We start from the raw sequence: 57,186 nt of genomic DNA, 5'->3' as shown, positions 1-57,186 counted from the left end.
ACGCCATCGTGATCGGCGCCCTGGTCGGCGAGGTGGTGTTCCGGGCCACCGGGCGCACGCTCCAGGCCTGGTACGAGGAGCGGATCCGCGCTCCGTACGGGCTCGACATGTGGCTGGGCCTGCCGGAGTCCGAGGAGCCGCGCTTCCTGAGCACGCTGGCGATGCTGCCCACGCCGGAGCAGGCGGCCGAGATCGAGGCGGCCGCCGCGAGCCCGTTCGGCCTCGGCGGGATCGCCTTCAACGCGCACGCGCCGGGCAACGGCGAGTTGTACGACTTCCCCAACTCGCGTGCCGTGCGCGCCGGGGGCCAGGCGTCGGCGGGCGGGCTCGGCTCGGCGCGCGGTCTGGCGGGCCTGTACGCGGCCGCCGCCTTCGGCCTGGACGGGCGGGCTCCGCTGCTGAAGCCGGACACGGCCGCCGAGTTCGCCCGGATCCACTCCGAGGGCAAGGACCTCGTGAGCGGCACGGCCAAGGCCTTCGGCCTCGGCTTCCAGAGCTACGGCCCGAACTTCCCGGCCCTGGGCGCGGGCGCCTTCGGCCACAGCGGCGCCGCTGGTTCCCTCGCGCTCGCCGACCCCCGCCAGGGCTTCGCGTACGGCTACGCGCGGCGCCGGTACGCCTTCCCCGGCGGCGCCGCCCCGGAGAACGAGCGCCTCCTGTGGTCGGTGGTCCGCGCGCTGGCCTGACGGGAGCTCGTACGCCGCCCGCAGGGGGCGCCGCCGGGCGCCTCCTGCGGGAGCGCCTATCGGACGGCCCGCGCTTCGGTGCCGTCGGGGTGGCGCAGCAGTCGCAGGGCGTTGGCCACGACGATCAGCGTGGAGCCCTCGTGGACCAGGACCGCCGGGCCGATGCCCATGCCCAGGACGGTGGCCGGGACCAGGACCGCGACGATGCCGAGGCTCAGCCAGAGGTTCTGCCGGATGATCCGGCCGGCCCGGCGGCTGAGGCCGGTGATGAAGGGGAGTCGGCGCAGGTCGTCGGACATCAGCGCGATGTCCGCCGTTTCCAGGGCGACGGCGGAACCGGCCGCGCCCATCGCCACGCCCACCGTCGCGCCGGCCATCGCGGGCGCGTCGTTGACCCCGTCACCGATCATGGCGGTCCGCTCGGCGGCGCGCAGCCGGGCCACTTCGGTGACCTTGTCCTGCGGCATCAGGCCGCCGCGGACCTCGTCCATGCCGACCGCGCGGCCCACCTCGTCGGCGACCCGCTGGTCGTCGCCGGAGAGCATGACCATCCGGGTCACGCCGAGTCCGCGCAGTTGCGCCACCGTGTCGGCGGCGTCCGCGCGCGGGGCGTCCATCAGGCCGAGCGTGCCGAGGTACCGCTCGCCCCGGCGCACCACCATGGTGGTGCGGCCGGCCTCGGTGAGCTGCCTGGTCCGCTCGCGCAGCGCGGCCGGTACGGGCGGACCCGCGAGGGTGTCGGCGTAGGCCAGGCTGCCGATGTGGACGTCCTCGCCGTCGAGTTCGGCGGTGACGCCACGGCCTATGACGGCGCGCAGGTTCACGGCGGCGGCCGCTTCGGGCGCCCCGCCCAGCAGGGCGGGGGCGTCGCGGACGACGGCCTGCGCGAGGGGGTGGTCGCTCAGGCGCTGCACGGCGAGGGCGGTGCGCAGCAGCTCCTGCGGGCCGGCGCCGTCGGCGGCCTCGGCCTCGGTCAGCCGCGGGCGGCCCTCGGTGAGGGTGCCGGTCTTGTCGAAGGCGATGGTGCGCAGCCGCCCGAACTCCTCCAGCGGGGCGCCGCCCTTGACGAGTACGCCGCCACGGGCCGCGCGGCCGACGGCGCTGAGGACGGCGGCCGGGGTCGCGATGGCGAGGGCGCAGGGGCTGGCGGCGACGAGGACGGCCATCGCCCGGTAGAAGGTGTCGGCGAAGGGTTCGCCGGTGAGGGCGCCGACGCCGAGCAGCACCGCGACCAGGGCGAGCACGCCGGGGACGAACACCTTCTGGAAGCGGTCGGTGAAGCGCTGGGTGGGTGAGGTCCGCTCCTCGGCCTCCTGCACCATGCGCACCACCCGGGCGAGGGTGTTGTCCCGGGCGAGGCGGGTGACGACGACGTCGAGGGCGCCGGCGCCGTTGACCGTACCGGCGAAGACCCGGCTCGCGGCGTCGACGGCGGCCGGGTCCGCGAGGGCCGCGGCCCGGTCGGCGACCGGCTGCTTGTCGACGGGGATGCTCTCGCCGGTGATGGCCGACTGGTCGAGGCTGCCGGTGCCGGAGGCGACGAATCCGTCGGCGGGGACCCGGGTGTGCGGGCGGACCAGGACGGTGTCGCCCACGACCAGCTCCTCCACGGGCACCTCGACCGGGGCCGCGGCGCGCAGGACGAGGGCGCTGCGGGGTGCCAGCTCGCCCAGCGCCTCGATGGACCTGCGGGCGCGCCCCATCGCGTAGCCCTCCAGGGCGTGGCCGAGGCTGAAGAGGACGAGCAGGACGGCCCCCTCCTCCCACTTGCCGATGGCGGCGGCGCCCGCCGCGGCGATCAGCATGAGGAAGTCGACCTGGAAGCGGCCGCGCCGGACGGTGAGCAGTGCTTCGCGGAGGGTGAAGAATCCACCGAAGAGGTAGGCGGCGACGAAGAGGGGCAGGGTCGCGGGGCCGCCGTTGCCGGTCAGCTCCAGGATCAGGCCGGTCAGGTAGACGGTGAGCGCGAGCAGGGCACTGACCAGTTCGGCGCGCTCGCCGAGGAAACCGTGCGCGTGGCCGTCGCCGCGGGGCGGGTTCGGCGTGCGGTTCTTATTCATGACATCAATATATCAGCACATCCAAATATATGAACCTGTACACATCTCAATCCTTTGACTTAGAGTGACGCCATGGAACCCTCGGCCGCCCCCACCCTCACCGAGCCGGACGCCGAGGCGGTCGCCGAGGTCATGCAGGGCCTCGCCTCGCCCGCCCGGATCAGGATCCTCGCCCGCCTGCTGCACGCGCCGTGCTCGGTCGGCGAACTCGCGGACGACCTGGGCCTCGGCCAGCCCACCGTCTCCAACCACCTGCGGCTGCTGCGCCACCTCGACCTCGTCACGGGCCGCCGCACGGGCCGAAGCGTCGTCTACGAGCTGCACGACGCCCACGTGAGCGCACTGCTCCAGCAGGTCCTGGCCCACATCGGGCACGGCGAGCCGGGCGCCGCCCCCGCCTCCGCTCCCTGACGGGGACGCGCGAGGGGGGCACGGGCCGTGTCGGCCCGCGCCCCCCTCGACGAGGTGCTGCCGTTACTGCGGGCCGAAGGTCAGGGTCAGCTGGGGCGTCCCCTCGTTCGCGGCCGCCTCCGAGGACCACAGCCACGCCGGGTCGGCGCCGCCATTGGTCAGCGCCAGGCCGTAGGAGCCGTTCAGGGCCGCGGCGACGGCGGCCCGGTCCAGGGTGGTCGTGGCGAGCGCCGAGCCGTCCGCGATGCCGGCGAAGCTGCCGAGCGCGGTGGCGCCGAGGGCCGGACGGTTGGAGTAGGTCGTACCGGTCTCCGTCCACGCGCCGGTGACCGGAACCACGGACACGGTGTCGGTGGTCCCCGCCCCGCTCATCGTGTTCGTCTTCACGCTCAGCGTGGCCGACTTCAGGACGGTGCCGGCGGGCGCCGCGGGCAGGGTGAAGCGCAGGTAGCTCTGGTAGAGCGCGCTGCCGCCCACCGCCAGGGAACCGGAGGTGCCGAAGTTGGTGCCGGGTGCGCCCGCGTTGGCGTAGGTGTCCTCGGCGGCCTGGACCTGGACGACCGAGTCGGCCGGAGCCGTGGCGAGGGCGTAGTGGTTCTGCACCTGTGCGGGGGTCAAGGCCGTCGGGTAGACGGCGGTCTCGTCGAGCCGGCCCGCCCAGTAGTCGCTCGTGGGACGCTCGGGCCAGCCGTTCAGGTTGTCACCGCCCGCGTGCCAGTAGCCGGCGAAGTTCTCGTTCGTGGTGACGTTCAGGGTGCCCTTCTGCGCCCCGTCCACGTAGAGGACCATGCCGCCCGCGCCCTGGGTCGCGACGACGTGGTGCCACTGGTTGTCGTTGTAGCGGGCGGCGCCGCCCGTGGTGATCGTGCGGGTGGCTCCGGTGTAGACACCGAAGGTCAGGCGGCCGTCGTTGGTCATGTAGACGTGCTTGTCGTACTGGCTGCTGCCGCGCGTCTGGTTGTTGCCGAAGCCGACGAGCTTGCCGCCGCGCGTGGTGTTCGTCTTGAACCAGGTCTCCAGCGTGTAGGTGCCGCCGACCGTCGAGCGGCGGTCGCCGTACACCTGGGTGTCCGTCCCGTTGAAGCCGATCGCCGTGCTCGCGCCGGTGACCGCGCCGGGCGTCTGGCGCAGCGCCGGGGCGTTCAGGTGGACGCCGCCGGAGTTGCCGCCGTCCGAGGAGTCGGCGACGAAGGGCAGCGCGCTCTCGTCGTAGCGCCAGTACTGCGCGGCGCCGTCCGTGCGCACCTGGTTCGGGTAGGCGTCCGCGGTGGCCGGTACGGTCACCGATGCCGTGGCGGAGAGCGCGCTGGTGTTGCCCGCGCCGTCGGTCGCGGTCACCCGGTAGCTGTACGACTGGCCCGCGGCGACGGTGGTGTCGGTCCACGACGCCTGCGGGCGCCGGAAGAACAGCGAGTCGGCGGCGACCGTGGCGATCGGCGTGGCGGAGCCGTTGCGGTACACCTCGTACGTCAGCGTGCTGTCGTCGAGGTCGAGGCTGGTGCGCCAGCGCACCTGGACCTGGCCCGGCTTGAAGCTCACCGCGCTCGCGACCGGTACGGTCGGCGCTCCGGTGTCCCCCGTGGAGGCGAAGCGGGTCAGGCTCTGCTGCGCGGAGCCGTTGACGGTGGTGAACTCGCCACCGACCCAGAGGTACTGGACCCCGGCCTTGGAGCCGACCGTCATCACCCGCGGTCCGATGCCCTCGCCGATGCCGTCGTTGGTGTCGGGGGCCCAGCCCAGTTTGGCCGTGCCGGTGGTGGGTTCGGCGAGCAGGTGGTGGCGCTGCCCGTCGGGGTACTCGCCGACGCTGGAGCAGTCGTGCGCGTGCGAGGCACTGTAGAGCACGTTCTGGTAGGGCAGCACGGCCTGGGTGGCGCCGAGGCAGGTGTCGCGCCACCGCTGGTCGAAGCCCGCGAGGTCGAGCGCGATCCGGCCGTCGAAGACCCCGCCGCCGGTGCCCTCGTTGCCGGTGTAGAAGCCGGTGGCGTCGACGGCGATGTCCTTGACCACCGAGTTGGTCTCGATGAAGCCGGGGTAGGACTTGGCGAGCGCGCCACTGGTGGCGTCAACGACGGCGAGCGCGTGGGTGTTCGTACCGTTGACGGTGAAGAAGTCGCCGCCGATCAGCACGTTCCTGCCGTCGGGGGTCACTTCGACCGCGCGGCCCGGTTCGTCGGCGTCGGCCGTGAAGGGCCGCAGGGCGCCGTCGGTCGTGGTGACGGCGGCGAAGCGCTGGCGGGACTGGCCCTGGACGGTCAGGAAGTCGCCGCCGGCGTAGACGGTGTCGTCGGTGACGGCGAGCGCGCGGACGGTGGCCGCGAAGGACGGGTGGAACGCCGCCTTCGGGGTGCAGGTCGCCACGTCGATCGCGGCGAGGCTGGAGACCGGCGTGCCGTTGACGGCGCCGAAGTACCCGCCCGCGTACAGGGTCTGCTTGTCGGGCGACAGGGCCAGCGCTCGGACGGTGGCGGTGCCGCCGCCGACGGTGAAGGAGAGCGTGCAGGCCGTCGGGGCGCCGGTCGCCGCGTCGAGGGCGACGAAGTTGACCGCGGACTGCTCGGCGCCGGCGCCGCCCTCGGGCGGCCGGACGGCCGAAAAGGTACCACCGGCGAAGATCGTGCCGTTCGCTTCGGCGAGCGCCCAGACGACGCCATTGGGCTGCCAGGTCGACAGCGCGTCGGCCGTGAAGGCCACGGGCGGCGTGAGCGCCGCGGCCGGTGGTACGAGGCCCAGAGCGATGGCCGTCGCGCCACCGGACAGGGCCAGGGCGAGAGCGGTCGCCAGGCCTTTGGATCTGCGCATGAACCCCCCAGTTCAAGGTGCGAGGTGATGACGGTGCACGGCGGTGCGTGCGCGCACATGGCCGGAAACAGCTGAACCGGCGCCGTGCGTAGGGCGCACACTAGGGCGATTCCGCGCCGCGTTCACCACACTTGACCCATCGGATGCGGAAAAACCCGCTCCGGCCCCGTCAGCCGACCGGCGCCGCGCGGCACAGGAGCGCGGCGGCGGACGGACGGGACCCGACCCGGGTGGTGAAGGCGATGCCCGCCGCGTACTCCGTGGGCAGGCACTGGCCCTTGTAGGCGCCGTAGGCGAACTCCCCGCCCGCCGCGCCCGGCGGCCGGTTGTCGCCCCGGTCGAACCAGACGGTGCGGCCCGCTCCGGCGAGAGCGGCTCGTCCCGGCGCGCACAGGGCCGCGGAGAGCCGCTCGCCGCGCACGCTGTACCCGATCAGGAACTGGCCCACCGGGCACTGGAGCTTCGTGTAACCGCCCGCCCAGTCGCCACCGGCCGGCACGTACCGCTCGTCGCGCACCACGCTCTGGGCGCCCGTCGCGGCCCGCAGGCCCGAGCCGACGCAGAGGCCCCGACCCCCGGTGTGGCTCAGACCGACCAGCCCGGAGCCGTCGGGGCAGACCGCCTTGCGGGCCCCGCCGTCCCAGTCGCCGGTGGCCCGGGTCAGCAGCGAGGCGACCTGGTCGCGGTGGTCGGTGGTCAGCATCGACCAGCGGGTGACGGGGGCGACCGGCCCGCTGCGCCCGGCGGAAGCGGCGAGGGCGGCCCAGGGGGCCGTGCGCCAGTCCCCCGGGTCCAGGACCCCGGTGCGGCGGCCCGCGGCGTCGTAGCGGAGCAGGGCCCAGTCGTCCCCGCCCGGCGCGCCCTGCGCCGTGGTGCTCCAGCCGACCAGCGGCCAGTACGCGAAGTCGGCGTCGGAAGTGGCCAGGTACGAGGTGAGGCGGGTGAACCAGGTCCGCGGCGCGCCCCCGCCCTCGCCGGCGCCGATGCCGAACTCGCTGATCCACACCGGGGCGGTGAAGTGGTTGCCGCTCTCCGCGGAGACGTAGAAGGCCTGCTCGTACAGGGACTGTTCGAGTTCGGCGGCGCTCATGTCCTGGTAGCGCGGGTCATGGGTCTCGCCGAGCCCGGTCGCGCCGCTGTGGTGGGGCCCGGTGTAGCCGTAGAAGTGGGCGGAGTAGACCAGCTTGTCCGAGGCCACGAGCGTGTGGGAGAGGGTGCGCACGGGCGTCAGGGTGGGGCGGCCGTGCGGCAGACCGTCCAGCGGGATGCCGGTCCAGTTGATGCCCTCGATGACGACGAGCAGGTCGGGGTTGGCCTCGGTGAGGATCCGGTCGGCGGCCTCCTCCGCCGCCGCGTACCAGTCGTGGCCGTCCCCCAGGCCCCAGTTGGGGTCGTCGAGGGCGTCGCGGCGCACCTCGTTGTAGAGGTCGGCGCCGACCACCCGCGGGTTGCCGCGGTAGTGACGGGCGAGGAACACCCAGTCGTCGGCCCACTGGGCGGTGGAACGCCCACTGTTCCAGCGTTCGTTGCCGTCCAGGCCACAGCACCAGCGGGTGGTGTTGGTGTGGTTGTTGAGGATGACCGCGAATCCGTCGGCGGTCAGCGCGGCGACGACCGCGTCGTACACCTGGAACGGCGTCTTCCCGCGCAGCGTCGGATTGGCCGCGACCGCTGCGTCCGGGACCGGGGCGGTGGTGCGCAGCATCTCGCCGGAGAAGGGCAGCCGGATGCTGTTGAGCCCCAGCGCGTGGAAATCGGCGAGCAGAGCCGTGATCGGGGTCCGGTCGAGGCCGAGCGGAATCCCGTGGGAGTCCTGGCCCGCGTGGTGGGTGGCGGGGTCGGCCGCGTCCCCGGAGCCGTTCCAGGAGCCCTGGGCGCCGTCCCAGTTCCCGGAGCGCAGCCGCAGGCGCTCGCCCTTCGCGTCCACGATGTAGCGGCCGCGGGTCGACAGCGGCGGTGTCCAGGTCGCCGCGGCCGCCCGGCCGACGTCCGTCGCGGCGGCCCGCGCCTCCTGGGTCCCGGCGGCCCGTGCCGGTCCGGCCGGTACGGCGAGGGCCGTGACCAGCAGCGCGCACAGCAGTGGCACGCACCGCAGGAGGGCGTGGCGGGCCGCGCTCAGTGGGCTCTGCATCTCGCACCTACCGGTCCGGTCGCCTGTCAGACATGAATGAACGCGGTCAAGTTACCGGCCGGTCGGCGCCAGTGGAAGGGAGATGGCGGCCCCGGCGGGCGCGCACCCTGGCGAAAGCGCCACGCCGTGGCCCCGGCCCCTCTACCGTGCCTGCAGGGGGATCGGCTCGGTCGACGGAAGGCGGGGGCGGATGGACAGGGACGAAGACATGCGGCTGGCGAGGATCACCCCGGAGATCTCGCGCCGCACCATCACGCTGCTGCGGGAGCTGGCCGGACTGGAGCCGCCGGAGCGGGTGCCGGAGGACGCGATGGTCCTGGCGGACGCGATCCTGGCCGAGCACGGCACGGACGGGCTGCGGGTCCTCGTGATGACCCTCTCCGCGTGGGCGACCGCCCAGATAGAGAACGTCGCGGAGCTGAGCCAGCGCAGCTACGAGGCGGTGCTCGACGCGATGGAGCTGGCCTGCCTGGAGGCCAACGGCGACGAATGACGGCGGATCGCGACGAGGAACGGCCATCGGGCCGCCGGTCGGCGACACTGGGTGGAGCGGGGGGTCCCGATCGGAGGCCGTCGTGAGCAACCCTTCCCCCATCCGGATCGCAGCCGCCCTGTCCACCGAACACCGCGGGCGGCTGATGAGCCACGCCCACGAGGTGAACTTCCCCGAAAACGCGCGGATCTTCGACGAAGGAAACCGCGCCGAAACCTTCTGGATCGTGCGCTCCGGCACCGTCACCCTGGAGATCCCGGTCCCCGGCCGCCGGCCCACCCCGGTGGAGAGCCTCGGCCCCGGTGAGCTGGTGGGCTGGTCGTGGCTGTTCCCGCCGTACGTCTGGCAGCTGGGCGCCGAGGCGATGACCCCGGTGCGCGCGTACGAGTTCGACGGAACGACCGTCCGGATGCTGATGGACGCCGACCCGGCCTTCGGTTCCGCCGTGGGCCACTGGGTGGGCCGGGTACTGGCCCACCGCCTGCACCAGACCCGCACCCGCCTGCTCGACCTGTACGCCCCCCACTAGGGCATACGCACCTCCCCGGAGGCTCCACGTCGGCGCCGCCGGGGCCCGCACCGACCGGATACCGGCCTCCCGCGGGCCTTCGCTGGCCCGATGTCGACGGACCGATCTTCGGCCGTTTCGTATACAGGTTCTATACAGGTTTTCCTACAGGTCACAGGAGTCCGGACCGCCACAACCAGCGATCGAACGGTCGCTTTCGGTGACGTGAAATGGGGGTGCGGGTGAGCGGCCGCGCCCTGGGTGGGCAACACTCGTGTCCGTTATCCGAAACAACCACCCAAGGGAGTGTTCGAAATGCGGTCCATCGCAAGGGGTATGGGTCTCGCTTCCGCGGCCATGGCGCTCACCGCGCTCACCGCACTGGCCGGGTCGGGGGCGGCCGACGCCGCGCCCTCCGGCACCGAGAGCCTCTACGCGCCGTCCGCGCTGGTGCTCGGGATCACGGCGGGCGACGACGCCCGCAACGGAACGGTCCTGCGCGCCGTGACACTCGTCTGCGCACCCCGCCCGAGCGGCACCCACCCGGACCCGGCCGGCGCGTGTACGGAGTTACTCGCGGCCGCCGGCCAGGCCGACACGATCACCCGCGGCGGCTCCGCCGGGCCGTGCACCAGGGAGTGGGACCCGGTGACGGTCACGGCCGACGGCGTGTGGCAGGGCAAGCACTACACCTACCAGCACACCTTCGCCAACCGCTGCGCGATGAGGGGCGGCAGCGGGTCCCTGTTCGCGTTCTGACGTTTCCCCCGGGTCAGCCCAGTTCGAGGCTGGTCACCCCGTAGAGACCGGGGAGGTCGACCTCCGGCGCGGGGCCCGTGTACATCCGGGCGGCCTCGAAGGTGGGGACCAGGCCGAGTCCGGACACGAGGGCGAGGGCGGCGGGATTGGCGTCGGGCACGTCCACCGCCACCGGTCCCGCTCCCCCGTCCGGGGCCCCGGGCACCGTCGCCGCCAGCCGCTGGATCAGGGCGGCGGCGACGGCCGGGGTGGCGGCGTAGAGCGGACCGATCCGCGAGGCCGCACTGCACGGCCGGATCACCCCCAGGCCCTCCACCCGCCCGTCACGGACGACCGCCAGGGCCGTGCGGCCGGGCAGCCCGGTCCAGGCCGCGAGAAAGGAATCGCGCGGCTCGGGGAAGAACCTCCGGTCGTAGGCGGCCAGTTCGGCGAAGGGCAGGGAGCGGGCATCGATCACCTCGATGCCGGCGCCGGCGCTCCCGAAGTCGCCGCTCTCCTGCGGCGCGACGGGAACGCCCTCGTGGCGAACGTTGTTCCAGGCCGAACGGAAGCCGGACTTGCGGTAGTTGTCCTGCTGGGCGACGACCCCGTCCAGGCCGACGAGGCGCCCGTCGAGCCGGGCCATGGCGGCGCGCCAGAGCTGGATCCCGTACCCCTGCCCGCGCACGGCGGGGCGGGCGATGTAGAAGCCGACGAAGCCGAACCCGGCGCCGTAGCGGACCGCCGAGACGCAGGCCACGGGCTCGCCGTCGAGCCGCCCCACCAGGAAGCCGCGCGGGTCGGCCACGGCGAAGGCCAGCCGGTCGGTGTCACCGGGATTCCATCCTTCGTCGTCGGACCAGGCCCGGAACAGCTCCATGTCGGCGGTGCTCGCGCCGGCGATCTCGAATGCGCTCATGTGCGGTGTTGTACCAGAGGTGCGGTCCGTCCCGGTACGGAGCCTGTCCGGCCGACGGCCCGTCAGTGACCGCCCCGGGGCTCCCAGCAGCCGCCCTCCATGTACGAGCCGTGGGTCTCGATCCGCACCGGGTCGTGCAGTTGACCACCGACGCAGGGTCCGCCCTCGTGGATGCGCAGCTCGAACCAGAGGGTGCCGGTCTGCCCCGGACCGCTCTTGACGACGCCCGGGTCCACGGCGTAGCCGAGCCCCTCCAGCGCGGTCCGCAGCTCCGCCTCGGTGTGCGGGACCGTCCTGCCCTCCCCGGTCAGGGCCGCCCGGATGCGCTCCGCGTGGGCCCGGCCGAGACACTGCTCCTTGGGGGTGTCGGGCAGTTCCCTCTTGAACGCGTGGTTCTCGGCGTACTTGTTCGCCTCCGGGTCCGTCCCGGAGCCGCCCGTACCGTCGCTGCCCCGCGGCTGCGGCAGGCTGGTGGCTCGGTCCGCGCACCGCGCGGCGATCTCGGGGTGGAGCTGGTCGTGCCGGGCGGCGGCCGCCCGCGCGCGGGCCGCGTAGTCCACGCTCGGGGACACGGCCGGTACCGGGTCGGCGCCGTCCCCCGTGGTCGACGTGGTGCCGCAGCCGGCCAGCGCGAGCAGGGCGCAGGCCGAGAGGACGACAGCGGGAATGCGGCGGGGTGTCACAACGGCTCCAGGGTCCCTGACGGGCGGTTCCCCGCGGGCGGGGCTGAGCGATCAGTATCGCCAACGCGCGCCGCGCGGACCTGAGTACCCGTACTCAGCGGATGTCAGTGGGCCCGGCTATAACGGGATCGCAAGCAAGGTCCGTTACGTCCCGGAGGATGCCATGACCGCCGTGCAGTGGAAACTCGTCGTCGACTGTGCCGATCCGCTGCGCCTCGCGCGGTTCTGGTCGGCGGCGCTGGGGTACGCGCAGGAGGAGCATTCCGAGCTGATCGAGCGGCTGATCGGCTTCGGCGCGGTCACGGACGCCGACTGGATGGTGGTGGACGGCCGGAAGATGTGGCGCGGCGCCGCGGCCGTGCGCCACCCGGAGGACCCGGTCGACCCGGCGACCGGGGTCGGGCTGGGGCGCCGCCTGCTCTTCAATGCCGTGCCGGAGCCCAAGCAGGGCAAGAACCGGCTGCACATCGACCTGCACTTCGGTCCGGAGCGGCGGGTGGCGGAGAGCGAGCGGCTGACCTCGCTGGGGGCCACGGTGCTGCGGACGGTGGAGGAGCACGGCATGTCGCACGTGGTGATGGCGGACCCCGAGGGCAACGAGTTCTGCGTGCAGTGATGCCGCCGGCGCCACCGGCCGGTCGGCGCGCCGCTTAATGCTTCGCCCCGGGGGGCGGGGGCTGCGTAGGGTCGCGGGCATGGGGAAGCCACTCGTCGTCGTGTTCAGCGGGGCCGGAATGTCCACCGATTCCGGGATTCCGGACTACCGGGGGCCGCAGGGCCTGTGGCGCCGGGAGCCCGGCGCCGAGAAGTTGGTGACCTACGAGTACTACATGGAGGATCCGGAGATCCGGCGACGGTCCTGGCTGATGCGCGCCGAGATCGCCGCGCTCGGGGCCCTGCCCAACGCGGCGCACCTGGCCGTGGCCGCGCTGGAGCGCGCCGGGACCCCGGTCCGGGTCGTCACCCAGAACGTCGACGGGCTGCACCAGCTCGCCGGCATGCCCGACCGCAAGGTCTTCGAGCTGCACGGAACCGCCCGGGCCGTCGTCTGCACCCGGTGTCATGTCCGCTCCCCGATGTCCGAGACCCTGGACCGGGTCGCGGCGGGCGAGCCCGACCCCGCCTGCCTGACCTGCGGCGGGATCCTCAAGGCCGGGACCGTGATGTTCGGCGAGCGACTCGATCCCGAGGTGTTGGCGCAGGCCGTGGCGGTGGCCAAGGGCTGCCAGGTCTTCATCGCCGTCGGCAGCACCCTCCAGGTGCAGCCCGCCGCCTCGCTGGCCGGGATCGCGGCCGAGCACGGCGCCCGGCTGATCATCGTGAACGCGGAGGAGACCCCGTACGACCCGCTCGCCGACGAGGTGATCCGGGAACCGATCGGGAGCGCCCTGCCCGCGCTCCTCGACCGGCTCCAGGACGTCCAGGTCTAGGGGGTCCAGGTCCAGGGGGTCCAGCGGGTCCCCGGCCCCGCGGGCTCAGCTGCCCGCGTGGGCCTTCTTCACCGCCGCCAGGTCGATCTTCTTCATCGTGTACACGGCGGCGCTGGCCCGTGCGGCCTTCGCCGGATCGGGGTCGCTGATCAGGTCGATCACCTCGGCCGGGACGACCTGCCAGGACAGGCCGAAGCGGTCCTTGAGCCAGCCGCAGACGGACGGCTCGCCGCCGTCCGCGGTCAGCGCCTCCCAGTAGTGGTCCACCTCGGCCTGGTCGGCGCAGTGGATCTGGAAGGAGACGGCCTCGGTGAAGGTGAACCGGGGGCCGCCGTTGAGGCCGACGAACTTCTGTCCGTTGATCTCGAACTCGACGACCATCACGGACCCCACCTCGCCCGGACCCGCGTCGGTGTAGTGGCCGATCCGACCGCGCTTGCCGTCCTTGAAGACGGAGAGGTAGAAGTCGGCGGCCGCTTCCGCATTGCCGTCGAACCACAGGCACGTGGTGAAACCGTTGCTGATCATGAATGCCTCCAGCGGGTGTGGGCGGGTTCTCGTCCCACCCATACAGACCGGTCCCGGACCCGATTCTCATCGGTGGGCCCGGGACCGGTCCGCGAAGCACCCGTACGGGCTACATCTCCAGCATGCGGTCGACGACCCGCTCGGCGGCCCGGCCGTCGTCGAGGTCGCAGAACTCCGCGCGGAAGGCGGCGCGCCGCTCCGCGTACTCGGCGCCGATCGCGTCGGCGTCGCGCACCGCGGCGAGCAGGCTCGTCGCATCGTGCAGCAGCGGGCCCGGGCCCTTGGCCTCCAGGTCGATGGTGAGGCCGCGCAGCGTGTCGCGGTAGTGCGCCAGGTCGTAGGTGAACAGCAGGATCGGCCGGTCGGTGAGCGCGAAGTCGCACATCGCGGACGAATAGTCCGAGACGAGCACGTCGGCCACCAACAGCAGGTCCGTGGCGTCGGCCCAGCGGGACACGTCCTTCACGAAGCCGTCGCGGACCGCGTCGCGGACCTGCTCGGTCACCCGGTAGTGGCCGCGGACCAGCAGTACGTGGTCCTCGCCCAGCTCGCGCCGGGCCTCGTCCAGGTCGATGCGCAGGTCGAGCTTGTAGCCGTTGGACCAGCCCTCGTTGTTCTCGCGCCAGGTCGGCATGTAGAGGACGACCTTCTTGCCCTCGGGCAGCCCGAGACGGCGGCGGACCTCGGCGATCCGGTCGGCGTCGGGGCGCACCAGGGCGTCGGCGCGCGGGCTGCCGACCTCCATGACCTCGCCCTTGAAACCGAGGGCGCGCTTGAGGACGGGCGTGGCGAAGCTGCTCGGGGAGACCAGCAGCGACCACTGGGCGCTGTCGTGCTCCAGCGCTTCGAGCACCTCGGGGCTCGAGTAGTAGTCGTGGATGAAGTCGTGGCCGATCTGCTTGAGCGGCGTGCCGTGCCAGGTCTGTACGACGACCTGGCCCTCGCGGCGGAAGAACGGCGCGGGCACGCTGTCGTTGGCGACGTAGTAGCGGGCGCGGGCCAGTACGTCCCACGCTTCCAGGCTGCGGTACTGCACGGCACGCGCGGTCGGCGGGACCTCCGTGTGGCCGTCGCGGACCAGCCAGACGTGCTCCAGCTTCTCGCCGCGGCGCACCAGCTCCTCGTGGATGGCGCGCGGCGAGTCGCCCGCGCCGTTCCCCTGGAAGGTGTCGTAGACCACGATGTCCTTGACCGGGGCCTGGCGCTGCTGCGGGTAGGTCACGTCGCGGGCGATGCGCTGCGCGTACCGGGAGCGGTCGTGCGGGGTCAACAGCTGGTCGACGACCAGCGCCATGCGGTCGAAGAAGCGCGCTTCCACGCGCATCCGCCGGCCGTCGACGGTCAGGCCGGCGGGGCCGCTGCCGAGGGCGGGGGCGATCATCTGGACCGGGGCGCCCCGGTCGACACCGAGCAGGCTCGCGGTGACGCCGCCGCGGCTGACCGGGCGCAGCGTCGGCCACCAGCGGCCGTGCGGCAGCGTGGTCCGCCCCGCGAAGTGCTCGGGCAGCACCGGGACGAAGGAGGCGTCGAAGCGGCCGTCGCCGAGGGTGACGGGGTAGCTGTACTCCTCGCCGTGCCAGTTGTGCAGGACCAGCTCGTGCGGCTCGTCGGCGCTGTCGGCGGGCGGCAGGTAGGTGCCGTTCAGGGTCAGGCGGCCGTCCTCGGCCGCGACGGTCTCCACCAGCGGCGGCGACGGCTGGAGGGCGAAGCAGAGGTGCCCGACGGCGGTGCGCTTGACGAAGACGGAGCGGCCGGTGTCGTCCCCGGGGACGGGGACCACGAGGCCGGTGAACCCGCCGCGCTCGTCGTGCGCGAGGTCGACGGCCGTGCCGTCGGCCCCGGTCACGGACAGGTTCCACGGCTCGGGGAGCCATTCGCCGGGGGCGGGCACCGCGTCGGGTACGGCGGCCAGGTCGGCGACGGGCACGCGCACGGTGAAGGCACTGCGGCCGCCGTGGGCGCCCGGGGTGGTCTCCAGCGGGAGCGTCACGACGGTGCCGCTGTTCTGGTGCTGGGCGCGCAGGGCGGCTCCGGCGGCGAAGTCGGCGGCGAGCTCGCCGCTGACCACGAAGCCGGTGCCGTCGGCGTCGGGGCGGACGTCCAGGACCCGGGCGCGGACGACCTCGACCGTGACGGTGAGCGCACCGGCGACGGTGGGGACGATCCGGACGTCGGGCGCCACCCAGTGGGCGGGCGGGGTCAGACCGCTGTCGTGGTCGCCGCCCTTGAGCCGGGCGCGGTGCAGACCGCCGGCGCCGGTGACGGCGATCGAAGTGGTCCACGTGCCGTCGCGCCACTTGCCGCCCTGCTGGAAGACGGAGGGGTCGACGACGGCGGTGAAGCCGGCCCAGTCGGCGTGCCGCAGCGCGAGGTGCGCCGCGTTCACGGTGGCCATGGGCGCGGCGACGGTGCGGGTGTTGACGACCGTACGGCGGCGCTTGCCCTTCTCCCGGAAGATCAGCATCTTGCGGGAGCCCAGGCGGCTCTCGGCACCGAGGTGGCCGGGCAGGGCGTAGCCGCGCAGCAGCAGCTTGCCGCCGCTCCACGCCGCGTGTTCGAGCTTGCTGACGACGCGGCGTTCGCGCGGGCCGAGGGTGAGCACCTTGGCCGGGACGGGCGGGCGGCCCTGGAGGAAGGGGTAGTCGGCCTGCGGCCGGGCGAGGCCCTTGACCGGGACGCTGTAGGAGAAGTCGCCCTGGTGCTTGAGGAGCGCGATGAAGTCCTCGACGCGGCCTTCACCGGCGAGGTAGGCCTTGAGCCGGTCGGCGACGGTGAGGTCGCTCCAGGGCTCGCTGCCGATCTCGCGGACCAGGGCGCCGACGTCGCGGACGAAGGCGTCGCGGAAGTCCTGGCCGCCCTCGGGCACGTACTTGTAGATGAGCGGGAGTTCTTCGCTCAGCACGTTGTGGTCGAAGTCGCGCAGGTAACGGGCGTACTTGGCGCCGGTCTTGGCCTGGAGTGCGTCGCGGACCAGGCGGACGGAGGTGACGCGGTCGACGAGCGAGACCGGGTCGGTGGAGCGCTGGGTGATGGAGCGCTCGCCGGTCTCGCGGACACGCCAGTGGTAGACGACGTCGCTGAGCACGTCGACGCTGGCGGCGAAGTAGTGCGCGGGGATGCTGACGGGGGCGTCCTCGTAGAGGATGCCCTCCGGGTACTGGAACCCGTGCTCGTCCCAGAAGGTGCGCCGGTAGACCTTGTTCCAGGCGGTCCGGTCGGTGACGAGCGGGGCGAACTTGGAGATGTGCGTCTTCAGCCGGGTCTTGGCGAAGGGCGCCTTGTGCCCCCACGACTGGTTCATGCCGACCGAGCGGAACCGCAGGACGTTGCCGCCGACGAAGTCCGAGCCGGTCTCGTCGAGGGTGTCCACCATCAGCTGGTAGGCGTTCGCCGGCAGGGTGTCGTCACTGTCGACGAAGGCGAGGTACTCGCTGCCCTCCGACAGGTGCCGGGCGCCGGCGTTGCGGGCGGCGCCGAGTCCGGCGTTCTCCTGCATGACCAGTCGGAAGCGACCGTCCCGTGCGGCGAAGGCCTTGGCTATGACGGCACTGGTGTCCGTCGAGCCGTCGTCGACCATGATGACTTCGAAGTCGCCGAACGTCTGCGCGGCGAGAGACTCCAGGCACTCATCGAGGTAGAGCTCGACGTTGTAGACAGGGACGACGATGCTCAGGCGCGGGGGCATGGGTGACGAATTCTCCAGCGGGTCTGTCAGTCAATGATCAGCTAATTACAGCATCTTACTCTGTAACGGGATTATAAACTCCACCCAATCCGGACAAAACTGTGCAGGTGACGGGGGCGAACGGCAAATAATTCGACCGCTCGCCACCCCACCGTGAGCGTACGTACCGTCAGACCTCGAGTTCGGCCTCGATCCGCTTGAGATGGTGCCGGGCCATCGCGAGGTTGGCCCGTTCCTTGTCCAGCGCCAGGTAGAGGAAGAGGCCCTGGGCATTGCGGCCGCGCAGCAGCCGGATGAGGTGGTACTGCGAGCCGAGGGTGATGAGGATGTCCTCGATCTCGTCCTTGATGCCGAGCAGCTCCATGGTGCGCACCTTCGCGCGCACCACGTCGGTGTTGCCCGCGGCGGCGACCGAGAGGTCGAAGTCCTTGCTGCCGCCGACGGTGCCGAGGGCCATGCCGCTGCCGTAGTCGACCAGGGCGGCGCCGATGGCACCGTCGATGGTGGTGGTCTCCTTGAGGGCGGTCTCCACGTTGGCCATGGGGGATTCCTTTCCGGTGTTCCTACTGGTGATGGGGCGATGGGTGGTGCGGTGGTGGCGGGTGGTGCGGTGCGTGGTGCTCGGGGTCAGCGGGGGCCTTCGGGGGTCTGCGGGCCACGGCGGCCGAGGACGCCGTCTATGAGCTCGGCGATCCGCAGGCTGGAGCGGCGGGCCTCCAGGTGCAGGCGGCCGACATTGGCGCGCGGCTCCGCGATCAGGGTCAGGACCGCCGCGTCCCCCGCGGCGTAGGTGGCGACGTACCCGTGCTCGCCCCGGACGAGCAGTTCCCGGAAGTCGCCCTGTCCGGTGCTGTCGCTGAGCCGCTGGGCCACTCCGAGGGCGGCGGCGGTCAGCGCCGCCACGGCTTCCGCCTCGGTGGCGGCCGTGTCCCGGGCGAGCACGAGCCCGTCGGCACTGGCGGCGAGGGCTCCGGTGAGCTGGGGGACCCGGGCCCGCAGCCGCCGCAGCTCTGCGAGGATCTCGGCTTCGGCCTCGGCGGGCACCATCGACAGTCTCCTTTCGGTTTGACGCCCCCGCTCGGCCTGCCGCCGGTCGGCGCGCGGTCGCAACGGGAGCCTCACAGGCTTGCCTCCAGTGCGTCGCGTAACCGGCGGAGCAGGGCCACGTCCGGGGTCTGGGCCTGGGTCATCCACTCCGGCAGCGGCTCCGCTACTGGCCCGGGCACCTGTGCGTGGGGGGTCTCGACCAGTCCGGCGGCGGCGAGCCGCCGTACGTCGAGCAGGGTGTGGAAGGCCGGGCGTCCCAGCACCCAGGCCAGTGCGGCGGGGGTGCGCACCCCGTCCGCCTGCCGCAGCAGGATGCGCTGGCGGCTGGTGACGGTCTGGCCGGGCGCGGCCGCCCGGGGCACCACCGGCGAGGTGTCGAGCAAGGGGTACGGCCACACCGCGTCCAGCAGTTCGCGCCGGCGCCGGGTCTCGCGCTCCACGGCGGCGGCCGGTACGGAGCGCACCGAGCCGATCCAGTGGGTGGCCCCGCGCCGGAAGCGCGAGGGTCCGCTGCCCGGGGAGAGCGCGAAGAAGGCGGCGTCGAAGATCGCGGCGAGGTGGCAGATCTCCAGTTCGCCCCCGGCGAGCCCGCCGCTGTCGACGAGGAACCGGGCGACCTGGCGGCGGGCTCCGGCCCGGTCCACGGCCTCCCGCCAGCGTTCGGGGGCGAGTCCGCCGCCCTTGGTGAGCAGGACGTCGAGGCCCGGCGTGGCCGGACTCTCGGCGTGCACGATCCGTCCGTCCTCCAGGAAGAGGGTGCCGCGGTCGCGCAGGAGCGCTCCGGTGGCCCGCTCGGCGGCGAGCCGGGTGAGCAGCGGGGAGACGGCGGTGGGGCCGGACACGGTGTCGGCGGTGAAGGGCGCGGTGGTCATCTGAGCACCAGCCCCGCCGCCAGGTCCCTGAGTCTGAGCCGGGCGAGGGCGAGGTTGCCCTGGGACCGGTCCAGCCACAGGTGAAGGAAGACGCTGCTGTCGAAGCTCGTCTCGACGAAGCGCAGCACGTGGTAGCCGGAGCGCGTGGTGACGATCAGGTCCTCGATGGGCGGGCCCTCCTCGTCACCGGGGGCCGTGCGGCCGTCGCCGTCCGGCGGGCCGGGCGCGAAGGACTCGTATTCGGCGGCGGCCCGGGCCAGCTCCGCGGTCTCCGCGGCGGTGGTCTCGTGGTCCCCCACCGGTGATTCCCCCGCGGTGCCGAGGGCCAGTCCACTGCTCCAGTCCACCAGCGCGGCTCCGCGCGCACCGGGCAGCGTCATGGCTTCGAGCAGGCATTCGTCGATCCCGGGCACGCGGGTTCCCCTCCCGGCCGGTCGTGCGTGGTGCACGGTCGTGCGGCGCGACAGAGAGGAACTTACTGAAGTTCCACACTGCGGAAGGGTGTTCTGGCATTTTCCCTTGGAACATGCGCTTGATGCTTACGGACCGGTGGCCGGATGCCGTCCAAGACCGGTCATCCCCTGATCATTTGCGGTCAAGAGGCCAGCGGGAGCGGCCGGCCGTCGGCCAACCGGAAGGCCCCGCCCTCGCGCCGGACGTACCCCTCGTAGGTGAGCGTGCGCAGCAAGTGGTAGACGGTCGGGAGGGGGATACCGGTGATCCGCGCCAGCCGTTTGGCCGTCGCACCACCCTCCGCGTACATGGCTTCCACCAGGCGCAGCGCCCGTTGGACGGAACCGATGAGGGTGGGTGTGCTGTGGGGTGCGCTGTCCCGCTGAGTCTGCTCGGTGCCCATGAGTAGTCCCCCTGCTCCGGTAGGCGGCCTGGCAAACCCATCAAAGTCCTTCGCCGCCCGCAACACCAGCTGACTCGCGTCAAGCCGGGCACGAGATCGACGAAGGCCGGATCGCGTCCTCGTCAGCGTCCTCGTCAGCGTCCTCGTCAGGCCCGGGTCCAGCCGTCGAACCGCCAGGGCGTGGTGACCGTCATGGCGTGCGGGGTGCCGGAGACCGTGATGCACGCGTCGCGCGGGGTGCCCTGCTCGAAGCAGATGTGCAGCGATCCGTCGGGCCGGACCTCGGCGTCCGAGACCCGGCACAGGCCGAGCTCGCCGAGCACGGCCATCTTGTGCGCGGGGAGGGTGGCACCCGGGGAACGCACGATCCGCTCCTCACCCGCCGGGTCGTGGCCCACCCGGACCCAGCCGAAGTCCGGCTGCGCCAGCCGCCACGAGGCGTCGATGGTGATGCGGCCCTCCGCCTGCGCCTCCTCGTCGTGGAAGACGAGGTAGGGCCAGGCCTGGCGCTCCCCCACCTCGTAGACGACGGTGCCGATGAGGTCGGCGGCGTCGAAGGCGTACGCGCCCGCCTCCTCGCCCGCCGCGTCCGGGTGGTTCGCGCAGCCGCTGTCGAGGCACTCGGGTAGCGGGTCGACGGCGGGCCCGGGCACCGGCGCGTGACCGGTCAGCCGGCCCCAGAGGGCGGGTACGGCGTGCCGCTGCACCAGGTCCACCACGTCCTCGGCGACCGCCGACGCGCTCTGCTCGTCGGTGATCGTCCACCAGTGGTCGTGCGGGTGGCCGAGCAGCCCGCCGATGCGGGCGTGCCAGCCGACGGGGCCGACGTGGTTGGCCGACAGCCGGGTGCCGAGCGCGGGCCGCCGCCGTCGCAGGTCCTCGTGCTCCTGGTATCCGACGGCGCGCAGGTTGACGGTGAAACGGCAGCGGTCCGCGGTGGAGCCCGCGCTGCGCTGGAAGCCGATCAGGGCGTGGTCGGGGGCGGCGACCGCGAGCCGGTACTCCCGGCCGGTGCCCGTGAAGCCCGCTTCGCGCAGTGCCGGGGCTATGCGCTCGCGGAGCATCTGATGGAACAAGTCGGTCGCATTCACTCCCGCAGTGTCCCAAGCCGGACCCTCCGGGAGCAAAGCGGTACCGCGCGCCCTCGGAACCGCGGAGGGCGAGCTCCCCGCGCCGTGACGACGAGCGGGGTCCAGGCCCTCCCCACCGGAGCGGTTCCCGTGTCACGCTGCCTCGATGGAGCGGATCATCGAGGAGATACGCGAGGACCTGGCCCGGCGGATCGCCGTGGCGGCGGACCGGCTGGCCGAGCGGACCCTGGCCGAGGACCCCGCGTACGCCGCTCCGCTCGGCCGGGCCGAGCTGCGCGAACGTGCGCACCGGCAGCTGCGCCAGACCGTCGAGGCGGTGGTCCGTAGTTCCCGCGGACTGCCGGTGGACCTCACGGAGGCGCGTTCCGTCGGGACGCTGCGGGCCGAACAGGGGTTGCCGCTCTCCTCGTTGCTGCGGACCCACCGGCAGGCGGGGCGGCTGCTGTGGCAGACGCTGACCGAGGCGGTGACCGCGCACGACCGCGCCGCACTGCCGCGGCTGCTGCCCGGGGCGAGCGTGCTGTGGGACGTACTGGACCAGCAGACGGACGCCACCGCCGAGGCCTACCGGCGGGCCGAGGGCGCGAGCGGCGGCCGCGACCGGGAGCGGCGGGCGGCGCTGCTCGACGCCCTGCTCGACGGCGGGGCACCCGAGGCGGCCGCCACCGCGGCCGCCCAGCTCGGGCTGCCGGGGCAGGGGCGGTTCGCGGTGCTCGTGCTGGGCGCCGGCGCCGACCCGGTGGCCCGTCCGCCCGCTTCCGCGGCCGGGCCGCGCTTCCTGTGGCGGATCCGGGCGGACGGGGAGAGCGCGGTGGTGGAGCTGGGCCACCACCCGTTGGAGGCGGTGCGCGAGTTATTGGTACCCCTGGGCGTCCGGGCCGGTGTGAGCCCGGTGGTGGTGGCGCCCGCCGACTTCGCCCGGGCCCGGCGCCTGGCCGTCCTGGCGCTGCGCACCACGACCGGCCCGGGCAGCCCGCGCACGGCCCTGCTCGACGAGCGGCTCCCGGCGGCGCTGGTCGCGGGTCAGAGCGAGCTCGCGGGACGGCTGCGCCACGTGGTGCTGGGCCCGGTGCTGGCGCTGGCCCCGGAGGACGGCCGGGTGCTGCTGACCACGCTGGGCACCTGGCTGGCCTGCCAGGGCTCGACCACGTACGCGGCGCAGCGCCTGTACTGCCACCGCAACACGGTCTCCAACCGGCTGCGTCGGCTGGAGCAGCTGACCGGCCGGTCGCTGACCGACCCGGCCCACGTCGTGGAGCTCGCGCTGGCGCACGCCGCGGTGGTCCAGCGGGCGGCCGACGGGCAGGGCGCATCCGCGCCAAAGTCGCCGCAGTCCGCGCCGCGCCGGTCCGGGCCGGCCGGGTGATCAGCAGCGCGGTCCCGGCCGGTGGGCGGGGGACGCGATCCGGTCAGGCGGCTCCGCCCGGGTCCCGCGGGCGGCGGGGTTTCGGTCAGGCTCGGTGACGCACCGCACCGACCCCCACACCGGGAGACACCATGCCCCAGGGCTTCCTTCCCCCCACCTTCGACGAACCGACCGCCGAGCTGCTGCGCGAGCTGGAGCGCCCGGGCGGCGACGGCCGCCGGATGTTCCAGCTGCGGATCACCCCGGACGACCGGCGGATCACGTTCGAGAAGGAGATCCGGGCGCGGCACTTCGGTCCGACCAGTCCGCGCGAGGACGACCACCGGTACGTGGTGTTCAAGGACCTCTACAACGGCCGCCTCACGCTGCTGCACTGGACCCACTTCGGTGCGCCGTCCCGGCAGCCCTACGGGGAGACCACCGACTTCTTCGTCACCCTGGCCAATCACGACACGGACGTGAGCCGGGTCGACGAACTCGCGGCGGACCTCACCGGCGCCACCGCCCGTACCGCCGAGCTGAAGGCGGCCCACGAGTTCTACGCGGCGGAGCGCGAGCAGGCCCGCGCCCGTCAGATCCAGTACGAGCTGGACATGCTGCTCAGCGACGTCGCGATGCAGGCCAAGCACTACGGCGCGCAGGGCCTGGACGGACCGGCCCTGGACGAGCTGCGCGCGCACCCCTTCTACCGGCTGGCCCGCGAGCACTGCCTGCTGGTCGCGGGGGGCGATCGCGACTACAGCGCGCTCACCCACGACTCCCGGCGCCGGGACCTGCTCAAGGGGCGGCGGCCGGTGGTCCGCGCGGAGTACGGCGACCTGGTCGAGACGCAGCCCACGGAGCTGACGGCCGCGGCGCCGGACCGCCGCCACACCCGCTACGCCAACCTGTTCTGGGAGAAGCACGAGAGCGAGGGGTTCTTCGTGCTCCGCCGGTGCCCCTCGGACCACGAGTTCAGTCGGGGCGGGGTGCCCCGCCCGGCCGAGGACGGCGACAACTTCGCCACGCTCGCGCTCTCCGAGGAGCAGGACATCGCCGGGATCCGGGTGCTCCCGGACGACGGCGGGCGACTGCCGTCGGCCGACGAGAACGTGCCGCCGGCGCAGGGGCTGTCGGAGCCGTGGCCGGTGTACGGCGGGTACCCGGGCTACGGGGAGTACGGGACGTACGAGGACTTCGAGGCCTTCGGGGGCGGCGAGGCCTACGACGGATCCGGCACCTTCGCCGACGTCGTCACCCGGCGCACCGCGATGGATCCGGCCGACGGCTCGTGCCGCACCCAGCGCTCCTACCGCGGTCGGGAGAAGGTCAACGCACGCTGCCGGGTCACGATGGACCTGGCGGACCGGGACGCCGGGGAGTGGACGGTGAAGGTCGCGGTGTGCGCGGACAGCTTCGGTTGGGACGTCCTCTTCTGGGACTGGCGCGACCACCGCTACGTCGCCACCGCCGAGGTGCGCACCGAGGTCGGGTACCGCGCCCGTTACGCCTCGGACGCCCCGGCCCACACCGTCCGGCGCACCCACGGCCGGTGCGCGACGGGCGGCTACGCGGGCGAGCTGTCCTTCGCCCTGCCGGCGGACTCGGGGCGGTACGTGGTCGAGTGGACCTACGACGTGCCGTGCGACAGCCCGGACAAGAACGACGGCTTCCCCTTCGGTTTCTCGCCGAACTTCTCGCCCGACCGGCACCTGACCGCCCGGGGCACGGTCGTCGTGGACACCTCCGTCGGCTAGGGGGTGTCCGACGGCGCCCCGGGTGCCGGTTCGTCCTGCCGCGCGGACTCCAGCAGGTACGGCACGTCGATCACGGCGACCCCCGGGGTGAACAGCAGCCGCGCCTTGAGGCGCAGCGCGTTCTGGTTGTGCAGGGGCTGTTCCCACCAGTGGCCCACCACGTACTCGGGGATCACCACGGACAGCATGTCGGTGCCCTCCTGGGCGGCCTGTTCCTGGACGTACGCGAGCACCGGGCCGACAACCTCCCGGTACGGCGAATGGAGGATCTTGAGCGGGATCCCCGGGTCGTGCTCGGCCCAGGCCGTGCGGAGCCGGTCGGCGTCCTCCTCGTCGGCGGCGACGCTGACGGCGGTGAGCGTGTCGGGGCGCAGGCCCATCGCGAAGCCGATGGCCTTGAGGGTGGGGGCGTGCACGGAGGCGACCAGGACGACCACGTGGTGGCGGGCGGGCCTGCGCGGTTTGACGCCGGGGGCGACGGCCACCTGCCGGGCGACCTGGTCGTAGTGCCGCCGGACCCCCTTCATCCCGATGAAGAGCAACGGCATGGCGATGACGACGAGCCAGGCGCCGTGCGTGAACTTGGTGATCAGGACGATGACCAGGACCACGGCGGTCATCGTGGCGCCGACCGCGTTGATGGCGAGCCGGCGGTGGATGTGGACGCGCTCCTCGCGGCGGGTGTCGGCGGAGGCGAGTTCCTTGCGCCAGTGTCGGACCATGCCGGCCTGGGAGAGGGTGAAGGAGACGAAGACGCCGATGATGTAGAGCTGGATGAGGCGCGTCAGCTCGGCGTCGAAGGCGACGATGAGGGCGATGGCGGCCAGTGCGAGGAGCACGACGCCGTTGGAGTAGACGAGCCGGTCGCCGCGGTTGTAGAGCTGGCGCGGCGCGTAGCGGTCCTTCGCGAGGATCGAGGCGAGCATCGGGAAGCCGTTGAAGGCGGTGTTCGCGGCGAGGATCAGGACGCCCGCGGTGACGGCTTGGAGCAGGTAGAAGAGGAAGTCCCAGCTGCCGAAGGTGGCGCGGCCGATCTGGGCGAGGGCGGTGGAGGTGGGGGTTCCGGCGGGCAGGCCCAGCTCGGTGGGGTCGGCCGCGACGTGCACCTTGTAGGACATGGCGAGCACGGTGATCCCGACGAACATGGTCACCGAGAGGACGCCCATGGCGGCCAGGGTGGTGGCGGCGTTGCGGGCCTTGGGCTTCTGGAAGGCGGGGACCCCGTTGCTGATCGCCTCGACGCCGGTGAGGGCGGTGCAGCCGGAGGCGAAGGCGCGCAGGGCGAGCAGGACCACGGCGAGGCCCGCGTACGTGCCGGATCCGCTGATCGGCAGGTCGGCGGATTCCGCGCGGATGGTGGTGCCGGTGCCCAGCCGGACCGCGGCGACCGCGAACATGACGTAGATGACGAGGACGAAGCCGTAGGTGGGGACGGCGAAGACCCGGCCCGACTCGCGCACGCCGCGCAGGTTCATCAAGGTCAGCAGCACCACGAAGCAGACCGAGAGCAGGACCATGTGGTCGTGCAGCGAGGGGATGGCCGAGGTGATCGCGGCGACGCCGGAGACCACGGAGACGGCCACGGTGAGGACGTAGTCGACGAGCAGGGCGCTGGCGGCGGTCAGCGCGGCGGTCGGGCCGAGGTTCTCGGAGCTGACGATGTAGGCGCCGCCGCCGCCCGGGTAGGCGTGGCAGGTCTGCCGGTACGAGGCGACGACGACGACCATCAGGAAGACGATGGCGGCGGCCGCGTACCAGGCGAGGTGCAGCAGGGCCACGCCGCCGAGGGCGAGGATCAGCAGGATCTCCTCGGTGGCGTAGGCCACCGAGGAGAGCGGGTCGCTGCAGAAGATCGGCAGGGCGAGTCGTTTGGGCAGCAGGGTCTCGCCCAGCCGGGCGGTGTCCAGCGGTTCGCCGACCAGCACCCGTTTCGCGTTGATACGCCTCATTTGAGCATGATCAGCCACGATCGGAGTCTTCTGCCCGTTTTATGGCGCAGCCGGGGGACCCGGGCGCACAGCCGCGCCCGACCCCCGAACCGGCCCCGGTGGCTCACATCCGGGCGGCCGCCGACTTGATGGCCTCGCGGATGCGGACGTACGTCCCGCAGCGGCAGATGTTGGCGATCGCGTCGATGTCCGCGTCCGTGGGCGTGGCGGTCCGCTTCAACAGTGCGACGGCGGCCATGATCTGGCCCGGCTGGCAGAAGCCGCACTGCGAGACGTCCTGTTCGAGCCAGGCCTCCTGGACCGGGTGCAGGGTGTCGCCGTCGGCGAGCCCCTCGATCGTGGTGACCTCGCGACCGGCGCAGGCCTTGACGGGCACCACGCAGGGGCGGATGTCCGCGCCGTCCAGGTGGCTGGTGCAGGCCTTGCAGACGTCGACCCCGCAGCCGTACTTGGGACCGCGGATGCCGAGCAGGTCGCGCAGGACCCACAGGAGGGGCAGGTCGTCGGGTGCGTCCACGGTGACGCTCTGCCCGTTGACGGTGAAGGTGTGCGAGGGCACGGCGTACTCCTAGCGGGGGTAAGGGGTGAAGTCGACGTCGAAGTCGAGGGGGAAGCTGCGGGGCTTGGTGCCGGTGGCGCGCGCGTAGGCGTTCGCGATGGCCCCGACGGCCGCCGGTACGCCCAGCTCGCCCGCCCCGCCCGGCTGCTCGCCGGTGGCGGGCAGGACGAAGACCCGCACGTCGGGCGGGGTGTCCCGCTGGAGCGCCCAGTGGAACTGGCTGTAGCTGCCCTCCAGGGGGAGCCCCTTGTCCAGGTGCAGGCCGGCCCGCAGGGTGGTGGAGATCGCGTCGGTGAGCCCACCGATCATCTGGGCCTCCAGCCCGCGCGGGTTGACCGGCCGGCCGACGTCGACGGCGATGACCGCCTTGGTGACGCGCACGTGCTCCGGATCGCGGACGTCGATCTCGACCAGGCACGCGGTGCGGGACTTGTACTCCTCGTGGAAGGCGATGCCCTGGGCGCGGCCCGCGGGCAGGGTCCGCCCCCACTCCCCCTCGGTGGCCGCCTTGTCGAGGACCGCGCGCTGTTCGGCCGTCTTGAGGAAGGCGCGCCGGAAGGCGTACGGGTCCTTGCCGATCCGCGCCGCCAGCTCGTCCACCATGATCTCCTCGGCGCCGCGGGTGTTCGCCGAGTAGACCGAGCGCCAGGACCCGGTCGGGATGCCGGTGGGCACTTCGGTGAGCAACTGGGTGGTGAGGCCGAAGTGGTAGGGGGACTTCACGGTGGTCAGGAAGAGCGTCTGGGCCAGGGTCGCGTTGCCGATGCCCAGCGGCAGGCTGGCGGCGGTGGCAGTGATGATCTCGCCCAGGCCGTGCCGGAAGTCGGTCTCGACGGCCGCGACCCGGTGTTCGAAGCTGAGCACCTCGCCGAGCGCGTAGGTGGCGCGGATCCGGTGGTGGGTGGCCGGGCGCATCCGCCCGTGCCGGGTGTCGTCCACCCGGGTCCACATGAGCCGGACCGGGCGGCGGCAGGCCTTGGACACCCGGGCCGCCTCCAGGGCCGCATCGAAGAAGAGCCGGCGCCCGAAGGACCCGCCGGCCTGGACCACGTGCACGGTGACCTTGTCGAGCGGCAGGCCGAGCTCGGCGGCGATGGTCTGGCGGGCGACGATCGGGGACTTCAGCCCGGACCAGATCTCGGCGCGGTCCTCGCGCACGTCGGCCACCGCCGAGTTGGTCTCCATCGGGGCGTGGCTGACGAAGGCGAAGTCGAACTCGCCGTCCACGTAGGGGGTGAGCAGGGGCGGCAGCAGCGGGACCGGGTTGGCCGTCCGCAGCTTCGCCCGGACCTGCTCGTCGGAGAGCTTGTCGGCGGGCCCGGGGCCCCAGGTGACCTGGAGCGCGGCCTTCGCGTCGAGGGCCTGACCGAAGGTCTCGGCGACGACGGCGACCCCGGTGGCGACGGTGACCACGTCGAGGACGCCCGGCATCGCCTTGACGGAGGCCAGGTTGGTGACGGTGCGGACCGCAGCGCCGAAGCTGGGCGGGCGGCGCAGGACGCACGGCTTGGCCCCGGGGACGTCGAGATCGAGGGTGTACCGCTGCTTCCCCGTCACCATGGCGCGGGCGTCGATCCGGCTGGTGGGCCTGCCGATCAGGGTCTGCTTCGCCGCGGGCTTCGGGGCGGCGCCGAGGACGACCAGGCCCGGGTCGGCGGCGGCCGCGGCGAGGGCGCCGTAGCCGAGGGTGCGGCCGTCGGGCGCGCGGACGGCGCCGTCCGCCGTGGTCAGGCCCGCGGCCGGGGTGTTCCAGCGCCGGGCGGCGGCCGCGACCAGGCGGGCTCGGGCGGTCGCGGCGCACTGGCGGACCGGCCCGTAGAGGGAACGGATGCCGTTGGAGCTGCCGGTGAGCTGATTGAAGAGCAACTCCGGTCGCGCGTCGTCCAGTTCCACGCGCACGCTGGCCAGCGGGGCGTCGAGCTCCTCGGCGACCAGCATCGCGACGGCCGTGGTGAGTCCTTGGCCGACTTCTTCGCGCGGCAGCCGGAAGCGGATCGTGCCGTCGGCCTCGACGGTGAGCAGCAGCAGGGCGGAGGTCGGCGCCCCGGCCAGGATGAAGATGTCTCCGAGGTCGACCAGGTCCGCCAGGGCGGGCAGGGTCGGGATGGCGGCGTGCGCGTCCTGGGGCGCGAGGGCGTCGGCCCCGGCGCGGGTCACCAGCGCGAGGGTGGGCGCGGCCACCAGGTAGGTGAGGAAGGCCCGTCGACTGCGCCCTGTCCCGGCCCTGCCCGTCGCGCCCTCGTCGTGCGCGTCACCCGCGCCGCCCGGCCCGCCCGTGGAACCCGTCGCCCCCGATGGCCCCGTGGCCCCCGTAGCCCCTGCCGTGCCCGTCATGTGGCTCCGCCCGCCCTGTTCGCCGTACCCCACTTGGCTCATTACCGGCACGTAGAGTAGCGATCACCGCGGGCGCTGGGAAGTCGCGGCCGAGATGCGGCGTCCCCCGTTCGGGGGGCGCGCGAACCGCGACCGGACGCGGGCCGCGCCGCGGCCGGCGGCGGCCCCGCGCTCGTACGCCTCGGGCGTACGAGCGACCCCGTCGCGAGCGGCGGTGCTTTCCGGCCGCGGCGCGCCGCACCGGCCGCGCGGGCGGACCATGGAAGGAGCACCACCGGACACGACAGGACAGTGAGGAGGTGGAGCGCGGTGGCCCTGTTCATGGACGTCCATCACGGCATGCACGGCATCACCGAGGATCAGCTCTCGGCCGCCCACCGGGCGGACCTGGCGATCGAGGCGGAAGAGGGGGTGCACTTCGAGCGCGCGTGGGCCGACCCCGGGTCGGGCACGGTGTACTGCCTCTCCGAGGCACCTTCGGCCGATGCGGTCCAGCGGATCCACGAGCGGGCCGGGCACCCGGCCAGCGAGATCCACCCGGTTCCCGTCAGCGTCTGACGCGTTGACCTGAACCGTTCGCACAGCCAAGGGGGGGACGGGAGGCCTTTGGCATATGCCGCAGGCAGGAACGGCCCTGATGTTGCCAAACGGCTTACAGCCCATTGCCGTCTGTGCAACAGTCGTAACCGGTCCTTCCTTCAGACTTGGCCGTGCCGCGCCTGTATCGGAGTTCTCATGCCTCCCCACCTGTTCGCGGACCGTCCCGCGCAACCCCCCGGCCCAGGGTCGGTGGACGCGCTGATCACCCAGACCCGACGGTTGCGGGGCGACGTGGACGCGGTCCGCCGTGACACCGTCGTGGATGACGACGACGCGCAGGGACGATGGCAGCGCGCGCTGTGCGACCTCGCGGTGCACCAACTCGACGACCTCGGCGAACACTTGGGCCAGCTCAAGGAAGGGCTGCCCGCCGTCCCCGCACAGGCGCCCGGCCCGGCGGCCTTCCAGCCCGCGCCGGAACCGACGGCCGACAACCAGCAGACCCGGGTCGGCAGCGCCGAGTGGAACCTGGTCACGGACGAGGTCCGCTGGTCCGACGAACTGTTCCTGATCTTCGGCCGCTCCCCGGAGGCCGGCCCGCTCTCCCTGGACGAGCTCGGATCCACCCTCTTCGCCGAGGACCAGCCCCTGCTCACCGCGATGGTGACGGCCTGTCTGGTCGACGGCAAGGCCATCGACGGCGAGTTCCGCATCGTCCGCGCCGACGGACGCGTCCGCACCCTGCACATGCGCGGCGAGCCCGTCATGGACGACTCCGACGGGTGTACGGCGTCCATGTGGGCCGTGCTGCGCGACGTGAGCGACCTGCGGCGCAGCGAGCGCGCGGTGCGCGAGAGCCGTGACTCGCTCCAGCTCCAACGGCAGATCGCCCAGACCGAGCACCGGCTGGCGGTGGAGATCCAGGAGGCCGTGCTCCCCCCGTGGGGCGGCATGCCGCACTCCCCGCGCGCCGGCTCCGGCGCGCTGGACGTGGCGGCCCACTACCTCCCTTCGGCGACGAGCGCGCTGATCGGCGGCGATTGGTACGACGCTTTGGAACTCCCGGACGGGCGCTCGATGCTGACGGTCGGCGACCTCACCGGACACGGGGTCACCGCCACCTCCGGGATGGCGATGATGCTCGGCGCGCTGCGCGGCATGGCGATGGCCGGGATCGAACCGGGCCCGCTGATGGGCTGGCTGAACCGGTTGTTGGAGACCTCGGTCCAGCCCGCCCTCGGCTCCGCGGTGTGCTGTGGCTACGACCCCGCCGGCCGGGTGCTCACCTGGGCCCAGGCGGGTCACCCGCCCCCGCTGCTCTTCCGGGGCGGCCGCGGCCGGGCCCTGCAGCCGCCGGAGGGCATCCTGCTTGGCGCGACCTCCGGGGCGGCGTACGGGCAGCGCGAGGAACGGCTCGAGGTCGCGGACGTGCTCGTCCTGCACACGGACGGGCTGACCCCGCGCGGCCTCGGGTTCGGGCAGGCCGACGGGGCCGAGCGGCTGCTGGCGCTCGCGCCGCGGTTCGCGCGGGCCCGCTCGGCCCAGGACTGTGTCCGTGCGGTCATCGAGGAGTTCGGCGAGACCGGGCGCGAGGACGACGCCTGCGTACTGGTCGCCAGGGTAGGGGACTGAGCCCGCCGCCCACGGGGCGGCGAAGCGATGGTTCGGGGCCGCGCCGCCAGGCGCGGCCTTGGTCGTTTCCGTGATCGTGTCCGTGCTCCTCCGGGTGCGGCTGTCCGGGCATCCCCGTCAGATCTGGGTCCCCGACGCGCTGCCGGCGCCCCGGTACCCGCGCACCGTTCGTACCGGTCGGGTCGGCAGGGCCATCTTGATCTCCTGGCGCAGTTCCTCGATGCGTCCGTAGCCGGCGTACTGGCCGGTCAGCCGGTACATCTCGCGCAGCCGGTCCCAGGTGCGGTGCGAGGAGGTCTCGTTCATGGAGACCAGCGCGAGGCGTGCGTAGCGGTCGGCCTGCTCCGGGTCGTCGGCGAGGAAGCAGGCCGAGGCCATCGAGATGTAGTCGAAGATCTGCGAACGCTGGTGTCCGGCCGCGCGCAACCGCAGTGCCTCGCGCGCGTGCTGCTGGGCGATCGGGGCCGCGCTCGGATCGTGGTCGGCCAGGGTGCGGAAGGCCAGCGCCTGCATGCCGTGCAGGTCGGCCTCGTCGAAGTGCTGCATCCAACTGGGCGGCGGCACGTCGCTCTTGTCGGACACGAACAGGTCCTCGGCCTCGCCGAGGGTGCGCCGCATCGCCTGACCCTTGCCCATGGCGGCCTGCGCCCAGGCCTCGATGGTGTGCAGCATGGCGCGGGTGCGCGGCAGGGTCTCCTCGCCCGAGCCGGACTGGGCCAGCTTCATCAGGTCCAGGGCCTCGTTGGGCTTGCCCAGGTGGACCATCTGGCGCGCGGCGCGGGACAGCGCCTCGCCGGCCCGCGGCCGGTCGCCGCCCTCGCGGGCCGCGTGCGCGGCGATGACGAAGTACTTCTGCGCGGTGGGTTCGAGACCGACGTCGTGCGACATCCAGCCCGCCAGGACCGCCAGGTTGGCCGCCACCCCCCAGAGCCTGCGCTGGAGGTGGTCCGGGTGGTGGTAGGCGAGCATGCCGCCCACCTCGTTCAGCTGGCCCACGACGGCCTTGCGCTGGAGCCCACCTCCTCTGGAGGCGTCCCAGGCCCGGAAGACTTCCACGGAGCGCTCCAGCGCTTCGATCTCCTGTGAACCGATGGGCGCGGCCTCGTAGCGGTCGTAGCCCGCGGGGTCGGCCTGGAACCCGTCGCCGCCGAAGCGTGGCGCGGGGGTGGCGGGCAGGGGGTCGGAGTGCAGCCAGTCGTGCATGGCGTTGGTGAGGGAGGAGCCGGCGGTGAGCGCGGCGCCCGCGCCCATCAGACCGCGACGGTTGAGCATGAGGTCCATTCCCGTGAATTCGGTGAGGACCGCGGCCGTGCGTTCGGGCGCCCATGGCAGGCCGTCCGGGTTCTCCTTCGCCCCGTCCTGGTTCCGTGCCGATGTGCGCCGCTGCCGTACGAACCCGAGGTCCTCGATGGTCACGACACGACCGAGCCGCTCGGTGAACAGGGCTGCCAGTACGGTCGGCACCGGTTCGCGCGGGGTCTCCCCCACGTCGATCCAGCGCCGCACCCGCGAGGTGTCGGTGGCCAGCTGGTGGTGGCCCATGGCCGCCGCCTGCCGGTTGACCATCCTCGCGAGTTCGCCTTTGGACCACCCGGCCAGCCCGAACAGATCGGACAGGCGGGTGTTGGGTCCTTTGCTCACGTCAAGCCCCCAGGTTCTCGGCTGAGTTGACAGTAACCCCCCGTCAGATGCCGAGCGACTATTCGCCAGGGTTCGCCAGGGTGCGCCAGATGGTGTGCCACCCGCAGTCGGGTGTCAGGTAGGAATGCGCCTCCCCGACCCGGTCACCGGCGGAACTCCCCAGGGTGATGTACGGGATCGAGCGGGGCGGCGTACGCAACTCGTCGGCGCACGAAGGGATCCGTATCATCATGTACGCAGCAACGTCCTCCGTGTCCGCGCCCGTCCGGCCGCACCGCACCTTCCAGGCGGGCGGCGGCCCCTACCTCGAACCCGGCCGCCCCTCCAACCCGGCGCAGGCCGCCGTACGGGCACGGCGGATGCCGGGCAACGGGGGCCAGCAGATCAGCGGCAGAATCGACCTGTCGGGGCCGCAGGGGGCGCAACTGCGCACCGCGCTCGCCTCGGTGCAGCGGATCTGTCCGGAGTTCGCGCCGGTGCAGGTGCTGCGCCGCAGTGGCCGCTCGGTCCTCCTGGTGGGCACCACAGGACGGATGACGGCGGTCGCGAAGGTCTTACTGGACCACTCGCCTGAATGGCGCGAGCGGTACCGGCACGAAATAGCGTCGTACCGGGCCTTCGTCCGGCACCGCCCGCCGGTCCGGGTGCCGCGGCTGATCGCCGCGGACCCCGAGAACTGCGTACTGATCGTGGAACGGATGGCGGGCCGGGTCGCCGCTTTGCAGCGGCACCCGGTCGAGGCCCCGCCGCGGCCGGACGTACGGGCGGCGCTGGGCGCGGTGTGCCGGGTCAACCAGTGGCGGCCGCCGGGTGAGCTCTTCGGCCGGCCCCTGGAGTACGCCTCCCGGATCTCGCGCTACCACGAGCTGGGTCTGCTCACCGACCGGGACCTCGGCGACCTGCAGAAGCTGCTGCACGGGCTGAAGATGGGCGGGGTGCAGCCGCAGTTCAACCACGGCGACGCGCTGCTGTCGAACCTGCTGCTCTCCCCCGCCGGTCCGGTGCTGCTCGACTGGGAGCACGCGGGCTGGTACCTGCCCGGGTACGACCTGGCGACGCTGTGGACGGTGCTGGGCGACGCCCCGGTCGCCCGCGGGCAGATCAGCAGGCTGGCCCAGTCGGCGGGCCCGGCCTCCCGGGACGCCTTCCTGGTCAACCTGATGCTGGTGCTGACCCGGGAGATCCGGATGGCGGAGACGGCGGTGCAGCGCTCGATGGCGGCGGCCGCTCCGACCCAGCCGTTGCCCTCGGGAGCCCTGTCGAGCGGTGAGGAGCACCGCCTGCTGCTGCGCCGGCTGCACGACGACTGCGGGATGGCCCGCAGGGCGGTCCGGGCGGCGGTCGGCACGCGCTGACGCCCCGCCGGGCGGGGGTCACGAGGCCCGGGAATCCCGTGGTGCACACACTCGGTGTGTGCGCCACGGGATTTCGCACGTTCCGGGGGCACTCGCTACCCCTGCGTATGTCTTGACATCACATGATCCCCCGAACACCTTTTCTGACTCAGCATCAGAAATGCTGGAGAGCCGCCCTCCCTCCCCACACCGCTGGAGCCCGCCCATGTCCGCAAGACCGACCTCCCCTTCCCGGCGCACGGTCCTGGCCGGTACCGGCGCCGGGATGCTGGCCGCCGGCCTGCCGTCCGCCCTGGCGCGGGCCGCCGACGTGCCCCCGCTCGGCGAGTACGACGTCGTGGTGGTCGGCTCCGGCGCCTCCGGGATGACCGCCGCGCTGACCGCCGCGGGGCGCGGCCTGAGCGTGCTGGTGGTCGAGAAGGCGCCCACCTTCGGCGGCTCCGCCGCGCGTTCGGGCGCGGGCATCTGGCTGCCGAACAACTCGGTGATCCTGGGGGCGGGGGTGCCGGACACGCCGGCGAAGGCCGCCGCCTACCTCTCGGCGGTGGTGGGACCGGGCGTACCGGCCGCCCGCCAGCAGGCGTTCTTGGCGAACGGTCCGCGGATGCTGGACTTCGTCATGGCGCACAGCCCGCTGAAGTTCCGCTTCATGGACGGCTACAGCGACTACTACCCCAACCTGCCGGGCGGCCTGCCGAACGGCCGCTCCATCGAACCGGACCAGATCGACGGGAACATCCTGGGCGCCGAACTGGCCCACCTGAACCCCGCGTACCTGCCCGTCCCGGCCGGGATGGTCGTCTTCAGCCAGGACTACAAGTGGCTCAACCTGGCGGCGGTCAGCGCCAAGGGCCTGGCGATGTCCACCGAGTGCCTGGCGCGCGGCACGGCGGCCGCGCTGTGCGGCCAGAAGCCGCTCACCATGGGCCAGGCGCTCGCCACCGGCCTGCGGGCCGGGCTGCTGCGGGCCGGGGTGCCCCTCTGGCTGAACAGCCCCTTGGTGGACCTGGTGCAGGAGGGGGGTGCGGTGACCGGGGTCGTCGTCGAGAAGGACGGCGCGCGGGGCGTCGTACGGGCCCGGCGCGGCGTGGTCATCGGCTCGGGCGGCTTCGAGCACAACGCCGAGATGCGGGCGCAGTACCAGCAGCAGCCGATCGGCACGCAGTGGTCGGTGGGTGCGAAGGAGAACACGGGCGACGGCATCCGGGCGGGCAGCCGGGCCGGGGCGGCGCTCGCGTTGATGGAGGACGCCTGGTGGGGACCGTCGATCCCGCTGCCGGGCGAGCCGTACTTCTGCCTGGCCGAGCGCACCCTGCCCGGCGGCCTGATCGTCAACGGGGCCGGGGCGCGGTTCGTCAACGAGGCGGCCCCGTACAGCGACGTGGTGCACGTGATGTACGAGAAGGACCGCGGCACGGGCTCGCACATTCCGGCGTGGCTGATCGTGGACCAGAACTACCGCAACAAGTACCTGTTCAAGGACGTCCTGCCGACGATCGTCTTCCCGGACTCCTGGTACGAGTCCGGCGCGGCGAAGAAGGCGTGGTCCTGGGACGCCCTGGCGGGGCAGATCGGGGTGCCGGCGGCCGCGCTGCGGGCCACGCTCAACCGGTTCAACGCACAGGCGTGGAGCGGGACCGACCCCGACTTCCACCGGGGGGACACGGCCTACGACCACTACTACACGGACCCGGGCGTGCACCCGAACTCCTGCCTGGCCCCGGTGTGGGCGCCACCGTTCTACGCGTTCAAGATCGTCCCCGGTGACCTGGGCACCAAGGGCGGCATCGTGACGGACGCGCGGGCGCGGGCACTGCGGGAGGACGGCTCGGTGATCCGGGGCCTGTGGGCCGCGGGCAACGCGAGCGCGGCCGTGATGGGACACAGCTACGCGGGGGCGGGTTCGACGATCGGGCCGGCGATGACCTTCGGCTACGTGGCGGCGAACGACATCGCGGACGCGTAGCGGTGGCGGCGGCCCGGGACCGCGCTGCGGCGGCTCCGGGCCGCCGCTCGACGACTCAGGGTCGCCCCGCGACGGTGCGGGCGCGTCCCCCCGGGGGGCCTCTCGGGGCCGGGTGCGGCTCCGTCTGCCCTCCGGGGGCGCCTCAAACGCCGGCGGGGCTGGATTTCGGCGGGCTCAGCCCTGCTGGAACAGTTCCGCGGGGAGCGGCTTGAGCAGTGCGTAGAGGTCGTCGGTGATGGGGCGGTCCCAGCTGGCGATGGTGACCAGCACGTTGTCGCTGCGGTCGAACTGCACGCAGGAGATCCGGGACTCGGACAGCTTCACCTTGCGGACGATGAGGAGGTTGTCGCCCTGCATGACGGGGCAGTCCTCGGCGCCGGTGACCTCGACGTCCTCGTCGTTCTCCAGGGCGAGGAGGAGCTGGGCCACCTCGAAGGGGACCTCCTTGTCGGCGAGCTCCCGGGCCGGGGAGCCCTCGGGGAGGTTGCCGATGATCATCGCGGGGCCGCGGCCGCCGAAGAGGTCGTAGCGCAGGAAGACACCCTGACAGCTGCCGTCGGGAGCGGGGAGCAGCCCGGCCCCGAGGTTGCCCGGCCAGTCGCCCGGGTCCATGGCCAGGACATCGAAGTCCGGGCCCGCGGGAGTGGCGGCGCTGCGGCGGCGGAGGAAGGACATGTGGCCATGGTACGTGGCCGCATGGGTTTTCCGCCCCGGGCCCCCGCAGCGCCCCCGAACCCCCGTTCGCAGCCCCCCGGGGGCACCCGGGGGCACCGCACCGTCACGAGCCGGACCGCGCCGTGACCGGGGCGCGCCCGGCGGTGGCGACGGCCGCCCCGACCGCGGCGGCCACGCCGTCGGCCCCGCAGGACAACGCCACCGCCGCGGCCCGCTCCAGCAGCGCCGGGTCCCGCCGGGCCACCCCCAGGTCCAGGAGCGAGCGGCACAGCTCGTACCCGGCCGGAGAGCCGCTCAGCAGGGCCACCGACTCCTCCAGCAGTTCCACCCGCCGGGAGCGCGGCCCCACCTGCGCCGCCACCCGCAGGGCCTGCCCGACGGCCGACGGCGCCCCGAAGACCCGGGCCCGCCGGAGCGCGTCGGCGGCCAGCGCGCGGGCGCGGGCCGGTTCCTCCGGCGCCACGGCCAGGGCGAGGTGCAGCTGCCAGGGGCACCAGGCCGGGTTCTGGATGCCGCGCGGGGTCAGCCGCCGGTCCACCGCCTCCAACTCCGCGATCGCCGCCGCCGTGTTGCCCCGGGCCAGCAGCAGTTCCGCGTACACGGTCTGGGAGTCGGGGAAGACCACGGCCGCCGGGAACGGCTCCGCGAACTCGTGTGCGCGGGCCAGGTCCCAGGCCTCCTCGGCGCGGCCGCGGGCCAGCAGGGTCTCGACCAGGATGGCGATGGCGTACCAGTGCACGGGGGTGCGGCGGCCCACCCGCTCGGCGAGCCGCAGTCCGGCCCGGGCCAGCTCCTCGGCCTCCACCAGGCGCCCGGAGCGGTAGCGGATGTAGGCGCGCAGGCTGTAGGCGAAGGACAGGTGCGCCCCGCGCCAGCCCTGGCGCTCGAATTCGGCGGTGCCCGCCTCGAAGAGCTCCTCGGCGCGCTCGGGCCGGTCGGCGTACATGTGGGCCATCGCGGCCAGCACCGGGACCTCGAACCCGCGGTCCTCGTGGGCCCAGCTGAAGCCGTCGGCCAGGGCGCGCCCGGCGTGGTGCAGGACCACGTCCACGGGCTCGCCGCGCAGCGTCGCGTCCCAGGCGCGCAGTCCGATCACGTACCGCTCGGTGAGGTCACGGCCGGTGAGCCGGTCGGCGAGCCGGGCGAGGCGGCGGGAGCGCGCCGGGGAGTCGGGTTCGGCGGCGTTGAAGGCGCCCCACATGAACTGCTCGGACTGGAGCCGCAGCCGGCCCCGGACGTCGGGGGTGTGCGGGATCTCCCGGGCCAGCGCGTCGCAGGCCTCGGCGAGCCGGTCGCTGTGCGCGAGCACCTGGGCGAGCCGGATCACGATGCCCTGGCGCAGCGCCGGGTCCAGGGCGGGTTCGGCGAGGGCGGCGCGCAGGTGGTTCACGGTGTTCGCGGGTTCGGTGAGCAGCGAGGCGCAGCCCAGTTCGTACAGGACGGCGGCCCGCTCGTCGAAGTCCGGGGGTTCGCGCAGGGCGCGGGCGAGCTGGCGGCGGGCGGCTTCGGGCGCTCCGGCCCGCAGGTTCTCGCGGGCGGCCTCGCGCAGCGTGCGCACCACCCAGGGGTCGTTCTCGGGGTGGGCCTCCAGGAGGTGGCGGGCGGCCGCGGAGGCGCCCAGGCCGCCGTCGACTACGGCCACCGCGGCCTGACCGTGCAGGGCGACCCGCAGGCCGTCGGGGATGGCCCGGTAGATCGCGGTGGCGATCAGCGGGTGGACGAATTCGAGACCGCCGTCGGGCTCCGGACCCCCGTCGGCTCCGGGACCGCCCTCCTGCTCGGCCGCGGCGCAGAGGATGCGGGCGCCGCGCAGCCGTTCGGTGGCGTCGACGGCCACTTCGGTGCCGAGCCCGGCCACCCGGGCGGCCAGGTCGCGCGGGATGGCCGTGCCGAGGACGGAGCAGGCCCAGGCGAAGCGGACGGTGGAGGGTCCGAGTCGTTCGAGGCGGGTCACCAGGCCGCTGCCGCGCTGGGCGGCGGCGAGGTCGCGCAGCAGCGGGGCGCTGGATTCGACCGGGGCGAGGCCGCGGTCGTGGACCTTGGCGCTCAGCTCGACGGCCTCGAAGGGGTTGCCCGCGGTGACCGCCCAGGCCTCCCGGCAGAAGGCGTCGTCGGCGTGGTCGCCGACCTCGTCGCGCAGGAGCCGGCCGACGGCGGCCGCGGTGAGCGGGGCGAGGGTGAGCGGGCGTCTGCCCGCGCGGCCGGGCAGGGTGCGGAACGCCTCGGCGTGGAAGGGCAGTTCGTCGGGGCGGTAGGCGACGACGAGGAGCAGCGGGAGCTGCTCGGTGCGGGGTGCGAAGGCGGCGAGCCAGCCGAGCGACTCGGGGTCCGCCCAGTGGGCGTCGTCGAGGACCAGGACCACCGGGGCGCGCTGGACGGCGAGGTGGGTGAGGACCCAGTCGAGGCCGTCGCGCAGGCCCTGCGGGTCGGGGGGCGCGCCTTCCTCGGGGGCGCAGAGCCCGAGGGCGGGGCCGACGATGGCGTACCAGCTGCCGAGGGCGGCGCGCAGTTCGGCTTCGGAGCGGCCGGCCAGCTGGGGCTGGATCAGTTGGCGGGCGACGTGGAAGGGCTGGCCATGTTCCCGTTCGCCGCCGCGGGCGGCCAGCAGGGTGCAGGCGCGGGCGCGGGCCCGCCGGCGCACCTCGGCGAGCAGGGTGGTCTTGCCGAGTCCCGCGGGGCCGGAGAAGGCGAGGAGCGCGCCGCCGCTCGCCCCGTGGCCCGAGCCGGCCCTGGCTCCGTAAGTCACTGCGGGACCGCTGCCGGGTCGGGCTCCGGCGAGCTGGTCCAACGCCTCGTCCACGAGGGCCAGTTCGACATCTCGTTCGAACAATACGCGCCGCATGCGGGTCCGGCGTTCCGTCATGACTGGTACCCCCCAGACCTGTTCGGGGGATCAGCGTACGCCCGCTTGAGCTCGAAGGAAGCCCGCGGTTCGGGAAAGATCGAAATCTTATCCGTACGGCGTTATTCAGCCGATTCGGCGGCCAGCGCCTCCAGTACCGCGACCGCCTCCGCGGCCCGCTCGACGGCCACGAAGAGGTGGTCGTGGTGGTATCCGGCGATCACGTTGCAGCTGAGGCCGTGCGCGGCGAGGGCCGCGGCGAAGGCTCCGGTCAGGCCGACGGCATCGAGGGCGGAGTGGACGCGCAGGGTGATCCACCCGGCCACGTAGTCGTACGCCAGTCCGGCGCCGTCCGCCTCCTCCTGGCGCAGCACCAGGGTCAGGCCCTCGGACTCCAGCACGGTGGCCACCGGGGTGACCCCGGCCGGGGCCGCCGGTCCCGGGACGGTGCAGAAGACGTACCGCCCCTCGTTCAGCTCGGGGCGCATGCCGCTCAGCAGTTTCCTCAGGTCGCTCTCTCCGCTCATGCCCGCACCCTACCTTTCCTCCCGCTATGACCGGTTCGGCAGCCCTGGCGGAGGGGCATGGGGCTCGGTCGCGGTGGCATGGAGGGCGGCGGCGCGGCGGCGCGGGACGGCTCCACCGGGGCTGCGGCACGCGCCCCGGTGGTGCGCCGTCCGTGGCTACGTCAGGTCGAACTCGCCGCCGCGCGCGTTCAGGACGAACTTGCGCCACTCGTCCGGCGCGAAGATCAGCGAGGGGCTCTCGGGCCGCCCGCTGTTGCGCATCGCGATGAAGCCCTCGACGAAGGCGATCTGGACGTCACCGGCTCCCCGGCTGCTCGACTGCCACTGCGCCCCGCTGAGATCGATTTCCGGCTTGTCCCAGCCGGCATAGGGCTTCGAAGTCATGCTCTCGGCCACGTGCGTGCTCCTCCCGGTACGTCGTCCGGGGGCAAGGTTAACCACCACCGGCCGTGCCGGACAGGCCGCGGTGCGTCACCGCGCGGCCCGTCCGGCTCCGCTGTCCGGAAACCGATTTCCGCTCCGGGTGCCTCAGTTGGCCGGTTCCTCCGCTCCCACCAGCCACATCGCGAAGAACTGCGCACCGCCGCCGTAGGCGTGCCCCATCGCCCGCCGCGCCCCGTCCACCTGGTGTTCTCCGGCCTGTCCCCGCACTTGGAGGGCGGCCTCCGCGAAGCGGATCATGCCGGAGGCGCCGATGGGGTTGGTCGACAGGACGCCGCCCGACGGGTTCACCGGGAGGTCGCCGTCGATCTCGGTGACCCCGGCCTCGGTCAGCTTCCAGCCTTCGCCCTCGTCGGCGAAGCCGAGGTTCTCCAGCCACATCGGCTCGTACCAGGAGAAGGGCACGTACATCTCCACCGCGTCGATCTCCCGGCGCGGATCGGTGATGCCGGCCTGCCGGTAGACGTCGGCCGCGCAGTCCTTGCCCGCCTGCGGCGAGACGAAGTCCTTGCCCGCGAAGAGCGTGGGCTCGCTGCGCATCGCCCCGCCGTGCACCCAGGCCGGCGGCTTCGGCGCACGGGCCGCGCCCTCCCGGTCGGTGAGGATCATCGCGCAGGCGCCGTCCGAGGAGGGGCAGGTCTCGGAGTAGCGGATCGGGTCCCACAGCATCGGCGACGCCTGGACCTTCTCCAGGGTGATGTCGTGCTCGTGCAGGTGCGCGTAGGGGTTCTTGAGCGCGTTGCGCCGGTCCTTGTACGCGACGAGCGAGCCGACCGTGTCGGGCGCGCCGGTGCGCCGCATGTACGCGCGCACGTGCGGGGCGAAGAAGCCGCCCGCGCCCGCCAGCAGCGGCTGCTGGAAGGGGACCGGCAGGGAGAGTCCCCACATGGCATTGGACTCGGACTGCTTCTCGAAGGCGAGGGTCAGCACGGTGCGGTGGACCCGGGCCGCGACCAGGTTGGCCGCGACCAGCGCCGTCGAGCCGCCCACCGAACCGGCCGTGTGCACCCGCAGCATCGGTTTGCCGACCGCCCCCAGGGCGTCCGCCAGGTACAGCTCCGGCATCATCACGCCCTCGAAGAAGTCGGGGGCCTTGCCGATGACGACGGCGTCGATGTCCGCCCAGGTCAGACCGGCGTCGGCCAGGGCGCGCACGGCCGCCTCACGGACCAGGCCGGCGATGGAGACGTCGTGGCGGGCGGCCACGTGCTTGGTCTGGCCGATGCCGACGACGGCGACCGGCTCCTTGCCCGTTGCGCTCATGCTCGGTCCCCTTCCAGGACGGCGACCAGGTTCTGCTGGAGGCAGGGGCCGGAGGTGGCGTGCGCGACGGCCCGGTCGGAGGCGCCTCGGTGGATCCGGGCGGCGGCCTCGCCGATCCGGATGAGTCCGGCCGCCATCATCGGGTTGGCCGCGAGCGCCCCGCCGGAGGGGTTGACGCGCACGTCGTCGCCGAGCCCGAGGGCCTTGCGCAGCACCACCTCCTGGGAGGAGAAGGGCGCGTGCAGCTCCGCCGTGTCGACGGGCGCGTCGAAGAGACCCGCGCGCTCGGCCGCGATCCGGGTGGAGGGGGAATCGGTGAGGTCGCGCAGGCCCAGGCTGTGCGCCTCGATGCGGTGGTCGATGCCGGTGATCCAGGCGGGGCGGGCGCACAGGGCGCGCGCCGTGTCACCGGCCGCGAGGATCACCGCGGCCGCGCCGTCGCCGATGGGCGGGCAGTCGCCCGTGCGCAGCGGCCTGACCTGGTAGTCGCCCTGCGGGACGGAGCCGCCGAGCTGGGCGTGCGGGTTGTCCGCGGCGGCCGCCCGGCTGCGGGCCGCGATGGCGGCCAGCGCCGCCTCGTCGGTCTCGCCCGCGTCGATCAGCGCCTGCGCCTGGAGGGCGGCCAGGGCCACCGAGTCGGGCCAGAGGGGGGCGAGGTAGTACGGGTCGAGCTGGCGGGTCAGTACGTCGCGCACGGATCCCGGCGAGGACTTCCCGTAGGAGTAGACGAGGGCGGTGTCGGCCTCGCCGGTGCGGATCTTCACCCAGGCCTCGTAGAGCGCCCAGGCGCCGTCCATCTCGACGTGCGACTCGGAGATCGGCGGCCAGGCGCCGACGCCGTCGAGGGTCATGGTGAACGAGAAGGCCCGGCCCGCGAGGTAGTCGCTGGATCCGGAACAGGTGAAGCCGATCTCCCCCGCCTTCAGCCCGGTCTGGGCGAGGACCTGGTGGAGGACCGGCATGACCATTTCGACTTCGCTCAGTTCGTCGGTGCGGCGCAGGTGGTCGCTCTGCGCGAAGGCGACGACCGCGACGTCGCGGGACGCGCGTGCGTGGGCCATCAGATCAGCTCCTTGTACACGTCGTAGTCGGCGTCGGGCTCGCCCGTGGGCCGGTAGTGGTCGGGGTGGCCGCCGCCCTCGGTCCAGACCGGCTCCACGCGCAGGCCCATCCGGACCTGGTCGTAGGGGATGCCGCCGATCCGGCCGTGGAGGGCGAGCCCGGCGCCGTCGAGGGCGATGTGCGCGTAGACGTACGGAACCTCGATGTCGAGGTTGCGGGCCTTGATGTTGACGATGCAGTAGGTGGTGACGGTGCCCGCCGGGCCGACCTCGACCCGGTCGGTGGTCGCGACGCCACAGGTGGGGCACGCGCCGCGCGGCGGGACGTACACCTTGTGGCAGGAGGGGCAGCGCTCGCCGACGGTGCGGCGCTCGGCGAGGGCGTTGATGTACGCGGTCTGGGCGCGGCCGGGGCTGTAGACGTAGTCGAGGCGGGCCTGGGCGACGATGCCGGTGACGGCGTCCTCGAAGACGCCGTCGTGCGGCCGTCCCCCGGGGGCGGCGTCCTGCGCCGCGTCGTCGTACGGCTCGAAGCAGGCGATGTCGGTGATGGCCCCGGTGCGCTCCGCGGCCCACCGGACCCGGACGCGCATCCCGCTGTGGACGGCCTCGGGGCCGGACGCGTCGAGGGCGTGCAGCAGGGCGGTGTCGGCGCCGTCGAGCCGGACGAGCACCCAGGCGAAGGGGGTGTCGAGCGGCTGCTGGGGGCGGGGGGCGGCGTTCCAGGACCAGGTGGTGACGGTCCCGGTGGCGCCGACCTCGACGAGGTCGCGGATCTCCTCGGCGGTGACCGGGTCGTACTCGACGGGCGGCACCATCACCCGCCCGTCGGTGGTCCTCACCCCGAGCACGACGCCCTCGCGCAGCCCGGTGAGGAAGGCGCTCTGGACGGGCCCGAGGGAGCGGGTGAAGGGGAACTCGACGACGAGGGGCGCGCGCAGCACTTCCGGTGTGGGGGCGGCTGTCATGGGGTGCTCTCCGATTCTCCGGGGCCGATCCCCTGCGGGGGGCTGGGCGGTCCGGTGCGGGTGTTGTGGTGCGGCTCCCCTGCGGGGGACTGGGCGGTCCGGTGCGGCGGGCCCTCGCGCGGGCGGTGGGGGATCGACCGGTCCCCGGTACGGGTCAGGCCCGGTACGGGTCGGGCTCCGGGCCCACGGCGCGGGCGTCCCCGCTCGCGGGACAGGCTCGTCCGCCGACGGGCCCGATTGCTGTAGGGCCCCCTCTTAGGACGGTCCCGAACTCCGTGCCGGCCCTGTCCCGGTACCGGATCGGTTGCCGGGCCGGATCGACCTGTCGGGCGGGGCGGCTCGGCGTGGTGCGGTCGGCTCGACGTGTCGCAGGGCCGGGCTCCGCTTCGGGCGGGGTCAGGCCCTGCGGTAGACCGGCGGTCGCTTCTCGGCGAAGGCTCGGGCGCCTTCCTTCGCGTCGGCCGTGTCGAAGACGGGCCAGCCCCGGGTGAGTTCGGCGGCCAGGCCCTCCGTCTCGGTGAGCTCCGCGCTCTCGTACACGGATGCCTTGACGGCCTCGACGGCGAGCGGCCCGCAGGCATTGACCAGCGCGGCGATCTCCAACGCCTTCTCCAGCGCCGTGCCGTCGGGCACCACCTGCCCGACGAGGCCGATCCTGGCCGCCTCCTCGGCCCCGTACGGCCGCCCGGTCAGCAGCATTTCCAGGGCGTGCGTGCGCGGGATCTGTCGGGGCAGCCGCACCGTCGACCCGCCGATCGGGAACAGCCCGCGCTTGACCTCGAAGAGCCCGAAGGTGGCACCCGCCGCGGCCACCCGGATGTCGGTGCCCTGGAGGATCTCGGTCCCGCCCGCGACGCAGTAGCCCTCGACGGCGGCGATGACCGGCTTGCGGGGGCGGTGGTGGCGCAGCATCGCCTTCCAGTGCAGATCGGGGTCGGCCTTCAGCCGGTCCCGGTACTGGTCGCCCGCCATCCCCTTGCCCGCGAGGGCCTTGAGGTCCATGCCCGCGCAGAAGTCGCCGCCCGCCCCGGTCAGGACCACCGACCGGATCGTGTCGTCCGCGTCCGCTTCGAGCCAGCCGTCGTACAGCCCGACCAGCAGCGGCAGCGAGAGCGCGTTCTTCGCCTCGGGCCTGTTCATGGTGAGCACCAGCGTGGCGCCGTGCCGTTCCACGGTCAGGTGTTCTGTCCCACCCATTGCCGTCCTCCCTCTCAAGACCTAGAACAGGTTGCAGGAGGGGCGGGTGCAGTTCAATAGTTTTCTGACACCCAGTCAGATTTCTTGGGTGCCGCCCTTCCCAGTTGGCAGGCACGGCGCTCTAATGGCCGCCGTGCCGCCCAGCGCGGCTCTGTCATGCGGATTTTTCCGGGGTCAGGAGGAACGGTGGAGTACAACCTTGCCGACCTGTTCGAGTCGGTCGTCGACGTGGTTCCCGACCGCGAGGCCCTTGTGTACCTGGACCACCCGGGCACGGGCGCGGAGCGCCGCCTCACGTACGGCGAGTTGGACGCGGCGGCGAACCGGATCGCGCACCATCTGCTGGACAGCGGTCTGAGGCCCGGCGAGCACCTGGGCCTTCACCTCTACAACGGCGTCGAGTACCTGCAGACCGTCCTCGCCGCGCTCAAGGCGCGGCTCGTACCGGTCAACGTCAACTACCGCTACGTGGAGGAGGAGCTGGTCTACCTCTACCGCGACGCGGACCTCGCGGCGCTGGTCTTCGACGCCGAGTTCACCGAGCGGGTCGCGGGCGCCCTGCCGCAGACGGAGAAGCTGCGCCACCTCGTCCGGGTGGGGACGGCTCCCGACGGCGCCCCGCACCTGGACGCCGTGCCGTACGCCGAGGCGGAGGCGGCCGGTTCCAGCGGCCGCGGCTTCGGCCCGCGGTCGCCCGACGACCTCTTCATCATCTACACGGGCGGCACCACCGGGATGCCCAAGGGCGTGATGTGGCGCCAGGAGGACCTGTTCTTCGCCGGACTGTTCGGCGGTGAACCCTCGGGTCAGCCGGTCAAGCGGCCCGAGGAACTGGCCGAGCGAGTGGCGGGGAACAGTCCCGGCCTCACCTTCTTCCCCGCTCCCCCGCTGATGCACGGCACGTCGACGCTGACCTCGTTCGTGGCCTTCAACTACGGCCAGCGGGTGGCCATCCACCGCAAGTACACGCCCGAGGACGTGATCCGCACGATCGCGAAGGAGAAGGTCTCCAGCATCTCCCTGGTCGGCGACGCGATGCTCCGGCCGCTCATCGACGCACTGCGCGGGCCGTTGCAGGGCGCCGACCTGTCCTCCCTGTTCAGCCTCTCCTCCTCCGGGGCGATCATGTCGGAGACGGTGCGCGCCGAATTCCAGGAACTGGCGCCGCACGTCATGCTGTTGAACAACTTCGGGTCGTCCGAGTCCGGTTCGAACGGCCGCGCGACCAACGACTCGGGGCCGGAGAAGGGGTTCCGGCTGGAGGTCAACGACCGTACGCAGGTGGTGGATCCGGTGACGCACGAGCCGGTGGCGGTGGGCGAACCGGGGCGGCTCGCCCAGCGCGGGTACGTGCCGCTCGGCTACTACAACGACCCCGTCAAATCGGCGGAGACCTTCTTCCAGAAGGGCACGGAGCGCTGGGTGCTGCTCGGCGACATGGCCACCGTCGACGAGGACGGCATCGTCACGATCCTCGGGCGCGGCTCGCAGTGCATCAACACCGGCGGCGAGAAGGTCTATCCGGAGGAGGTCGAGCAGGCCCTCAAGTCCCATCCGGACGTGTACGACGCCCTGGTGGCCGGGGTCGCGGACGCGAAGTGGGGCAACCACGTGGCCGCGGTGGTCCAGGTCCGCGCGGGCGCGGCCGACCCGACACTGGAGGAGATCCAGAGCCACTGCCGCACCAAACTCGCCGGCTACAAGATCCCGCGCCAGCTGGTCATCGCGCCGAGCATCCAGCGCTCGCCGAGCGGCAAGGCGGACTACCGGTGGGCGAAGGCGGTGGCGTCCGAGGCGGAGGGGCGGGCACAGGCGTAGCGGACCGCCAGGTCCAGGTGGACTCCCGTATCGCAGGCGGTCGGGCGATCCGGCGATCCGTCCGTCAGCTGAGCCGGCGGAGCGCCTCCCGGGGATACGGGGTCCGCCTGCTCTCGAAGCGGAACGCGCGGTAGTAGTCCGTCATCACCGCGGCGACCGGGGCGTGGCGGGTGAGGATCGCCGCGACCTGCGACGGGATCCCCGTCGGAGGTTCGCCCCGGGCGCAGGCACGCACGAACGCGACGCGCTCGTCCCGCTCGTACCCGTACAGGGCGGTGACGAGCCACTGCACGAGGTGGGTGACGGTGTAGAAACGGTCATAGGTCCGGTGTTCGGCGAAGAAGGCGGACTCCTCCTCCGACAGGTCGAACCGGGAGGAGATCGCGAGGCCGTAGTCCGTGAAGAACAGACGCTCGCCGTCGGTGAGGACGTTCTGGAAGTGGCCGTCGAGATGCAGGAGCCCGCGGGCGTTCATGAATGAGGTTCCGGCCTCAAGTCCCTCGGCCACCATGGCGCATGCCCGCTCGGCGGTCTCCTCGTCGGCCTTGACCTGAACGTCCAGCCAGTCGTGCAGGGTCTGCGGGATGTACTCCAGGAACAACGCGACACTCGCCGAGGAGTCCCGCAGCGCCTCGATCCGGTGGCGCACCTGCGCTCCGCCTCCCCAGTAGGCGACGGTCCGCTCCACATCTTCCAGTTCCGCCGGCAGCACCTGCCCGGGGTGCGGCAGCACCCGCCAGTGGTACATCAGCGGAAAGCCCTCGTGGTCCTGTGCGAGCACCCAGTTCGTCGTCATGGTGTGCACGGCCAACTCCCGCCAGGCCCCCCATCCGGGGCTTCCGGGAACCCCGAGGCCGGGATGGCAGAAGGTGGGCAGCCCGAAGAGGTTCGCCGTGGAACGGACGTTCTCCGGTCGCCTCTCCAGATCGGTCAGCGGCAGCCGCTTGACGAAGACAGGGGTTCCGCCGACCTCCAGCAACGCCGAGGTCCCGCCGATGCCGGAACCCATCGGTGCGGCCGTATCGACGAGGTCGCGCAGTTCGCGATCGCCGTAGAGCGCCAGCGATGTGGAGACGGCGCCGTACGCCGCCAACCGCGCACCGCGCGATGCGTCGAAGCCCTCGACGGCCACCCCCACCAGCGCACCAGCCTCTCCGAAATGCCTAGCCGCGCAGTCATGGTGGCAGGTCGACCCGGAGTTCCGCGGCCAGGGCGCGGCTCCAGTGCGCGAGTTCCTGGCGGTCGATGCCCTGGCCCAGCGAGGCGGCCTGTTCGTCGGTCAGGCGCAGCGGTCCGGGGTCCTCCAGCAGCCGGGACACCTCGGCCAGCAGCCCGACCAGGCGCCGGGCGCCGGAGGCTCCGAGCCGCACCGATACGGCGGGGTCGACGTCGGACATCGCCACCGCCTCCCTTCAGGGGGCTGCCTCCTGCGGCTCCTCCACGTCCTTCGACGGTACGCCGCCGGGCGTACGGCCGCTCGGGAGGCGGCCCGACGGCCGCCGTCCCGGCTCAGACCCTCGCCCCCGCCGCCCCCGCCAGGAAGCGTTCCACCCGCGCCGCGAACCACGGCGCGTCGTCCATCCACGGGAAGTGCCCGGCGCCCGGCTGGACGTCCCGGACCCCGTGGGGCAAGAGCGCCGCGATGCGCGCCGCCGGTTCGGGGCGCGGGTTGCCGTCGAACTCCCCCGCCAGGACCAGGACGTCGGCCGTGACCTCCTGGAGGGCGGCCCGGGTGGCGGGCGGGTCGAATGCTTCGGGGGCGGCGTAGGCGTGGGCCGCCGCCTCGTTCTGCTGGTCGGTGTTGGCGGCCGCGTGGGCGCGGGCCCGCTCGTTCCAGCGCCCGTAGAAGAGGGGCACCGCGAGCTCCCATTCGGCGTCGCCGCCACCGCCGTCGAGGATGGTCCGGTAGGCCGCGATGGCCGCGTCGTAGGGCTCCCGACCGGCCCGCAAGCGCGCCGCCTCCAGCCGCAGCTCCGGGGTGACCGGTACGCCCAGGGCCCACGCGGTGGGGGTGACCAGGACCAGGGCGCGCAGCCGCTCCGGGTGGGCGGCGGCGTAGAGCTGCGCGAGGTTGCCGCCGGCCGAGTGCGCCAGTACGTCCATGCGTTCCAGGCCGAGGTGCACCCGGAGCGCCTCGACGTCGGCGACCTGGTGGTCCACTCGGTACGTCGCCCCGGCGGCCGGCACCTCGGAGTCCCCGGTGCCGCGCAGGTCCAGCAGGACCAGGCGGCGGTTGGCCGCGAGCCCGCCGAGGTCGCCCAGGTAGACGGAGGCCCGCATGGCCCCGCCGGGAAGGCAGATCAGCGGTTCGCCCCAGCCCTGCGAGTGGTAGGCGAGCCGGGTCCCGTCGTAGGTGGTGAAGTGGCCGGTGCCGGAGGGGACCGCAGCGGCCTCGCCGTCGGGTGCCGCATCGAAGGCGGAAGGGGCGTGCGAGGAGGACATGGCCGACATTCAAACAGGCGATCACTCGTTCGAGTCATTGATTTCCGCCACGAGCTCCGGCAGGCTACCGAATGATCGGTCGGTTGGCTCACAACGGGGTGACGAGATGGCTGCTTCCTCCACTGCCGCTGCTGCGGCTAGTTCGGCTAGTTCCGCTTTCGCGGACCACAGCGAAGGGCTGACGCCGGACGCCCTGGCGGAGCTGCAGCTGTCCCGTCTGCGCGCGACCCTGCACCGGGCGTACGAGCACGTCCCCTTCTACCGGCAGGCCTTCGACAAGGCCGGACTGCACCCCGAGGATTGCCGTTCGCTCGCCGACCTGGCCCGGTTCCCCTTCACCACCAAGGCCGACCTGCGCGACAACTACCCCTTCGGGATGTTCGCCGTCCCCCGCTCCAAGGTGCGCAGGCTGCACGCCTCCAGCGGGACGACCGGGGCGCCGACCGTCGTCGGCTACACCGAGCGCGACCTCGACACCTGGGCCGAGGTCGTCGCCCGCTCGATCCGCGCGGCGGGCGGCCGCCCCGGCCACGTGGTGCACATCGCGTACGGCTACGGACTGTTCACCGGCGGCCTCGGCGCGCACTACGGCGCCGAGCGCCTGGGCTGTACGGTCGTGCCCGCGTCCGGCGGGATGACCGACCGCCAGGTCCGGCTGATCCAGGACTTCCGCCCCGAGGTCATCATGGTGACCCCGTCGTACATGCTGACCCTGCTCGACGAGATGGAGCGCCAGGGCCTCGACCCCCGGTCCACCTCCTTGCGGACCGGGATCTTCGGCGCGGAACCCTGGACCGAGGAGATGCGCCGGGAGATCGAGGAGCGCCTCGACATCGACGCCGTCGACATCTACGGGCTGTCGGAGGTGATCGGCCCCGGGGTCGCCCAGGAGTTCGCCGAGACCAAGGACGGGCTGCACATCTGGGAGGACCACTTCCTGCCGGAGGTGGTCGACCCCTTCACCGGCGAGGTGCTGCCGGACGGCGAGCCCGGGGAGCTGGTGTTCACCTCCCTCACGAAGGAGGCCATGCCGGTGATCCGCTACCGCACCCGGGACCTCACGCGCCTGCTGCCCGGCACCGCGCGACCCGCCTTCCGGCGGATGGAGAAGGTGACGGGCCGCAGCGACGACATGATCATCCTGCGCGGGGTCAACCTCTACCCCACGCAGATCGAGGAGGTCATCCTGCGCACGTCCGCGGCCGCGCTGGCCCCGCACTTCCAGCTCCGCCTGACCCGCGAGGGCCGGATGGACGCCCTGACCGTGCGCGTCGAGGCCCGCCCGGAGGCCACGACCGCCGAGCGCGAGGGGGCGGCGGCCGCGGTGACCCGGGCGGTCAAGGAGGGCATCGGGGTCTCCGTACGCGTCGAGGTGGTGGACCCCCACACCCTGGAGCGCTCGGTCGGCAAGCTCCAGCGCATCGTGGACCTCCGCGGCCGTGGTGACACGCCTTCGGGCGGCTGAAACCACCCCTTCGGGCGCATTTACGGGCCACATCCGGGAAGCGGTGGGCGCTCGCGGGTAGGGCATGGTGCGTGACCCCGTCCCTCCGGCAGCTCCACGACCGGCTCTTGGCGTCCTCCGCCGGGCTGGCCTGGAGCCGTGGCCGGGAGATGGAGCTGATGCACCGGGCGATGGGCTTCGCCGCCCTCGGGTTCCTCACCCTGGTGCCCCTGCTGATCGTCGTGGCGGCGGCCGCGCCGGGCAGCGGTGAGGGGTTCGGCCGCTGGCTCGCGCAGGCCCTCGGCGTGACCGCGGCCTCCCGGGCCCGGGTCGAGGTCCTCTTCGGGGCGGAGAACCAGGCACTGGAGCGCACCACCGCCTTCGGCCTCGCGGCCCTGGCGGTATTCGGCCTGACCTTCGGCTCGGCCGTGCAGACCGGCTACGAGAAGGTCTGGGACCTGCCGACCGCCCGCTGGCACACGATGTGGCGACACGTCGTCTGGCTGGCCCTGCTGGTGGTCTACATCGCCCTGCTCGTCCTCATCCCCGCCCCCTCCGACGACGCGATCGGGACGGTCCTGGGCACGGCGGGCGACCTGTCCGGCACCTGCGTCTTCTTCTGGGTCTCGCAACGGGTGCTGCTCGGCGGCCGGGTCCGCTGGCCGGCCCTGCTGCCCGGAGCGGTCGCCACCAGCCTGGGCCTCCTGGGGCTGCGGATCTTCTCCCAGCTGGTCTTCTCCCCCCTCATCGCTTCGAATGCCGTCACCTACGGCCCCTTCGGCACCCTGCTGGTCGTCCAGTCCTGGCTCGTCGGCGTCGGCTTCGTCGTCTACGGCGGTGCGCTCGTGGGGCGCCTGGTCCACGAGGACCGCACCCTGCGGCGCCTGCGCACGGACGCCGGCGCCCTGTCAAGTGACGAATAGCCGGGGCTACGGCCGCGGGGCCGCTGCGGGCACGGTGGGAATCACCCGTCGTGCGCCACCGCCCCGAAGGAAGCTCCCATGACTGACATCGCCATCATCGGAATCGGCTGCCGCTTCCCCTCCGCCCCGGACGTCCGTGCCTACTGGGAGCTGCTGCTGAGCGGCGAGCGGCAGTTCTCCACGGTCCCGAGGGAGCGGTGGAACCATGAGGTCTTCCACGCGCCCGATGACCCGTCGGCGCCCAACGCCGCGTACACCGACCAGGTCGCCTTCCTCGACGACGTGGACCGCTTCGACGCCCTGCACTTCGGGGTGCCCCCCGCACGCGCCCGGGCCATGGACCCGCAGCACCGGCTGATGCTCGGCGTCACCCGCGAGGCGCTCGACGACGCCGGGCTGGGCCGCGGCGACTTCGACCGGGAGAACACCGGGGTCTTCTTCGGCCTGTCGGTGTCCGACTACAAGGACCTCATGACGGCCCACATGCGCGTCATCACCCTGGCCGACGACACGCACGCGGCGGGCGGCAGCCGGGGCGCCGTCAAGGAGCAGGAAGGACGGCTCGGCACCGTCGAGTCCTTCACCCTGCCCGGAAGCCTGCTGAACATGGCGTCCGGCGCGGTCAGCCGGCACTTCGACCTCGGCGGCCCCAGCTTCGCCGTCGACGCGGCCTGTTCCGGCTCGTTGGTGGCGCTCGACCAGGCGATCGCCCACCTGCGCCGGGGCACCTGCTCGATCGCCCTCGTGGGCGGGGTGTACCTCAACCTCACGCCCGACAGCCTGGTCGGCTTCTCCCGGCTCCGCGCGCTCTCCGCCACCGGGGTGTGCCGTCCCTTCGACGAGCGGGCCGACGGCTTCGTCCTCGGCGAGGGAGCCGGTGTCGTCGTCCTCCGTCCGCTCGCCGACGCGCTCGCGGCGGGCGACCGGGTGTACGCGGTGATCAAGGGCATCGGCACCGCCAACGACGGGGCGTCCCCCGGCCCCCTGGTCCCGACCCCCGAAGGTCAGCTGCGCGCCATGCGCCGGGCCTACGACGACGCGGGCGTCGCGCCCTCCTCCGTGGGCTTCCTCGAAGCGCACGGCACCGGCACCGCCGCGGGCGACCGCGCCGAGGCCGAGGCACTGCGCCGACTGCGCACCGAGTTCCCCGACGACGACCCGGGGCTGTGCTACCTCGCTTCGGGCAAGGCCCTCATCGGGCACTCCCTGGCCGCGGCGGGCATCGCGGGGCTGATCAAGACGGCCCTGGTCGTCCACCACCGCACGATCGTGCCGCAGCCGGACACCGTCCCCCACCCGGACCTGGGCATATCCGCCGCCGGCCTGCGCTTCGCCGACACCGCCCGTCCCTTTCCGAGTACGGGCGCCCCGCGGCGGGCCGCCGTCAGCTCCTTCGGCTTCGGCGGTACGAACGTCCACGTGGTCCTGGAAGAACAGCGGCCCGCCCCGGCCCCCGGCCCCCGCCCCGAGCACGCCGACGACACCACTGGCACCACAGGCAGCGTGGACACCACAGGTACCGGCGGCCCGGACGGTGCCCGAGCCCCGGACCCCCAGCTCGTCCTCCTCTCCGCCGGCAACCCCGACCTGCTGGTCCAGCACATCGGCGACGTACTCGACGCACTCGACACGGCGGACCGTGCGCCGCTGGCGGCCGTGGCCCACACCCTCGCCGCCCGGAGGCCGCTGACCGCACGGCTGGCGATCGTGGCCACCGACAGCGACGCGTTCCTGCGGCGGCTGCGCGAGGCCCGGGAACAGCTCCTCGCCGGCGCCCGCGGCGACCTCGGCGACGGGGCCTTCGCCGCCGACGCGCCGCTCCCGGCCGCGCAGCGCCGCGTCGCCTTCCTCTACCCCGGTCAGGGCAGCCAGCGACCGGACATGATGCGCGACCTCCACGAGCGGTTCCCCGCCTTCCGGTCGGCGGTCGGCGTCCTCGGCGCCGTGGCCCGCCGGGACATCGGCGTCGACCTCGCCGAGCTGCTGTACGGCGGGACCACGACGGCCCACGGCGCCGCGGAGCGCATGCAGCGGCTCACCGCCACGGAGGTGTGCCAGCCGCTGCTCGGCAGCGTCCAGATCGCCGTCACGCGGGTCCTCGCCGACTGCGGCGTCACCCCCGACCTCACCCTCGGACACAGCGTCGGGGAGTTCGCCGCGGCCGCGGCGGCCGGAGTGCTCACCCCCGTGGACACCGTCCGGTTGCTGGTCCGCCGGGGCGCGGCCGTCCGGCGGGCCGAGAGCGGCTTCCAGGGCGGGATGCTCGCCGTGCAGAGCGACGAGGAGACCTGCCGCCGGCTCGTCGACGGCATCGAAGACGTGTGGCTCGCCTGCTTCAACCAACCCCGCCAGCTCGTGGTCAGCGGCACGGTCGAAGGGCTCGCGGCCCTGCGGCGGGCCTGTGCCGAGGCCGGGGTGGTCACGGCGTCGCTGGAGGTGTCCCACGCCTTCCACTCGCCGCGGCTGGAGTCGGCCGAGGAGAGCATCCGCGCGGACCTCGCCGGCCGCCGCATCAGCAGCCCCCTCCTGACCTTCGTGTCCTCCGTGAACGCACAGGTCTGCGCCGATCCCGACCTGCTGCGCCGACTGTGGAGCCGGCACGCGTCCGTACCGGTGCGCTTCAGCGAGGCCGTCCGCACGGCCTACGACCAGGGGGCCCGCGTCTTCCTCCAGGTGGCCGGCGGCAGCTCGCTGCTGACGTCCGTACGCCGCAACCTCGCCGGTCACGGCGACGTGCACGTCGTCCCCGTCGACGCGGAGGCCCCGGACGCCGGGCGCTCCTTCGTCCTGGCCCTCGCCCGGCTCGCGGTCCTGGGCGTCCCGGTCGACCCGCGCGCGCTGGTCCCCAAGGAGGAGCGCACGCTGCTGGACCTGCCGGTGGCACGGCTCGACACCCGGTCCTACTGGTTCACCGGCCGGGGGCCCGCGCGGCGGGACACCGCTGCCGCGCCCCCCGCCGCTTCGGCTCCCGCTCCTGCCCCGGCTCGCGCCGCCGCCCCGGCTCCCCCGGCGCTTCGCGCCCCCGTGGAACCGCCCGCCTTCCGTGCCCCGGCCCGGCGGGAGGTCATGGAGGCCGTGACCGCCCAGGTGGCCCGGATCAGCGCCTTCCCCGTGGGTCACCTGCGCGACGACCAGCTGCTGGTCGACGAGCTCGGCTTCGACTCGCTGATGCTCACCGACCTGTTCACCTCGCTCCAGCGGCAGTGGCCCGGGTGGAGCTTCGACGAAGCGGTGGCCGACCGGCCGACCATCGGCGGGATCGCCGCGCTGCTCGCGGGCCCTGCCGAGGATGCCGCACCGGCGGCCGTCCCGGCCGCCGCACCCGTCCCCGCACCCGTCCCGGTCCCCGTCCCCGAACAGCGCGCGGCACAGGACGACGGGCTCCCCGCGACACCGCCCGCACCCACACCCACAGAGCACACACGGATCGAGTGCTTCCCGGAGGTGACCGCCCATGGCGAGCGCCTCGCCCTACTCGCCCGGTCGGGTCTGTCCAACCCGTACTTCCTCGTCCACGAGGGCGGCATGACGGACACGACCGTCATCGACGGCCGGGAACTGGTCTCGTTCTCCAGCTACAACTACCTGGGTCTGGCCACGCACCCGCAGGTCCACGAAGCGGCCCGGGAGGCGATCGCCCGCTTCGGTACGTCGGTGTCCGCCAGCCGGCTGCTGTCCGGCAGTCGGCCGCTCCACCTGGAGCTCGAAGCGGAGCTCGCCGACCTGCTCGGATGCGAGGACTCGATCACCCTGGCCAACGGCCACGCCACCAACGTGACCGTGATCGGGCACCTCGTCGGCCCCGGTGACCTCGTCGTCCACGACGCCCTCGCCCACGACAGCATCCTTCAGGGCTGCACGCTCTCGGGCGCGACCCGGCGGCCGTTCCCCCACGACGACGCGGCCGCCCTGGACGCCCTCCTCGGGCAGGTGCGCCACCAGTACCGACGGGTGCTGGTCGTCGTCGAGGGCGTGTACAGCATGGACGGCGACATCGCCGACCTGCCCGCGCTCGTCGAGGTCAAGCGCAAGTACGGCGCCCTGCTGATGATCGACGAGGCGCACAGCATCGGGACGATCGGTGCGACGGGGCGCGGCATCGGCGAGCACTTCGACGTCGACCGCTCGGCCGTCGACCTCTGGTCGGGCACCCTGTCCAAGGCCCTGGCGAGCTGCGGCGGCTACGTCGCGGGGACCGGCCCGGTCATCGACTACCTGCGCTACACCGCTCCCGGCTTCGTCTACAGCGCCGGAATGACCCCGGCCGACACCGCGGCCTCGCTGACCGCGCTGCGGTTGCTGCGCCGCGAACCGCGGCGGGTGGCCCGGCTCGCGGCGAACGCCGCGCAGTTCGTCGGCCTCGCTCGCAAGGCCGGGATCAGCATCGGGGACAGCCATGACACCCCGATCGTTCCCTGCATCGTCGGGGACTCCCTCAAGACCCTGCGGTTGGCGCAGGCCCTCTTCGAACAGGGCATCAGCGTCAATCCCATCCTCCATCCGGCCGTCCCCGAGGACATGGCCCGGTTGCGCTTCTTCCTCACCCACGACCACACGCCCGAGCAGATCCGAGGCGCCGTGGCCGTGCTGGAGCAGCAGCTGGGGCTCCTGTCCCCGGCCCGGGCCGCGTGAGCCCGCCGTCATGGACACCACGAACATCACGGACGGCACGGACACCACGGACGGCACGGACACCGTCGTGACGGACGCCACCGCCTTCCGGTCGATCGCGCCGGGCCGCCCCCTCCTCTGGGGCGGCGCCGGCGTCGTCGTGGCCCGGCGCGAGGACCTGCGCCGGGCACCGCTCCTCTCACCGGCCGAACAGCGCGTGGCCGACGGCCTGGCCTCCGGGCGCCGGGCCGAATGGCTGGCCGGTCGGCTGCTCGCCAAGTGCCTGGTCGCCACGTTCCTCGCGGTCGCGGCGCACGACGTGGAGGTGCTCCCGCGCGGCGACGGCAGCCCCCGCGTCCTCGTCGGCGGCGGCCCCGCGCCCGCCCTGCACCTCTCCATCAGCCACACCGCCCGGCACGTCGCCGCGGCCCTGGCACCGGGGCCGGTCGGTGTGGACCTGTGCGATACGGCCTCGGCCGCGACGGTGCGCCGCGTCGCGGACCACGTCCTTTCGCCCCGGGACCGACGCGCCATCGCCGCGGACCGGCCCGGGGCCCGGCTCGGCGATCGGCCCGATGCCTGGGCCGGTGCCTGGGCGCTCAAGGAAGCCGCGGTCAAGGCGGACAGGAGCGGCATCTTCGGCGCCGCCGCGCGACGCGTCCCGATCCTGGGCCTGTGGCCGCCCCTGCTCGGCGGGGCACGCCGCGCCATGGTGTGGCAGACGGAAGGCACGGCCTTGGCCCTCGTGCTCGCCCCCCGCTCGTGACGCCGCCGCCCCATGACGGCACTGCGTTGGTGCTCCGTGCCCCGCCGGATCATGCTTGTCAGTGGAACCCTGGCCGTGGGGGGGGGGGGGGGGGGCCGGCCCCCCGCCCGGCCCCCGGGCCCCGCCCGGCGGGAGGGCGGGCCGGGGGCTGAACAAGACCCCACACCCCGACACGCCGCCGGGCAGCGGG

The 57,186-nt window shown here is 73.2% G+C and carries 45 protein-coding genes and 1 pseudogene (1 of these 46 running past the window's edge); 18 read left to right on the top strand and 28 right to left on the bottom strand.

Features of this window, described 5'->3' with window-relative positions:
* On the top strand, nt 1–686 hold the 3' portion of the coding sequence (locus ACIBEA_RS34940; protein ID WP_399267211.1) for a serine hydrolase domain-containing protein. Its footprint begins 448 nt before the window's first position; the window shows 686 of its 1,134 coding nt (coding positions 449–1,134); its start codon lies off the left edge, out of view; its stop codon occupies nt 684–686.
* A gap of 56 nt (nt 687–742) precedes the next feature.
* Here ACIBEA_RS34940 and ACIBEA_RS34935 read toward each other — a convergent pair whose 3' ends face one another.
* Nucleotides 743–2,746 (bottom strand): heavy metal translocating P-type ATPase, encoded by a 2,004-nt coding sequence (locus ACIBEA_RS34935; protein WP_399267210.1) that lies wholly within the window; start codon nt 2,744–2,746, stop codon nt 743–745.
* Between the two features lie 72 nt (nt 2,747–2,818).
* On the opposite strand from ACIBEA_RS34935, the gene ACIBEA_RS34930 reads away from it, so the two are divergent.
* Nucleotides 2,819–3,157, top strand: a complete 339-nt coding sequence (locus ACIBEA_RS34930; protein ID WP_399267209.1) for an ArsR/SmtB family transcription factor — start codon at nt 2,819–2,821, stop codon at nt 3,155–3,157.
* 63 nt (nt 3,158–3,220) lie between these two features.
* Here ACIBEA_RS34930 and ACIBEA_RS34925 read toward each other — a convergent pair whose 3' ends face one another.
* A complete protein-coding gene (locus ACIBEA_RS34925) occupies nt 3,221–5,959 on the bottom strand; it encodes a DNRLRE domain-containing protein (protein WP_399267208.1) in 2,739 nt (912 codons plus the stop codon).
* Nucleotides 5,960–6,128: 169 nt separating this feature from the next.
* The gene (locus ACIBEA_RS34920) at nt 6,129–8,090 is read right to left on the bottom strand and encodes a glycoside hydrolase family 5 protein (protein WP_399267207.1); all 1,962 of its coding nucleotides are present in this window, start codon (nt 8,088–8,090) and stop codon (nt 6,129–6,131) included.
* Nucleotides 8,091–8,280: 190 nt separating this feature from the next.
* Between ACIBEA_RS34920 and ACIBEA_RS34915 the strand changes: the two genes are divergently transcribed.
* From ACIBEA_RS34915 to ACIBEA_RS34905, 3 genes are all read left to right on the top strand, one after another.
* A complete protein-coding gene (locus ACIBEA_RS34915; RefSeq protein ID WP_399267206.1) occupies nt 8,281–8,583 on the top strand; it encodes a hypothetical protein in 303 nt (100 codons plus the stop codon).
* An 82-nt stretch (nt 8,584–8,665) separates the two neighbouring features.
* Entirely contained in the window at nt 8,666–9,112 is a 447-nt protein-coding gene (locus ACIBEA_RS34910) for a Crp/Fnr family transcriptional regulator (protein ID WP_399267205.1), read from the top strand.
* A 315-nt stretch (nt 9,113–9,427) separates the two neighbouring features.
* Nucleotides 9,428–9,850 carry an SSI family serine proteinase inhibitor gene (locus ACIBEA_RS34905; RefSeq protein WP_385778904.1) on the top strand — a complete coding sequence of 141 codons (423 nt, stop codon included), beginning with the start codon at nt 9,428–9,430 and terminating at the stop codon, nt 9,848–9,850.
* 13 nt (nt 9,851–9,863) lie between these two features.
* Here ACIBEA_RS34905 and ACIBEA_RS34900 read toward each other — a convergent pair whose 3' ends face one another.
* Complete coding sequence (locus tag ACIBEA_RS34900) at nt 9,864–10,748, bottom strand: GNAT family N-acetyltransferase (protein ID WP_399267204.1); 885 nt, start codon at nt 10,746–10,748, stop codon at nt 9,864–9,866.
* Nucleotides 10,749–10,810: 62 nt separating this feature from the next.
* Nucleotides 10,811–11,431, bottom strand: a complete 621-nt coding sequence (locus tag ACIBEA_RS34895; protein ID WP_399267203.1) for a hypothetical protein — start codon at nt 11,429–11,431, stop codon at nt 10,811–10,813.
* Nucleotides 11,432–11,594: 163 nt separating this feature from the next.
* On the opposite strand from ACIBEA_RS34895, the gene ACIBEA_RS34890 reads away from it, so the two are divergent.
* A complete protein-coding gene (locus ACIBEA_RS34890; RefSeq protein WP_399267202.1) occupies nt 11,595–12,047 on the top strand; it encodes a VOC family protein in 453 nt (150 codons plus the stop codon).
* A 79-nt stretch (nt 12,048–12,126) separates the two neighbouring features.
* A complete protein-coding gene (locus ACIBEA_RS34885; protein ID WP_399267201.1) occupies nt 12,127–12,861 on the top strand; it encodes an SIR2 family NAD-dependent protein deacylase in 735 nt (244 codons plus the stop codon).
* A gap of 45 nt (nt 12,862–12,906) precedes the next feature.
* Here the strand turns inward: ACIBEA_RS34885 and ACIBEA_RS34880 are convergent, their stop codons facing one another.
* From ACIBEA_RS34880 to ACIBEA_RS34845, 8 genes and pseudogenes are all read right to left on the bottom strand, one after another.
* Nucleotides 12,907–13,389, bottom strand: a complete 483-nt coding sequence (locus ACIBEA_RS34880) for a VOC family protein (RefSeq protein WP_399267200.1) — start codon at nt 13,387–13,389, stop codon at nt 12,907–12,909.
* A gap of 109 nt (nt 13,390–13,498) precedes the next feature.
* Complete coding sequence (locus tag ACIBEA_RS34875; RefSeq protein ID WP_399267199.1) at nt 13,499–17,074, bottom strand: CDP-glycerol glycerophosphotransferase family protein; 3,576 nt, start codon at nt 17,072–17,074, stop codon at nt 13,499–13,501.
* A 169-nt stretch (nt 17,075–17,243) separates the two neighbouring features.
* Nucleotides 17,244–17,615: a hypothetical protein gene (locus tag ACIBEA_RS34870; RefSeq protein ID WP_399267198.1), complete on the bottom strand. Its 372-nt coding sequence runs from the start codon at nt 17,613–17,615 to the stop codon at nt 17,244–17,246.
* 86 nt (nt 17,616–17,701) lie between these two features.
* Nucleotides 17,702–18,196 (bottom strand): roadblock/LC7 domain-containing protein, encoded by a 495-nt coding sequence (locus tag ACIBEA_RS34865; protein WP_399267197.1) that lies wholly within the window; start codon nt 18,194–18,196, stop codon nt 17,702–17,704.
* The gene (locus tag ACIBEA_RS34860) at nt 18,193–18,993 is read right to left on the bottom strand and encodes a transcriptional regulator (RefSeq protein ID WP_399267196.1); all 801 of its coding nucleotides are present in this window, start codon (nt 18,991–18,993) and stop codon (nt 18,193–18,195) included. The genes ACIBEA_RS34865 and ACIBEA_RS34860 overlap by 4 nt, the downstream gene beginning before the upstream one ends.
* A complete protein-coding gene (locus ACIBEA_RS34855) occupies nt 18,990–19,406 on the bottom strand; it encodes a hypothetical protein (RefSeq protein ID WP_399267195.1) in 417 nt (138 codons plus the stop codon). The genes ACIBEA_RS34860 and ACIBEA_RS34855 overlap by 4 nt, the downstream gene beginning before the upstream one ends.
* A gap of 209 nt (nt 19,407–19,615) precedes the next feature.
* Nucleotides 19,616–19,849, bottom strand: a pseudogene (locus ACIBEA_RS34850) (helix-turn-helix domain-containing protein); the annotation flags it as partial.
* A gap of 146 nt (nt 19,850–19,995) precedes the next feature.
* On the bottom strand, nt 19,996–20,940 hold the full coding sequence (locus ACIBEA_RS34845) for a DUF4304 domain-containing protein (RefSeq protein WP_399267194.1): 945 nt from the start codon (nt 20,938–20,940) through the stop codon (nt 19,996–19,998).
* Between the two features lie 145 nt (nt 20,941–21,085).
* Here ACIBEA_RS34845 and ACIBEA_RS34840 point away from each other — a divergent pair, with 145 nt between their 5' ends.
* Together ACIBEA_RS34840 and ACIBEA_RS34835 are read left to right on the top strand one after the other, a co-directional pair.
* A complete protein-coding gene (locus tag ACIBEA_RS34840; RefSeq protein ID WP_399267193.1) occupies nt 21,086–22,306 on the top strand; it encodes a PucR family transcriptional regulator in 1,221 nt (406 codons plus the stop codon).
* A 131-nt stretch (nt 22,307–22,437) separates the two neighbouring features.
* Nucleotides 22,438–24,042 (top strand): hypothetical protein, encoded by a 1,605-nt coding sequence (locus ACIBEA_RS34835; RefSeq protein WP_399267192.1) that lies wholly within the window; start codon nt 22,438–22,440, stop codon nt 24,040–24,042.
* Here ACIBEA_RS34835 and ACIBEA_RS34830 read toward each other — a convergent pair.
* The 3 genes from ACIBEA_RS34830 to ACIBEA_RS34820 all read right to left on the bottom strand — a co-directional run bounded on the left by ACIBEA_RS34830 (nt 24,039) and on the right by ACIBEA_RS34820 (nt 28,884).
* Entirely contained in the window at nt 24,039–25,991 is a 1,953-nt protein-coding gene (locus ACIBEA_RS34830; protein WP_399267191.1) for an APC family permease, read from the bottom strand. The two genes, ACIBEA_RS34835 and ACIBEA_RS34830, sit on opposite strands and share 4 nt — an antisense overlap.
* A 103-nt stretch (nt 25,992–26,094) precedes the next feature.
* Complete coding sequence (locus ACIBEA_RS34825; protein WP_399267190.1) at nt 26,095–26,550, bottom strand: (2Fe-2S)-binding protein; 456 nt, start codon at nt 26,548–26,550, stop codon at nt 26,095–26,097.
* 9 nt (nt 26,551–26,559) lie between these two features.
* A complete protein-coding gene (locus tag ACIBEA_RS34820; protein WP_399267189.1) occupies nt 26,560–28,884 on the bottom strand; it encodes a molybdopterin cofactor-binding domain-containing protein in 2,325 nt (774 codons plus the stop codon).
* A gap of 309 nt (nt 28,885–29,193) precedes the next feature.
* Here ACIBEA_RS34820 and ACIBEA_RS34815 point away from each other — a divergent pair, with 309 nt between their 5' ends.
* Nucleotides 29,194–29,442 (top strand): SCO4226 family nickel-binding protein, encoded by a 249-nt coding sequence (locus ACIBEA_RS34815; RefSeq protein ID WP_385778938.1) that lies wholly within the window; start codon nt 29,194–29,196, stop codon nt 29,440–29,442.
* 177 nt (nt 29,443–29,619) lie between these two features.
* Nucleotides 29,620–31,056, top strand: a complete 1,437-nt coding sequence (locus tag ACIBEA_RS34810) for a PP2C family protein-serine/threonine phosphatase (protein ID WP_399267188.1) — start codon at nt 29,620–29,622, stop codon at nt 31,054–31,056.
* A 117-nt stretch (nt 31,057–31,173) separates the two neighbouring features.
* On the opposite strand, the gene ACIBEA_RS34805 is transcribed toward ACIBEA_RS34810, so the two are convergent.
* Nucleotides 31,174–32,697: a hypothetical protein gene (locus tag ACIBEA_RS34805; protein WP_399267187.1), complete on the bottom strand. Its 1,524-nt coding sequence runs from the start codon at nt 32,695–32,697 to the stop codon at nt 31,174–31,176.
* A 230-nt stretch (nt 32,698–32,927) separates the two neighbouring features.
* On the opposite strand from ACIBEA_RS34805, the gene ACIBEA_RS34800 reads away from it, so the two are divergent.
* Nucleotides 32,928–34,052, top strand: coding sequence for an aminoglycoside phosphotransferase family protein (locus ACIBEA_RS34800; RefSeq protein WP_385778944.1), 1,125 nt, complete (start codon nt 32,928–32,930; stop codon nt 34,050–34,052).
* A gap of 265 nt (nt 34,053–34,317) precedes the next feature.
* Nucleotides 34,318–36,018, top strand: a complete 1,701-nt coding sequence (gene kstD / locus ACIBEA_RS34795) for a 3-oxosteroid 1-dehydrogenase (RefSeq protein ID WP_399267256.1) — start codon at nt 34,318–34,320, stop codon at nt 36,016–36,018.
* Between the two features lie 174 nt (nt 36,019–36,192).
* On the opposite strand, the gene ACIBEA_RS34790 is transcribed toward kstD, so the two are convergent.
* From ACIBEA_RS34790 to ACIBEA_RS34755, 8 genes are all read right to left on the bottom strand, one after another.
* On the bottom strand, nt 36,193–36,693 hold the full coding sequence (locus ACIBEA_RS34790) for a hypothetical protein (protein WP_354384530.1): 501 nt from the start codon (nt 36,691–36,693) through the stop codon (nt 36,193–36,195).
* A gap of 103 nt (nt 36,694–36,796) precedes the next feature.
* Nucleotides 36,797–39,535, bottom strand: a complete 2,739-nt coding sequence (locus tag ACIBEA_RS34785; protein WP_399267186.1) for an ATP-binding protein — start codon at nt 39,533–39,535, stop codon at nt 36,797–36,799.
* A gap of 122 nt (nt 39,536–39,657) precedes the next feature.
* Nucleotides 39,658–40,062 carry an ACT domain-containing protein gene (locus ACIBEA_RS34780; protein WP_399267185.1) on the bottom strand — a complete coding sequence of 135 codons (405 nt, stop codon included), beginning with the start codon at nt 40,060–40,062 and terminating at the stop codon, nt 39,658–39,660.
* Nucleotides 40,063–40,218: 156 nt separating this feature from the next.
* Nucleotides 40,219–40,446 carry a DUF397 domain-containing protein gene (locus tag ACIBEA_RS34775; RefSeq protein ID WP_399267255.1) on the bottom strand — a complete coding sequence of 76 codons (228 nt, stop codon included), beginning with the start codon at nt 40,444–40,446 and terminating at the stop codon, nt 40,219–40,221.
* A gap of 144 nt (nt 40,447–40,590) precedes the next feature.
* Nucleotides 40,591–41,766 carry a thiolase domain-containing protein gene (locus ACIBEA_RS34770; RefSeq protein WP_399267184.1) on the bottom strand — a complete coding sequence of 392 codons (1,176 nt, stop codon included), beginning with the start codon at nt 41,764–41,766 and terminating at the stop codon, nt 40,591–40,593.
* Nucleotides 41,763–42,827, bottom strand: coding sequence for a thiolase domain-containing protein (locus ACIBEA_RS34765; RefSeq protein WP_399267183.1), 1,065 nt, complete (start codon nt 42,825–42,827; stop codon nt 41,763–41,765). The genes ACIBEA_RS34770 and ACIBEA_RS34765 overlap by 4 nt, the downstream gene beginning before the upstream one ends.
* A complete protein-coding gene (locus ACIBEA_RS34760; RefSeq protein WP_399267182.1) occupies nt 42,827–43,795 on the bottom strand; it encodes a Zn-ribbon domain-containing OB-fold protein in 969 nt (322 codons plus the stop codon). Before ACIBEA_RS34760 ends, ACIBEA_RS34765 begins: the two co-directional genes overlap by 1 nt.
* 396 nt (nt 43,796–44,191) lie before the next feature.
* Entirely contained in the window at nt 44,192–44,992 is an 801-nt protein-coding gene (locus tag ACIBEA_RS34755) for a crotonase/enoyl-CoA hydratase family protein (RefSeq protein WP_399267181.1), read from the bottom strand.
* Between the two features lie 186 nt (nt 44,993–45,178).
* On the opposite strand from ACIBEA_RS34755, the gene ACIBEA_RS34750 reads away from it, so the two are divergent.
* Nucleotides 45,179–46,810, top strand: coding sequence for an acyl-CoA synthetase (locus tag ACIBEA_RS34750; RefSeq protein WP_399267180.1), 1,632 nt, complete (start codon nt 45,179–45,181; stop codon nt 46,808–46,810).
* Nucleotides 46,811–46,874: 64 nt separating this feature from the next.
* On the opposite strand, the gene ACIBEA_RS34745 is transcribed toward ACIBEA_RS34750, so the two are convergent.
* From ACIBEA_RS34745 to ACIBEA_RS34735, 3 genes are all read right to left on the bottom strand, one after another.
* On the bottom strand, nt 46,875–47,942 hold the full coding sequence (locus ACIBEA_RS34745; RefSeq protein ID WP_399267179.1) for a protein kinase family protein: 1,068 nt from the start codon (nt 47,940–47,942) through the stop codon (nt 46,875–46,877).
* 43 nt (nt 47,943–47,985) lie between these two features.
* A complete protein-coding gene (locus ACIBEA_RS34740) occupies nt 47,986–48,207 on the bottom strand; it encodes a hypothetical protein (RefSeq protein WP_399267178.1) in 222 nt (73 codons plus the stop codon).
* Nucleotides 48,208–48,319: 112 nt separating this feature from the next.
* On the bottom strand, nt 48,320–49,252 hold the full coding sequence (locus ACIBEA_RS34735; protein ID WP_399267177.1) for an alpha/beta fold hydrolase: 933 nt from the start codon (nt 49,250–49,252) through the stop codon (nt 48,320–48,322).
* A 106-nt stretch (nt 49,253–49,358) separates the two neighbouring features.
* Here ACIBEA_RS34735 and paaK point away from each other — a divergent pair, with 106 nt between their 5' ends.
* The 4 genes from paaK to ACIBEA_RS34715 all read left to right on the top strand — a co-directional run bounded on the left by paaK (nt 49,359) and on the right by ACIBEA_RS34715 (nt 56,996).
* Nucleotides 49,359–50,717, top strand: coding sequence for a phenylacetate--CoA ligase PaaK (paaK, locus tag ACIBEA_RS34730; RefSeq protein ID WP_399267176.1), 1,359 nt, complete (start codon nt 49,359–49,361; stop codon nt 50,715–50,717).
* A gap of 71 nt (nt 50,718–50,788) precedes the next feature.
* On the top strand, nt 50,789–51,619 hold the full coding sequence (locus tag ACIBEA_RS34725; RefSeq protein ID WP_399267175.1) for a YhjD/YihY/BrkB family envelope integrity protein: 831 nt from the start codon (nt 50,789–50,791) through the stop codon (nt 51,617–51,619).
* 78 nt (nt 51,620–51,697) lie between these two features.
* A complete protein-coding gene (locus ACIBEA_RS34720; RefSeq protein ID WP_399267174.1) occupies nt 51,698–56,251 on the top strand; it encodes a type I polyketide synthase in 4,554 nt (1,517 codons plus the stop codon).
* Between the two features lie 10 nt (nt 56,252–56,261).
* On the top strand, nt 56,262–56,996 hold the full coding sequence (locus ACIBEA_RS34715) for a 4'-phosphopantetheinyl transferase family protein (protein WP_399267173.1): 735 nt from the start codon (nt 56,262–56,264) through the stop codon (nt 56,994–56,996).
* The last annotated feature ends 190 nt before the right edge of the window (nt 56,997–57,186 follow it).

Source organism: Streptomyces sp. NPDC051555 (genome assembly GCF_044454405.1).
GTDB lineage: Bacteria > Actinomycetota > Actinomycetes > Streptomycetales > Streptomycetaceae > Streptomyces.
The sequence above is the reverse complement of the archived record's forward strand: the minus strand, read 5'-3'. Positions and strand labels throughout refer to the sequence as shown.

Excerpts from the sequence above, each read along its gene's own strand:
- ACIBEA_RS34840 (WP_399267193.1), top strand. The coding sequence starts at position 21,086 with ATGGAGCGGATCATCGAGGAGATACGCGAGGACCTGGCCCGGCGGATC.
- ACIBEA_RS34755 (WP_399267181.1), bottom strand. The coding sequence starts at position 44,992 with ATGGGTGGGACAGAACACCTGACCGTGGAACGGCACGGCGCCACGCTG.
- ACIBEA_RS34740 (WP_399267178.1), bottom strand. The coding sequence starts at position 48,207 with ATGTCCGACGTCGACCCCGCCGTATCGGTGCGGCTCGGAGCCTCCGGC.
- ACIBEA_RS34860 (WP_399267196.1), bottom strand. The coding sequence starts at position 18,993 with ATGACCACCGCGCCCTTCACCGCCGACACCGTGTCCGGCCCCACCGCC.
- ACIBEA_RS34760 (WP_399267182.1), bottom strand. The coding sequence starts at position 43,795 with ATGACAGCCGCCCCCACACCGGAAGTGCTGCGCGCGCCCCTCGTCGTC.
- ACIBEA_RS34885 (WP_399267201.1), top strand. The coding sequence starts at position 12,127 with ATGGGGAAGCCACTCGTCGTCGTGTTCAGCGGGGCCGGAATGTCCACC.
- ACIBEA_RS34870 (WP_399267198.1), bottom strand. The coding sequence starts at position 17,615 with ATGGCCAACGTGGAGACCGCCCTCAAGGAGACCACCACCATCGACGGT.
- ACIBEA_RS34775 (WP_399267255.1), bottom strand. The coding sequence starts at position 40,446 with ATGACTTCGAAGCCCTATGCCGGCTGGGACAAGCCGGAAATCGATCTC.
- ACIBEA_RS34790 (WP_354384530.1), bottom strand. The coding sequence starts at position 36,693 with ATGTCCTTCCTCCGCCGCCGCAGCGCCGCCACTCCCGCGGGCCCGGAC.
- ACIBEA_RS34930 (WP_399267209.1), top strand. The coding sequence starts at position 2,819 with ATGGAACCCTCGGCCGCCCCCACCCTCACCGAGCCGGACGCCGAGGCG.
- ACIBEA_RS34830 (WP_399267191.1), bottom strand. The coding sequence starts at position 25,991 with ATGAGGCGTATCAACGCGAAACGGGTGCTGGTCGGCGAACCGCTGGAC.
- ACIBEA_RS34935 (WP_399267210.1), bottom strand. The coding sequence starts at position 2,746 with ATGAATAAGAACCGCACGCCGAACCCGCCCCGCGGCGACGGCCACGCG.
- ACIBEA_RS34820 (WP_399267189.1), bottom strand. The coding sequence starts at position 28,884 with ATGACGGGCACGGCAGGGGCTACGGGGGCCACGGGGCCATCGGGGGCG.
- ACIBEA_RS34780 (WP_399267185.1), bottom strand. The coding sequence starts at position 40,062 with ATGAGCGGAGAGAGCGACCTGAGGAAACTGCTGAGCGGCATGCGCCCC.
- ACIBEA_RS34915 (WP_399267206.1), top strand. The coding sequence starts at position 8,281 with ATGGACAGGGACGAAGACATGCGGCTGGCGAGGATCACCCCGGAGATC.
- ACIBEA_RS34765 (WP_399267183.1), bottom strand. The coding sequence starts at position 42,827 with ATGGCCCACGCACGCGCGTCCCGCGACGTCGCGGTCGTCGCCTTCGCG.
- ACIBEA_RS34890 (WP_399267202.1), top strand. The coding sequence starts at position 11,595 with ATGACCGCCGTGCAGTGGAAACTCGTCGTCGACTGTGCCGATCCGCTG.
- ACIBEA_RS34925 (WP_399267208.1), bottom strand. The coding sequence starts at position 5,959 with ATGCGCAGATCCAAAGGCCTGGCGACCGCTCTCGCCCTGGCCCTGTCC.
- ACIBEA_RS34835 (WP_399267192.1), top strand. The coding sequence starts at position 22,438 with ATGCCCCAGGGCTTCCTTCCCCCCACCTTCGACGAACCGACCGCCGAG.
- ACIBEA_RS34715 (WP_399267173.1), top strand. The coding sequence starts at position 56,262 with ATGGACACCACGAACATCACGGACGGCACGGACACCACGGACGGCACG.
- ACIBEA_RS34785 (WP_399267186.1), bottom strand. The coding sequence starts at position 39,535 with ATGCGGCGCGTATTGTTCGAACGAGATGTCGAACTGGCCCTCGTGGAC.
- ACIBEA_RS34735 (WP_399267177.1), bottom strand. The coding sequence starts at position 49,252 with ATGTCCTCCTCGCACGCCCCTTCCGCCTTCGATGCGGCACCCGACGGC.
- ACIBEA_RS34720 (WP_399267174.1), top strand. The coding sequence starts at position 51,698 with ATGACTGACATCGCCATCATCGGAATCGGCTGCCGCTTCCCCTCCGCC.
- ACIBEA_RS34900 (WP_399267204.1), bottom strand. The coding sequence starts at position 10,748 with ATGAGCGCATTCGAGATCGCCGGCGCGAGCACCGCCGACATGGAGCTG.
- ACIBEA_RS34875 (WP_399267199.1), bottom strand. The coding sequence starts at position 17,074 with ATGCCCCCGCGCCTGAGCATCGTCGTCCCTGTCTACAACGTCGAGCTC.
- ACIBEA_RS34770 (WP_399267184.1), bottom strand. The coding sequence starts at position 41,766 with ATGAGCGCAACGGGCAAGGAGCCGGTCGCCGTCGTCGGCATCGGCCAG.
- kstD (WP_399267256.1), top strand. The coding sequence starts at position 34,318 with ATGCTGGCCGCCGGCCTGCCGTCCGCCCTGGCGCGGGCCGCCGACGTG.
- ACIBEA_RS34800 (WP_385778944.1), top strand. The coding sequence starts at position 32,928 with ATGTACGCAGCAACGTCCTCCGTGTCCGCGCCCGTCCGGCCGCACCGC.
- ACIBEA_RS34920 (WP_399267207.1), bottom strand. The coding sequence starts at position 8,090 with ATGCAGAGCCCACTGAGCGCGGCCCGCCACGCCCTCCTGCGGTGCGTG.
- ACIBEA_RS34810 (WP_399267188.1), top strand. The coding sequence starts at position 29,620 with ATGCCTCCCCACCTGTTCGCGGACCGTCCCGCGCAACCCCCCGGCCCA.
- paaK (WP_399267176.1), top strand. The coding sequence starts at position 49,359 with ATGGCTGCTTCCTCCACTGCCGCTGCTGCGGCTAGTTCGGCTAGTTCC.
- ACIBEA_RS34880 (WP_399267200.1), bottom strand. The coding sequence starts at position 13,389 with ATGATCAGCAACGGTTTCACCACGTGCCTGTGGTTCGACGGCAATGCG.
- ACIBEA_RS34905 (WP_385778904.1), top strand. The coding sequence starts at position 9,428 with ATGGGTCTCGCTTCCGCGGCCATGGCGCTCACCGCGCTCACCGCACTG.